Source organism: Pseudomonas graminis, assembly GCF_900111735.1.
GTDB classification, from domain to species: domain Bacteria; phylum Pseudomonadota; class Gammaproteobacteria; order Pseudomonadales; family Pseudomonadaceae; genus Aquipseudomonas; species Aquipseudomonas graminis.
This window is the reverse complement of sequence record NZ_FOHW01000006.1, coordinates 1-56,430: the sequence shown is the minus strand read 5'-3', so window position 1 is coordinate 56,430 and position 56,430 is coordinate 1. Positions and strand designations below refer to the sequence as shown.

The window sequence follows — 56,430 nt, the reverse complement described above, 5'->3', positions numbered from 1 at the left end:
ACTTATAGTCAATAAAACTTTACGTATCTACAATCGCCCCCAATTCACGCCCCCCCTCATTTGCGGGACGGTGTAAATCGAGGTTATTGAGCGTCTTTTCGCTCTAGTAGACGCGGTTCGAATGGCCTCCTGAGTCACGTTCTGAATGTCTGCGCCAAGGGATAGGGTCCGCATAAGCGGGTGCCACCATTCGAATAAGAAACCGAAGCTCAACCCGGATTTGTTGTGAGGCCCACATGCTTCCTGACAGGCCCCTTTTCAATCCAAGCATTTGCCAGCACCTGGCAGGGTGAAGTGTTGGCGGTCGAAACCCAACTGCGATGCGAAAGCTGCTTTTAGAGGTCGTGAGATGAGTAAAAAAAGGTACCCCAGGTTTTTTGGCTTCTTGGCCCTTTTCAGCATGCTCCTGCTCAGCGGGTGCGATTACACCCTGCTGGATCCCAAAGGGCATGTCGGCGTTCAAGAGCGTGACCTGATCATCACTGCTACCTTGCTGATGCTTCTGGTAGTGGTGCCGGTCATTTTCATGACCATCATCTTCGCCTGGAAGTATCGCGCTACTAACAAGAGCGCGACGTACACGCCTGACTGGGCGCATTCGACCCGGATTGAACTGGTGGTCTGGCTGGTTCCATTGGCCATCATCATTGTGCTCGGCTATGTGACCTACAAGTCCACCCACGCGCTGGACCCATACCGCCCGCTCGAGTCGGACGTCAAGCCGCTGACCATTGAAGTGGTCGCACTGGACTGGAAATGGTTGTTCATCTATCCGGAACAGGGCATCGCCACCGTCAACAAGATCGTGTTCCCGGCCAACACGCCGATCAATTTCCGTATCACGTCCGATTCGGTCATGAACTCGTTCTTCATCCCTGCACTGGGCGGCCAGATCTACGCAATGGCCGGCATGCAGACCAAGCTGCACCTGATCGCCAATGAAAACGGCGAGTTCGATGGTATCTCCGCCAACTACAGCGGCGCAGGTTTCACCGGCATGAAGTTCAAGGCGACTGCTACCTCACAGGCTGATTTCGACACCTGGGTTGCCGACGTCAAGAATTCACCTAAAACACTGGCAACGGCCGAATACGCCGCGCTGGCCAAGCCCAGCGAACGTAACCCCGTTGAACTCTACTCCTCGGTCACTCCGAACCTGTTCCAGATCATCATCGACAAGTATGAAGGTATGAAGCCGGGCAAGATTGTCCATGAGAAGAAAGAAGTAGCAGGTACGGAAGGGATGGACATGGGTAAGCAGTCAGCTGCGCAGGCAGAGGAGTAAACAATGTTTGGTAAATTAAGTCTGGACGCGATTCCGTTCCACGAGCCGATAGTCATGATCACGGTCGCCATGATCGCGATCGGTGGTGTGGCGCTGGTGGGCCTGATCACGTACTTCAAGAAGTGGACTTACCTCTACACCGAGTGGCTGACGTCCGTCGACCACAAGAAAATCGGTGTCATGTACATCATCATCGCTATGGTCATGCTGCTTCGTGGCTTTGCCGATGCCGTGCTGATGCGCTCGCAGTTGGCCATGGCCACCGAAGGCTCGCCCGGCTATTTGCCGCCTGAGCACTATGACCAGATCTTCACCGCTCACGGTGTGATCATGATCATCTTCATGGCGATGCCGTTCTTCACCGGCCTGATGAACATCGTCGTGCCTCTGCAGATTGGCGCTCGCGACGTTGCCTTCCCGTTCCTGAACTCCTTGAGCCTGTATCTGCTGATTTCCGGCGTGATTCTGGTCAACGTGTCTCTGGGCGTCGGCGAGTTCGCGCGTACAGGTTGGGTTGCCTATCCGCCGCTGTCGGAACTGGGCTATAGCCCGGGCGTGGGTGTGGACTACTACATCTGGGCACTGCAGCTGTCAGGACTGGGGACAACGTTAACCGGGGTGAACTTCCTGGTCACCGTTCTGAAGATGCGTACCCCTGGCATGAAACTGATGGACATGCCGATCTTCACCTGGACCTGCACCTGGGCCAACGTCCTGATCGTGGCTTCGTTCCCGATCCTGACCGGCACCCTGGCGTTCCTGACCCTCGACCGTTACCTGGACTTCCACATCTTCACGAACGAGTTGGGCGGTAACCCGATGATGTACGTGAACCTGTTCTGGGCATGGGGTCACCCTGAGGTTTACATCCTGATTCTGCCGGCGTTCGGGGTCTTCTCCGAAGTCATCTCGACGTTCACCGGCAAGCGCCTGTTTGGCCACCACTCGATGATCTACGCCTCCGGTGCGATCTCGATCCTGGGCTTCATGGTATGGCTGCACCACTTCTTCACCATGGGTTCGGGTGCAAGCGTCAACGCCTTCTTCGGTCTGGCGACGATGCTGATCTCCATCCCGACGGGTGTGAAGCTATTCAACTGGCTGTTTACGATTTACCAGGGCCGTCTGCGCTTCACCGCGCCTGTCATGTGGACCCTGGGCTTCATGGTGACCTTCTCCATCGGTGGTATGACCGGCGTACTGCTGGCTATCCCGGGTGCCGACTTCGTTCTGCACAACAGCCTGTTCGTGATCGCGCACTTCCATAACGTGATCATCGGTGGTGCTGTGTTCGGTTACATCGCCGGCTTCGCGTTCTGGTTCCCTAAAGCGTTCGGTTTCACGCTGAACGAGAAGTGGGGCAAGGCAGCGTTCTGGTTCTGGATCTCGGGTTTCTACGTCGCCTTCATGCCGCTGTACGCATTGGGCTTCATGGGCATGACCCGTCGTCTGAACACCACTGACAACCCGGACTGGACGCCGTACCTGCACGTCGCGTTCGTTGGTGCGTTGCTGATCGCTATCGGTATCGCCTGTCAGTTGATCCAGATCTTCGTGAGTATCCGTGACCGCGAGCAGAACCGCGACCTGACCGGTGACCCATGGAATGGCCACACTCTGGAATGGTCCACTTCTTCGCCACCGCCTTTCTACAACTTTGCAGAAATGCCGAAAGCCAACGAGATCGACCCGTTCTATGCCGCCAAGCGTGATGGCGAGGCGTACAAGGTTCCGGCCAAGTACTCCGACATCCACATGCCGAACAACACGGCGACGGGCATGGTGATGGGCCTCCTGCTGACCGTCTTCGGTTTCGCGATGATCTGGCACATCTTCTGGCTGGCTGCCGTCAGCTTGATCGGTACCATCGTGTACTTCGTGATTCACGCTGCACGTGACGATCAGGGCTACATGGTTCCTGCATCCGAAGTGGCACGCATCGAAGGCGAGCAACACGCGATCCTGGCTCAGGTTCGCAATGGCCAGACAAACTCTCCTGTCAACAAGCTGGAGCAGGCATAAACAATGTCGAACTTAGTATTTGATGGTGCGAAGGGTCACGACCACGGTCATGACCACGAGCACGACCATGGTCACCATGACGCCGGCGAGATGAAGATCTACGGTTTCTGGATCTACCTGATGACCGACTGCATTCTGTTTGCGTCGATCTTCGCCATTTACGCGGTACTGGTTAACAACGTAGCGGGTGGTCCTGCGGGCCACGACATCTTCGAACTGCCATACGTGCTTGGCGAAACCGCTTGCCTGTTGCTCAGCTCGATCACCTACGGCTTCGCCATGCTGGCGATGCACAAGGGCAACAAGTCGGGCGTTCTGGGCTGGTTGTTCGTGACCTTCCTGTTCGGTCTGGGCTTCATCGGCATGGAGATCAACGAGTTCCACCTGCTGATCTCCGAAGGCTACGGTCCTAACCGCAGCGGTTTCCTGTCGGCGTTCTTCACGCTGGTCGGCACCCACGGTCTGCACGTGACCAGCGGTCTGATCTGGATGGCGATCATGATGTATCAGGTCTCCAAGCACGGCCTGACAGGGACCAACCAGACTCGCCTGAGCATGCTCAGCCTGTTCTGGCACTTCCTGGACGTTGTCTGGATCTGCGTGTTCACCGTTGTCTATCTGATGGGGACCATTTAAATGGCGAATTCACATCACTCAAATGACGCTGCCAGCCATGAACCTGCCGCCCACGGCAGCTTCAAGTCGTACATGGTCGGTTTCGTATTGTCGATCATCCTGACCGCGATTCCTTTCGGTCTGGTGATGTTCCCGACGATCTCGAAAGTGGCCACGCTGTGGGTCGTTCTGGTCTTCGCAGTGGTGCAGGTTATCGTTCACCTGGTGTACTTCCTGCACCTTGACCGCTCGGCAGCGCAGCGCAACAACGTGATCGCGTTTGCTTTCGCTGGCCTTGTGATCGTGCTGCTGGTGGGCTTGAGCACCTGGATCATGTTCAGCATCCACACCGCCATGATGGCGAAGTGAGGAAAACCTGATGTCACTGAAGCACTTTATCCAAATCACCAAACCGGGGATCATTTTCGGTAACGTGCTTTCGGTGGCAGGTGGCTTTTTTCTGGCTTCCAAGGGACACGTCGACATCGGCTTGTTCCTGGCAGCGGTGATCGGGACTTCACTGGTGGTGGCTTCTGGCTGCGTGTTCAACAACTGTATCGATCGCGATATCGATGTGAAGATGGAGCGCACCAAGAATCGGGTGCTGGTGCAAGGGTTGGTGTCAGTGAAACTGGCACTGATTTACGCCACTGTGCTGGGCGTTGTCGGCGTCGGCCTGCTTTACACCAAGGCCAATGCACTGGCGGCGCTGTTTGCCGTGATCGGCTTCGTGATCTACGTCGGCTTCTACAGCCTGTACCTGAAGCGCAGGTCGGTTCATGGCACGTTGGTGGGCAGCCTGTCGGGCGCGATGCCTCCCGTGATTGGTTACGTCGCGGTCAGCAACACCTTCGACCTCGCGGCGTTGACCTTGCTGGTGATGTTCAGCCTGTGGCAGATGCCTCACTCGTATGCCATCGCGATTTTCCGCTTCAATGACTATCGGGCTGCCTCGATTCCGGTCCTGCCGGTCAAGCGTGGTATCCGGGTCGCCAAGCGGCACATCCTGATCTACATCCTGGCTTTCCTGCTGGCGACCTTGATGCTGACCTTCGGCGGCTACGCCGGGCTCAATTATCTGGCCGTTGCAGCGGCGATGGGCATGTACTGGTTGTACATGGCCTGGACCGGCTACAAAGCCAAAGACGACACCGTTTGGGCACGCAAGCTGTTCGTGTTCTCCATCTTCACGATCACTGCCTTGAGCGTGGCCATGTCGCTGGATTTTCAGGTAACTAAGGAGCTGTTGGTGACATACGCAGCGCCTTAGTCGCTTGAATGAAACGCAAAAAACCCGGTTGCTCGCGAGAGAAACCGGGTTTTTTTTCGAGCTGGAGAAAGTCTTCGTATTAGATAGCCGGACCTTTTGAAGAAGTCTCCTCAGCGTCTTTCGAAGGCCCAAGCACGATGGCCAGATGACGCAAGTCTTCGATCTCCACGCTGACGCTCTTCCCGGAAGGGCTGGCGACCAGTTTGCCCAAGGCAAAGACCGTGAAGAATCGCACCTCGTCAGCGTGACTCAGCAGCTCACTGAGATAGCGGCTGGAGCGGTAGGCCTGCATCTGCGAGGGTGACACGTACAAAGTCACCAGCTTGCCTTGCAGGCGATCGAAGAACTTGAACTTGAAGCCTGTCCCGTAGCGCTCGACGAGGCCGCCACCGTACAGCACACGACGCTCGTCATTGAGCTGCGCGAACTTGATGTGGCGGAAATAAGCGCGCAACGACACCTCGCCCTGACCCGGAATGCGCAGGGTCAGCAGTGCGAGTTCTTCCTTGGTCAACGAGGCTTGGGCCTGACGAAAGCTGTCGACCAGACGCTCCAGATTGCTGGTGCGGTTCTGCTTGTCCTGTTTGGCTTTCATTGTCTCGACAGGGAGCGCGATGTCTTCGGTCTTCTCCGGCGCCGCGTCGTCAGGCGTGCCTCTGGGTGGCCCGGATTTAACGCGGTCGTTTATCGTCGGCTCAAAGACGTCGATGTAATCATCGAGCTTGCGCTTGACCTTGCGCAGCTCGCTTTCTGCCTCGCTTTCGGCTTCCTGCCCAACCGCCGTTTCGACCGCTTCATCCACCCATTCGCAATCGGCGTGATGTTCGTAGTTCGGGTTGGCCCGGTAGTGCGCGGCGACGAAGGTCGGATGCTCCTGGGGCTTCACGTCATAGCGAACCCCGGTGATTTTCACACCGAGGGCGCGGCACGGCTCGGACGAGCACAGAAAGTTGAAACGCGCCCGAGGGAGCTCTTGAGAAAAGTACTCCCGTCGAGCCGCCACAATGGAAAGCTCTTGCTGCAGCTCGACGCAAAACGCGCGAGTGATGGTTCTGTTGGTTTTCATGGATACGGCGGGGTCCTGTGCCGAAGTCTTGCGGGCATGCTGCTCACGGTCACTCTGCAGGCATCGCCAGCCATTCGCCGACTACCTTCTTGTACACGCCGGTGGCCTTTGTGAGGTGCAGCCATTGATCAACATAGGCCTTCCAGGCCACGTCATCCCGCGGCAGCAGATAGGCCTTTTCGCCGTACTGCATGTAATTCGACGGATTGACCGTACACAGGCCAGGCATGCGTTTCTGTTGGTATAGAGCTTCGGAGGCGTCGGTGATCATCACGTCGGCTTGCTTGTCGAGCAGCTGCTGGAAAATGGTCTTGTTGTCGTGGAAGGCCAGGCTGGCGTTGGGCAAGTAGGCATGGGCAAAGGCTTCGTTGGTGCCGCCCTGAGGTTCGATCAAGCGAACGCCGGGCTGATTGATCTGCTCGAGGGTCTGGTACTTCGACTCGTCTTCGCAGCGCACCAGCGGGACCTTGCCGTCGATGTCCAACGTGCTGCTGAACGCCGCCTTCTTCTGCCGCTCAAGGGTGACCGAGATGCCGCCGACGGCGATGTCGCATTTGCCGGCCGTGAAATCGGTCATCAGGGTTTTCCAGGTGGTCGGGACCCACTCGATCTTCACGCCCAGGCTCTGCGACAGAGACTGGGCCAGCTCGATGTCGATGCCTTCGTACTGGCCGTCGGGCCTGAGAAACGTGTAGGGCTTGTAATCGCCGGTGGTGCAAACGGCCAGTTGGCCCTTCTGCATGACGGTGTCCAGGTGCGACGGCGTCTCAGCGGCCTGAGCCTGAACGATGCTGACCATGCTCAACAGCAAACCGGCGGTGATGCGTGTGTTCATCGAGTCGATCCCTCTGCGTCAAATGCCTGTCTGCCGTTATAGAGGCGGTCGCCGCAGATGGGAAGCGTTATCCCGCAGAGGAGGGCGGGACGTCTTTCGCTCGCTTGGCCGCTTGGCGGGCAGGGCGGGATTTCGCCCGACGGTGCCGATACAACGCGACGGCCGCGCCCAACACGACCACGCCCAGGAAGATCGGCATTTTATAAGGTTTCAGGTTGCCGAGCATGTTCTCCAGGAAACCGCCCGCCCAATAGCCGGCCGCGAGAAAGAGGCTTGCCCAGACAGCGGCGCCAAGCAAGTTGATGATCGCGAAACGGATGGGCGACAAGCGACTCGCGCCAATGACCAGAGGTCCGATCAAGCGCATGCCGTAGAGAAAACGCACCGAGAAAATGGACGCCGTGGGGTAGCGCTTGATCAGGTCGGACACGCGATCGATGGTCGCTTGCTGGCGGTGCAGACGAGGCAGCAGGCGTGGCCCGAAGTAGCGCCCGGTCCAGAACAGAATCTGATCGCCGAGCATCCCGCCCAACGTGGCGTAGATAAGCACTTGCTGCCATTGCAGTACGTGCTGGTGCGACGCCAGCCCACCGAGGATCAGGATGGTTTCCCCTTCCAGCAGACAGCCGATGAATACGGCCCAGTACCCGTAGTTTGCAAGCAGATAGTTGAAGTCGATGTGTTCGAACATGGAAGGCCGGTGGTTTTAGGTGAATGGCTGACCGCTGGAGCATCCAGCAGTGTGCGCGCCTCTGGGGCATCGCACGGCGTTCGACCGAAGCCGGTCGTCATCGGTTCGGTCGCTGTAAGTCGAATCCTCCGTCGCTGCGCCGTCAGGGGAAGGTCTGCGGGTCTCCCAGACACTGGATCAGATGATCGTAGACAATTCTCACCCTGCTCGGCACCGGTCCTGACTGCGTTCGGTACACGGAAAGGTCCATGGGCGGCGGCGCGGCATTAGGCAACACCTCGATCAGACGCCCGTCGCGCAGGTGCGCCTCGGCCAGGTAATGGGGCATCTGCGCAAACGTGACGCCCGCCAGCACAAATTCCAGCTCAGTCTCCGGGTCATCACAACTGAAGGCGGGGGAGCGCGGCAAATAGCTCTGGCCTTCCGACAGAAACCACGGCCAGGGTCGTCCGTTGTTGCGATCGATCAGCGCCGACAGCGGCAGCTCTTTAAGCTCGTCGAGCGAGGCCGGCATGCCAACTGCCGCTATCAATGCCGGCGAGGCGACGATCTTCAACGGCACATGCGCGACTGGCCGGGCGATGTAGCGCCTGTCCCGAACCGTGCCGATACGAATGCCGATATCGATCCTCGACCCGACAGCATCGGTGAGTTGGTCATCCAGGCTCAATTCGATACGCAGGCCGGGATGTAGCTGCATCGGAGGCTGGAGGAAACCGGCCAGATACGGCGAAGCCATCGGGCGGCATTTGGCAAAACTGGGCGCCAGGGTCGTCCTCGGCGCACGCCGACAAGATCGACATCAACATCAATGGCGTCCTCTACGGCATCGCCGCCGCACTGCCGAAGTTCGAAGCCCAGGGCTCCGGCCACTTCATCAACATCTCATCGGGGGCTGGCATCAAAGTCTTCAGCCCGGGCGGCTCCGTCTACAGCGGCACCAAATACGCCGTTCGCGCGATCTCCGACGGCCTGCGGCACGAAGTCGGCGGCAAGATCCGCACAACCACCATTGAACCCGGAGCGGTGGATTCCGAGTTGAAACTGGGCAGCGGCCATCAGCCGAGCGCGGATGTGGTCAAAGAGTTCTACAAACAAGCGATCCCGGCAGAGTCCGTCGCCCGCGCGATTGCCTACGCGATCGAACAGCCAAGTGATGTGGATATTAACGAGATTGTGCTGCGGCCGACTTCGCAGGACTTTTGATGGGGGCGGGTATCGCGGCTGAGGTAGCTAGGTCGCAATGCCGCTGTACCTCCTGTCGGGTGGGGGGGGGCACGTGATCTGTCCCACTAAAAGCGTGCGTTGTGTCAGTGGGACCGGCTTCAGCCGGGAAGAGACCGGTTTGCTCACGCGCAGGGAACAAGCACGCTGCTGAAGGTAAGAAAGGCGGCTACCAGCCTCGGGCATCGGTCTTCCAATGCTCGGGAAATCCCATTCGCTGGAAGTGAGCAGCGCCATACCGCTCCTCCATTGAACCCAGCCTGGCTTTGAAGTCGCCGTTGAAGGCAGTAGCGTTTAACAGTACATGGATGACTGTAAGCGAGGCATAAACTGTCTTGTTGTCAGCGAATTTAATCTGTTTGAGCTTCAGATTGGTTGGAGAAACTCAAATTCTGACTTCTATGAATCGATCGTGGTGAGCAGCCATGTTCCGAAGAACTGTCAGCGTGTGCAGCCAGCTCTCAAATACTTCTACCTGCGTTATACCGAACTTCGAAGAGATCACCTTTCGATCAGTCGGGTCTCTGAGCATCGCAAAAATCTTTGACCAAGTGCCCAGCGTTACGCATTCACTCATCGCCCAACTGGGAGGGAGATACGGATCGTCGTAGTTGTCGTAATAAGCCTTGATGTACAGCCTGGAAGACGCTCGTTCGACCTCCCCCTCAATCTTGGAAAGCATTTGTCCCAGGCCGACTTTGCCTTTGGGCGCGAAGATCTCCGTTTTCAGATACCAATGCGGGGAGTACTTCAGGCTTAGCAGATTGCAGATCACAGTGCGTACTGCAACCTCGAGCCTTTCCACCGACTCCATGATGATGGCTCGGATTTCGCGGTCGCATTCGTAACGCTTAACAACATGTTCAAATGTCGTGCTGGGCAGAAAGTTTTTGCTAGCTGCGTCCTGCAGTGGGTACCAGTACCCTTTGAGGCGAAAGTGACCAACATAAGAAATGTATTTGAGGGCGATTTTGTCATCGTTGATGACCAATCCCTGAGTTTTGAGCTTTGCGAGCAGCGCCTGCGGGGTAAACGCACTTTTCGTGAACGGTGGCTTGGTGACGGGGGTCTTCCTGACCATGCTCTAACTCCAGGCGAAAAAAACTCGCCTTTTGCACGCCTGCTGTCGGGCAGGACCCTACCCGTTGGGTAGGACGTGTGGCGAGTGTGTTGTGGGCAGGCTACCGGGGGCTATTCGCCGGGTCAACCCGCTTTGGGGGGAGGCTCATTTCCTGCCATTTCAGGAGGCATGCTTTAGCTGGGAAGAGGTGAGTGTGCGACGCTCAACTCTGCCGCGCGACACTCCACGCTTTCCCGGATAAAGTCCTGCTAGCACACGCGTTGTGTCAGTGGGACCGGCTTCAGCCGGGAAGGGCCGGTTTGAGCTCTATCAGATTTACAGCGAACGCATACCGCTTTCTGCGACGCCCGTGATGAGTCAAAGGCAGCGCCATTGCCCCGTCCCTCCCTGCATCCACCAAATCCCGCCCACAAAAAAACCGGCTCAAATCTGGCCGGTTTTTTTGTGCTTCAAGTCACGTAACCACTTGAAGGTGTTGCTGTTTGGTGCCCCGAGGGAGAATCGAACTCCCACTTCTTTCGAAAACGGATTTTGAATCCGCCGCGTCTACCAATTCCGCCATCAGGGCTCAATGGCGGCGAAGTATAGAGACGAGCCTACCGTTGGTCAATCATGTTTCATGGTCAATTTTCACTTATTCGGCTAAACTTCCCGGCCCTGCTAGACGAACCCCATCATGCGTGTCGCTGACTTTACCTTCGAGCTCCCGGATTCATTGATCGCTCGCCATCCTTTGGCGGAGCGACGCAGCAGCCGTTTGCTGACCCTCGACGGGCCAAGCGGCGCGCTGGCACACCGCCAATTCACTGATTTGCTGGAGCATTTGCGCCCTGGCGATCTGATGGTCTTTAACAATACCCGGGTAATTCCGGCGCGGCTGTTCGGGCAAAAAGCCTCGGGCGGCAAGCTGGAAATCCTCGTTGAGCGCGTTCTCGATCAGCACCGTGTGCTGGCCCATGTGCGCTCCAGCAAGTCGCCCAAGCCGGGTTCGACGATTCTCATCGATGGCGGTGGCGAGGCCGAAATGGTCGCGCGCCACGATGCGTTGTTCGAACTGCGTTTTGCCGAGCTGGTACTGCCGCTGCTCGAGCGCGTCGGGCACATGCCGTTGCCTCCTTATATAGACCGTCCGGACGACGATGCCGATCGCGAGCGCTATCAGACCGTGTACGCCCAGCGCGCGGGTGCGGTGGCGGCGCCGACGGCAGGTCTGCATTTCGACCAGACCATGATGGACGCGATTGCCGAAAAGGGCGTCGAGACCGCATTCGTGACGCTGCACGTCGGCGCCGGCACGTTCCAGCCGGTACGCGTCGAGCGCATTGAAGACCACCACATGCACAACGAGTGGCTTGAAGTCACTCAGGAAGTGGTCGACGCCGTGACCGCCTGCCGCGCACGCGGTGGTCGGGTGATCGCCGTCGGCACGACCAGCGTGCGTTCGCTGGAAAGTGCCGCACGCGATGGCGTGCTCAAGCCCTTCAGCGGTGACACCGACATCTTTATCTACCCGGGTCGACCTTTCCATGTGGTCGACGCGCTGGTCACCAACTTTCATTTGCCGGAATCGACGCTGTTGATGCTGGTCTCGGCATTCGCCGGTTACCCCGAAACCATGGCGGCCTACGCGGCTGCGGTGGAGCACGGTTACCGCTTCTTCAGTTACGGGGATGCCATGTTCATCACCCGCAATCCCGCGCCGACCGCGCCCGGGGAATACACCCCGACGGAATCGGCCCCAGAGGATCAAGCATGAGTCGCACCTGTCGTATGTCTTTCGAGCTGCTGGCCACCGATGGCAAAGCGCGTCGTGGTCGTCTGACCTTTCCTCGTGGCGTTGTCGAAACGCCTGCGTTCATGCCGGTCGGCACCTACGGCACGGTCAAGGGTATGCTGCCTCGGGACATCGAGGCCACCGGCGCTCAGATGATCCTCGGCAACACCTTCCACCTGTGGCTGCGGCCGGGCACTGAAGTCATCAAGGGTCACGGCGACCTTCACGACTTCATGCAGTGGAAAGGCCCGATTCTGACCGACTCCGGCGGTTTCCAGGTGTTCAGCCTGGGCGCGATGCGCAAGATCAAGGAGGAGGGCGTGACCTTCGCCTCTCCGGTTGACGGCGCAAAAGTGTTCATGGGGCCTGAAGAGTCGATGCAGGTTCAGCGCGACCTTGGCTCCGACGTCGTGATGATCTTTGACGAATGCACGCCGTATCCTGCGGATGAAGAGGTTGCGCGCACCTCCATGGAGTTGTCACTGCGCTGGGCCAAGCGCTCCAAGATCGCCCACGGCGAAAACACGGCGGCGCTGTTCGGCATCGTTCAGGGCGGCATGCATGAGAACCTGCGCATGCGCTCCCTCGAAGGCCTGAACGAGCTGGACTTTGACGGTCTGGCGATCGGCGGCCTGTCGGTCGGCGAGCCCAAGGACGAGATGATCAAGGTGCTGGACTACCTGCCGGGCCGCATGCCGGCTGACAAACCTCGTTACCTTATGGGTGTAGGCAAGCCCGAGGACCTGGTTGAAGGTGTGCGCCGCGGCGTCGACATGTTCGACTGCGTGATGCCTACGCGCAATGCGCGCAACGGTCATCTGTTCATCGACACCGGTGTTCTGAAAATCCGTAATGCGTTCCATCGTTACGATGAGTCGCCGCTGGATCCGACCTGCGATTGCTATACCTGCAAAAACTTCTCCCGCGCTTACCTGCATCACCTGGACAAGTGCGGCGAAATGCTGGGAAGCATGCTCAATACGATCCACAATTTGCGCCATTACCAGCTGCTTATGGCTGGTTTGCGCGAGGCTATTCAACAAGGTACATTGGCCGCCTTTGTCGACACGTTCTATGCCAAACGCGGGCTTGCGACGCCGTTATTGGCCTGAGCGATATCCGGTCTTTCGCTTCCTATTATTAAAATATGCAACTGGAGTGTTAAATGAGCTTTTTCATATCTTCCGCTTTCGCGGATGCGGCTGCCCCTGCCGCTGCAGGCCCTATGGGCGGTGGCTTCGAGTGGATTTTTCTGGTCGGCTTTCTGGTCATCTTCTACCTGATGATCTGGCGTCCACAGGCCAAGCGCGCCAAAGAGCAAAAGAACTTGCTGGGCAACTTGCAGAAGGGTGATGAAGTCGTCACTACCGGCGGTATCGCGGGCAAGATCAACAAAGTGACTGATGACTTCGTTGTTATCGAAGTGTCCGACACCGTAGAGCTGAAGATCCAGAAGGGCGCAATCGCTGCCACCCTGCCCAAGGGCACTCTGAAAGCCATCTGATTCCAGTCTTTTACCAATCGACGGGGCGCGCAAGGCGCCCCGCGTTATAAGCAGGCGGCGTGATGTTGAACAAATACCCTCTGTGGAAATACATCCTGATCCTGGCAGTGCTGGTGATCGGTTTTATTTATTCCGCACCCAATCTCTACCCTGATGACCCGGCGATTCAAGTCACTGGCGCAAGCACTGCGCTGCAGGTCAATCAGGCTGATCTGGATCGCGTAAGCAAGGCGCTTACCGATGCTGGCATCGCGGTCAAGGGCGCTTCTCTGGCCGAGAATGGCAAGGGCGGTTTGTTGCGTCTGACCAAACAGGAAGACCAGCTGCCAGCCAAAGATGTCGCACGCAAGGCGCTGGGCGACGATTACGTTGTCGCGCTCAACCTGGCTCAGACCACGCCAAAATGGCTGCGCAGCATTGGCGCTACGCCGATGAAGCTGGGTCTTGACCTGTCCGGCGGCGTGCACTTCCTGCTTGAAGTCGACATGGACAAAGCGCTCAGTGCGCGTCTGAATGTCTACGAAGGCGAAGTGAAGAGCCTGCTGCGCAAGGAAAAAGTCCGTTATCGCAGCCTGCCTCAAGACAACGGGGCTATCCAGCTGGGCTTCAGCGATGCTGATACCCGCGAACAGGCCCGTGCGCTGATCCGCAAGGACTATACCGATTTCGATATCACCACGAGTGATCGCGGCGAAATGCCGATCCTGCGTCTGGCCATGACGCCAGCCAAGATCGCTGAAATCCGCGAATACTCGATCAAGCAAAACCTGACCACCGTGCGTAACCGGGTCAACGAGCTGGGCGTCGCCGAGCCGCTGGTTCAGCGTCAGGGTGCCAACCGCATCGTGGTCGAGCTGCCAGGTGTTCAGGACACCGCCGAAGCCAAGCGTATCCTCGGCAAGACGGCCAACCTTGAGTTCCGTCTGGGCGCAGGTCCCGACGACAGCAAAGCCACCACCGAAATGTTCGAGTTCCGCGAAGGCGGTCGTCCTGCGGCGCCGGTCGAGCGTGGCCTGATCATCACCGGTGACCAGGTGACTGATGCCAAGGCCGGCTTTGACGAGCACGGCCGTCCTCAGGTGAACATCAAGCTGGACGGCCATGGTGGTGACCTGATGAGCCGCGCCACCCGCGCGAACGTCGGTCGCAGCATGGCGGTAATCTTCATCGAGCAGAAGCCGACTACCACTTACACCAAGCAAATGGTTAACGGCGTCGAGAAAGACGTGCCGGTCCAGACGTTCAAGGAAGAGAAGAAGATCATCAGCCTGGCGACCATTCAGTCGCCGCTCGGTGCTCAATTCCGCATCACCGGCCTGAACGGCGCAGGTGAGTCTTCCGAGCTGGCGCTGCTGCTGCGTGCCGGTGGTCTGGCTGCACCGATGTACTTCGCTGAAGAGCGCACCATTGGCCCGAGCCTGGGTGCCGACAACATCACTAAGGGTATCGATGCATCCCTGTGGGGCATGCTGTTCGTGTCCCTGTTCATCCTCGCCATCTACCGTTTCTTCGGTCTGATCGCGACGGTGGCGCTGGCCTTCAACATGGTCATGCTGCTGGCGCTGATGTCACTGCTGGGTGCAACGCTGACCCTGCCAGGCATCGCCGGTATCGTCTTGACGATGGGTATGGCGGTCGATGCCAACGTGCTGATCTTCTCGCGGATTCGTGAGGAGATCGCCAACGGCATGACGGTCCAGCGTGCGATCAACGAGGGCTTCGACCGCGCGTATACCGCGATCCTCGACGCCAACCTGACGACGCTGCTGGTTGGCGGCATTCTCTTCGCGATGGGCACAGGCCCGGTAAAGGGTTTTGCGGTCACCATGTCCCTCGGGATCTTTACCTCGATGTTCACAGCCATCATGGTGACCCGCGCAATGGTCAACCTGATCTTTGGCGGTCGTGACTTCAAGAAGTTGTGGATTTAAGGGGCTGCCATGAAACGTACGATCAACTTCATGGGCGTTCGCAACATTGCGTTCGCCATTACCATGCTCCTCACCGCTCTGGCGCTGTTCAGCTGGTTCTCTAAAGGACTGAACTTCGGTCTGGATTTCACCGGCGGTACGCTGATCGAGCTGACCTACGAGCGTCCTGCCGATCTGCACAAGGTGCGCGAAGAGCTCGTTGCGTCGGGTTATACCGAAGCGGTCGTGCAAAGCTTCGGTGCGACTACCGATCTGCTTGTTCGTATGCCGGGTGAAGATCCGCAGCTGGGCACTCAAGTCGCTGAAGCGCTGCGCAAGACCGGCGCCGATAACCCGGTGACCGTCAAGCGCGTCGAGTTCGTCGGTCCGCAAGTGGGTGAAGAACTGCGTGACCAGGGCGGCCTCGGCATGCTGCTGGCGCTGGGCGGCGTCCTCGTCTACCTGGCGTTCCGCTTCCAGTGGAAATTCGCGGTGGGGGCCATCGTCTCGCTGATCCACGACGTGGTGGTGACGATGGGCATCCTGTCGTTCTTCCAGGTGACCTTCGACCTGACTGTACTCGCTGCGGTGCTGGCGATCATTGGTTACTCGCTCAACGACACCATTGTGGTATTTGACCGGGTTCGCGAGAACTTCCGTCTGCTGCGCAAGGCTTCGTTGATCGAGAACATCAACATCTCCACCACGCAGACGTTGCTGCGGACCATGGCTACCTCTATCTCCACATTGTTGGCCATTGTCGCGCTGTGGATCTTTGGCGGCGACAGCCTGCACGGTTTCTCGGTGGCGCTGTTCATTGGTGTTCTGGCAGGTACCTACTCCTCGATCTACATCGCCAACGTGGTGCTGATCTGGCTGAACCTGCGCAGCGAAGACCTGCTGCCACCGGTCACCGTCGACAAAGTGGATGACCGTCCGTAACCGATACTGGTAACCGGCCATCACCTAAAAAGGCGCGAGTATGAACTCGCGCCTTTTTTTGTGCTCCAAGGCTGGGAGTAGCGCGAGCAATCGCGCTGAATATCGTCAGGAGGTTCACGTGAACAAGTCGTTGCTTATCGGTGCAGTATTGGGTGCTGTCGGTGTAACCGCCGGCGGTGCTTTGGCCACCTATAGCCTCGTAAAACAAAGCGGCCCAGAGTACGCAGACGTACTTGCCGTCGAGCCTGTTAAAGAACAAATCAAAACCCCGCGACAAGTCTGCAAAGACGTTGCCGTCACTCACCGAGCGCCGGTGAAGGACGAGCACCAGATCGTGGGGAGTGTCATCGGTGCCGTAGCGGGTGGCCTGCTCGGTAACCAGGTGGGTGGCGGTAATGGCAAGAAGATCGCCACGGTCGCCGGTGCGGTGGGTGGCGGTTATGCCGGTAACAAGGTTCAGGAAGGCATGCAGAACCGCGACACCTACACAACCACGGAGTCGCGCTGCAACACTGTCAACGACATCAGCGACAAAGTCGTCGGCTACAACGTGAAGTACAAGCTGAACGACAAGGTCGGGCAGGTACGTATGGATCGTGATCCGGGCAGCCAGATCCCTGTCAACAAGGAAGGTCAGCTGGAGTTGAGCCAGGCGGGTCAGTGATAGGCGGATCCACTCATAAAAAAAGCACCCTCGGGTGCTTTTTTATCGCCCGAATGATAAGAAGTCGGGCACAAAAAAAACCGGCACATGGCCGGTTTTTTGTACAGCGCGCTGGGCTTAACGCTTCAGCGAAGCTGGCACGAAGGGAGCGATCGAGGTCAGCACTGCTTTGAAGCATTTAGTGTTGCCGGCGACGATGTGGCCCTTTTCAAGGAAGTCGTGACCGCCGTTGAAATCGCTCACCAGACCGCCTGCTTCCTGAATGAGCAGGGCGCCTGCGGCCATGTCCCACTCCGACAGGCCCGACTCCCAGAACGCATCGAACCGGCCCGCAGCCACGTAAGCCAGGTCCAGGCTTGCAGCGCCGGCGCGACGGATGCCGGCAGTCTGGCCAACCAGCGAACGGAACATGTTCATATAGTTGTCGAGGTTATCGAGCTGGTTTTCGCGGAACGGGAAACCTGTGCCGAGCAGGGCGCCTTCAAGGCTCTTGCGCGGGCTGACGCGCAGACGACGGCCGTTCAGGGCAGCGCCACGACCGCGGCTGGCGGTGAATTCTTCCTGGCGGACCGGATCCAGAACAACGGCGTGTTCCAGGCGGCCGCGGTATTTGCACGCGATGCTGACGGCGAAGTGAGGAACGCCACGCACGAAGTTGGTGGTGCCGTCGAGCGGATCGATGATCCAGAGGTAGTCGGTGCCTTCGCCGCTGCCTTCGTGCAGGCCGCTTTCTTCGCCAAGGATGCCGTGGGTTGGATACGCCTTGCGCAGTGCAGTGATGATGCTCTGCTCGGCGGCGCGATCGATTTCAGTCACGTAATCTTTCGCGTCTTTTTCGTCGACCTTGATGGTATCCAGGCGCTCGATGGAGCGGAAAATCAATTCGCTGGCGCTGCGGGCGGCGCGCAGCGCGATATTCAGCATGGGCTGCATGGATGGATCACCTAGGTCGTTAAAGAGAGCCGGCCATTCTATTGGTTCTCTTGGATGATTTCCAGCGCGAGTGCAGACTTTGCCGCGCGTCCGGTCGGCTTGGCGTGGGCAAATCGACGGTGCCCCGTCTCCTTTTAGTGGCGTATCCGGTGCGTCGGGCGCAAGGTTCGTGGCGTTGCAGCAAGCGCTTCTGTAACATTCGTCCCCCTTTTCACCTGCTAGCGAGACTTCACCAGTGCTGCAAAATATTCGTGTCGTCCTGGTCGGTACCAGTCATCCCGGAAATATCGGCGGCGCCGCGCGTGCCATGAAAAACATGGGCCTTTCGCGTCTGGTGCTGGTTGATCCCGCCATGTTTCCTCATCACGAAGCCGATGCACGGGCGTCTGGCGCGGGCGACATTCTGGAAGGCGCGCAGGTCGTGGCGACGCTGGAAGATGCGTTGGCAGGTTGCAACCTGGTGTTGGGCACCAGCGCACGGGATCGCCGTATTCCCTGGCCGCTGCTCGACCCTCGCGAAGCGGGCGTCAAGACCGTCGAACATGCCGCGCTGGGCGAAGAGATCGCACTGGTGTTCGGTCGTGAGTACGCCGGCCTGACCAATGAAGAGCTGCAGCGCTGCCATTACCACGTGCACATTCCTTCGGATCCGGAATTCAGCTCGTTGAATCTGGCTGCCGCCGTGCAGGTGCTGAGTTACGAAACCCGCATGGCCTGGCTCGCGGCGGATGGCCAGGCGAGCAAGGTGGAGAAGTTCGAGGTCAATTCGGTGCGCAGTACCGAGCTGGCGACCATGGATGAGATGGAAAAATTCTATGAGCATCTGCAGTCCACCCTGGTCACCATTGGTTTCCTTGATCCCGAGAAGCCGCGTCATCTGATGGCGCGGCTGCGTCGTCTGTACGGGCGCTCAGCGGTGAATCGATCCGAGATGAGCATCTTGCGCGGCATTCTCACCGAGACCCAGAAAGCGGCCAACGGCGAACCCTATAAGCGGAAGGATCAGTGATGTTCGAGCGTTTGCGGGAAGACATTCAAAGCGTGTTCCATCGTGACCCGGCGGCTCGAAATGCGTTTGAAGTGCTGACCTGCTACCCCGGCATGCACGCGATCTGGTTGCATCGATTGTCCGGCTGGTTGTGGCGCAACGAACTCAAATGGCCCGCGCGCATGGTGTCCAACTTCGGTCGCTGGCTTACGGGGGTCGAGATCCACCCGGGCGCGAAGGTCGGTCGGCGCTTTTTCATCGATCACGGGATGGGCATCGTCATCGGCGAAACTGCCGAGATAGGCGATGACGTGACCCTTTACCAGGGCGTGACCCTGGGAGGCACCAGTTGGAACAAGGGTAAGCGTCATCCGACCCTGGAGTCCGGCGTGGTTGTCGGAGCGGGTGCAAAGGTGCTCGGCCCCTTCACGGTGGGCGCCGGGGCAAAGGTCGGTTCAAATGCGGTGGTCACCAAGTCTGTACCGGCGGGTGCAACCGTGGTGGGCATTCCAGGGCGGATCATCGTCAAGTCTGACGACGAGGCCGAAGCCAAGCGCAAGGCGATTGCCGAGAAGCTCGGCTTCGATGCGTATGGCGTCAGCGAGGACATGCCCGATCCCGTGGCGCGCGCGATCGGGCAGTTGCTCGATCATCTGCAAGCGATGGATATGCGCGTGGAAGACATGGGCAAGGCATTGAAGAGCCTGGGCGGCGAGTATCGCGAGAAAGAGCTGCCGGAGCTGCATCAGGAAGTCTTCGACTGCATGAAGGAGCGTTGCGAGTCTGATGCTCCCCGCCGCTGAAGCAGCGCGCGGCGGCAGACGGCACACGTGCCAATCCCTGGCGCGCTTTGCTATGATGCTGCCGCTCTTTTGCGGGTAATCCCGACTGTTCCGCTAGGTCTTATAGTTGACTTAAATACTCGGGAATAGCATACTCGCCCTCATTCCGAACCTCCGCGGTACACGTCATGCGACTGACTACAAAAGGCCGATACGCTGTCACTGCCATGCTCGACCTGGCATTGCATGCGCAGCATGGGCCAGTGTCTCTGGCCGATATCTCCGAGCGGCAAGGGATTTCCCTTTCCTACCTCGAGCAACTGTTCGCCAAGCTGCGCCGCGGCAATCTGGTTTCCAGTGTGCGTGGACCGGGCGGCGGTTATCAGCTGGCCCGTCACATGCAGGGGATTCAGGTCGCTCAGGTGATTGACGCAGTCAACGAATCGGTTGACGCGACGCGCTGCCAGGGGCTCGGTGATTGCCATGCTGGCGACACCTGTCTGACCCACCACTTGTGGTGTGACCTCAGTCAGCAGATTCACGAATTTCTAAGCGGTATCAGCCTGGCCGACCTCGTCACTCGCCGTGAAGTGCAAGAAGTCGCCCAACGTCAGGATCTGCGCCGATGCGGTAGCAAGACGCAGCCACTGGACAAGATTGAAACATCCGCCGTTGAGTGAACGCAGATGAACGCGCGGCGCGCCTGCCCGATAGGAGATATTCAATGAAATTGCCGATATACCTCGATTACTCCGCGACGACCCCGGTCGACCCGCGTGTTGCGCAGAAAATGAGCGACTGCCTTCTGGTAGATGGCAACTTTGGTAACCCGGCGTCGCGCTCCCACGTTTTCGGCTGGAAGGCTGAAGAAGCGGTAGAGAACGCCCGTCGTCAGGTTGCCGATCTGGTCAACGCCGATCCGCGCGAAATCGTCTGGACTTCCGGTGCTACCGAGTCCAACAACCTCGCGATCAAAGGCGCTGCGCATTTCTATGCCTCCAAAGGCAAGCACCTGATCACCAGCAAGATCGAACACAAAGCCGTTCTCGACACCATGCGTCAGCTTGAGCGTGAAGGCTTTGAAGTCACCTACCTCGAACCGACCGAAGATGGCCTGATCACTCCGGCCATGATCGAATCGGTCATGCGCGACGACACCGTTCTGGTCTCGATCATGCACGTCAACAACGAGATCGGTACGGTCAACGACATCGCTGCCATTGGCGAGATGACCCGTTCCCGCGGTGTGCTCTTCCACGTCGACGCAGCGCAGGCGACGGGCAAGGTTGAAATCGACTTGGCCAGCCTCAAAGTTGATCTGATGTCGTTCTCGGCCCACAAGACCTACGGTCCGAAGGGTATTGGCGCATTGTGGGTCAGCCGCAAGCCACGTGTCCGCATCGAAGCCGAAATGCACGGTGGTGGTCACGAGCGTGGTATGCGTTCCGGTACGCTGGCGACGCACCAGATCGTCGGCATGGGCGAAGCGTTCCGTGTGGCCAAAGAAGACATGGCTGCCGAGAACGTTCGGATTCAAGCCCTGAGCGATCGCTTCTATCAGCAGGTTGCGCATCTGGAAGAGTTGTACGTCAACGGCAGCATGACTGCCCGTGTGCCGCACAACCTCAACCTGAGCTTCAACTATGTAGAAGGCGAGTCGCTGATCATGGCGCTCAAGGACTTGGCGGTTTCGTCCGGCTCCGCGTGCACCTCGGCTTCGCTGGAACCTTCGTACGTACTGCGCGCCCTGGGCCGTAACGACGAGCTTGCACACAGCTCGATCCGTTTCACCTTCGGTCGCTTCACCACGGAAGAAGAGATCGACTACGCCGCGCAGAAAGTCTGCGAGGCAGTTACCAAGCTGCGCGCCTTGTCGCCGCTGTGGGACATGTTCAAAGACGGTGTCGACATCTCCAAAATCGAGTGGGCGGCGCATTAATTCAAAGTCGCCACACCCTGCGGCACTTTGAAAACAGGTTTTCCGAGTGCCGCGAGAGCGACGTGTTGTAACTGATGAGGAATTGCACCATGGCTTACAGCGAAAAGGTCATTGACCACTACGAGAATCCCCGCAACGTCGGCAAGATGAACGCGGAAGATCCTGATGTCGGCACCGGCATGGTCGGCGCGCCGGCATGCGGCGACGTCATGCGTTTGCAGATCAAGGTAAACGAGCAGGGCATCATCGAAGACGCCAAGTTCAAAACCTACGGCTGCGGCTCTGCCATCGCGTCGAGCTCCTTGGCCACCGAGTGGATGAAGGGCAAGACTCTGGATGAAGCAGAGACCATCAAGAACACTCAGCTGGCTGAAGAACTGGCCCTGCCGCCAGTGAAGATCCACTGCTCCGTGCTCGCCGAAGACGCCATCAAGGCGGCCGTTCGCGACTACAAGCAGAAGAAAGGCCTGCTCTAAGCAGGGTCTGTTCCGCTGCGTTAAGTAACTTGCGTGAGGTAAGGAGTTCCGATGGCTATCAGCATGACCGAAGCGGCCGCCAACCATGTACGCCGCTCCCTCGATGGGCGTGGCAAGGGTGACGGCATTCGTCTGGGCGTTCGCACGACCGGTTGTTCCGGCCTTGCCTATGTGCTCGAGTTCGTCGATGAGCCGGAAAGCGAAGACACGGTGTTCGAGTATCACGGCGTCAAGGTGATCATCGACCCCAAGAGCCTGGTTTATCTCGATGGCACCGAGCTCGACTTCGTCAAGGAAGGGTTGAACGAAGGCTTCAAGTTCAACAATCCCAACTCGCGCGGTGAATGTGGCTGCGGCGAAAGCTTCAACGTCTGAGGCTTATCGTGGGTACTCCTTGTCACTTTGCTTTATTCGACCTGCAGCCGGGCTTCAATCTGGATCTCGACCTGCTGGCGACGCGTTACCGTGAGCTTGCCCGGAGCGTGCACCCCGACCGTTTTGCCGACGCCCCCGAGGCCGAGCAACGGGTTGCGCTGGAGCGTTCCGCCAGTCTGAACGACGCCTACCAAACGCTGAAGAACGCGCCGAAACGGGCGCGTTACCTGTTGGCGCTGAAGGGTGAAGTTCCGCTGGAAGTCACTGTGCAGGATCCCGAGTTTCTGATGCAGCAGATGCAATGGCGCGAAGAGCTCGAAGATCTGCAGGACGAAGCGGACCTGGCAGGCGTTGCGGTATTCAAGCGCCGGTTGAAGGTTGCCCAGGAAGAACTGAACGAAAGCTTCGCTGCCTGTTGGGACGATGCTGCACAGCGTGATCAGGCTGAAAGGCTGATGCGCCGCATGCAGTTCCTCGACAAGCTCTCCTACGAAGTGCGCCAGCTCGAAGAGCGCCTCGACGATTAACCCCGCGCCGTCCTTCTGGGGCGGCTCGCCAGTGATATCAGAAAAGCAATGGCTCTACTGCAGATCGCCGAACCCGGCCAAGCTCCAAAACCTCATCAGCGTCGCCTGGCTGTCGGGATTGACCTCGGCACTACCAATTCGCTGGTGGCTGCCCTGCGCAGCGGCATCAGTGAGCCGCTCCCCGACGCCAACGGTCAGGTCATCCTGCCGTCCGCCGTTCGCTATCACGCCGATCGCGTTGAAGTCGGCGAGTCGGCCAAGGGCGCCGCAGCGACTGATCCGCTGAACACCATTATTTCCGTCAAGCGCCTTATGGGGCGCGGGATCTCCGATGTGAAGCATTTGGGTGGGCAGTTGCCTTACCGCTTCACTGGTGGTGAGTCCCACATGCCGTTCATTGAAACCGTGCAGGGCCCGAAGAGTCCGGTCGAAGTATCAGCCGACATTCTCAAGGTGCTGCGCCAGCGCGCTGAAGAAACCCTGGGTGGCGAGTTGGTCGGCGCGGTCATCACCGTTCCTGCCTATTTCGATGATGCCCAGCGTCAGGCCACCAAAGACGCCGCGAAGCTGGCGGGCCTCACCGTCCTTCGCCTGCTCAACGAGCCCACTGCGGCTGCCGTGGCCTACGGCCTGGACCAGAACGCAGAAGGCGTGGTCGCCATCTATGATTTGGGTGGCGGCACCTTCGACATCTCGATCCTGCGCCTCACCGGCGGTGTGTTCGAGGTCATGGCCACCGGCGGCGACAGCGCGCTGGGCGGCGATGATTTCGACCACGCCATCGCGACCTGGATCATTGCTGAAGCCGGCCTGTCTGATGATCTCGATCCGGCTGCCCAGCGCCGCCTGATGCAGACGGCGTGCTCGGCGAAAGAGTCCCTGACTGATGCCGATTCGGTTGAAGTTGTCCATGGCGATTGGCAGGGCGTACTGACCCGCACGGCGTTCGATGCCCTCATCGAGCCAATGATCGCCCGCAGTCTTAAAGCCTGCCGTCGCGCCGTTCGTGATTGCGGCATTGAGCTGGATGAAGTCGAAGCCGTGGTCATGGTGGGCGGTTCCACCCGTGTCCCGCGAGTTCGCGAAGCGGTGGCCGAGCTGTTTGGCCGTCAGCCGTTGACCGAAATCGACCCGGACCAGGTCGTCGCCATCGGCGCTGCGATCCAGGCCGATACGCTGGCAGGCAACAAGCGCGATGGTGGCGAGCTGTTGCTGCTCGACGTGATCCCGTTGTCCCTGGGGCTGGAGACCATGGGCGGCCTGATGGAGAAGGTCATTCCGCGCAACACCACGATCCCCGTGGCTCGTGCCCAGGAATTCACCACTTACAAAGACGGCCAGTCGGCCATGATGATCCACGTGCTGCAAGGCGAGCGTGAGCTGATCAGCGACTGCCGTTCACTGGCGCGCTTCGACTTGCGTGGCATTCCCGCGATGGTCGCCGGTGCTGCGAAAATTCGCGTGACCTTCCAGGTCGACGCCGATGGCCTGCTCAGCGTGTCTGCCCGCGAGCTGGCGTCGGGCGTGGAGTCGAGCATTCAGGTTAAGCCTTCGTATGGGCTGACTGACGGTGAAATCACCCGCATGCTCAAGGATTCATTCCAGTACGCCGGTGATGACATGGTGGCTCGCGCGTTGCGTGAACAGCAGGTCGACGCCCAGCGTCTGCTTGAAGCGGTCGAAGGTGCGTTGCAGGCCGATGGCGAGCGCTTGCTCGATGCCGAAGAGCGCATGGTGATCGACATGCAGATGGAAGAACTTCGTGAATTGATGAAGGGCGATGACGGCCCGGCCATCGAGCTGCAGACCAAGCGTCTGTCGCAGGTGACTGATGCGTTCGCCGCCCGCCGCCTGGACTCGACGGTGAAAGCCGCGCTGTCAGGGCGCAACCTGAATGAGATTGAGGAATAACTGATGCCGCAGGTTACATTTCTGCCACACGCCGAGCATTGCCCGGACGGGATGGTTGTCGAGGCCGAAGTCGGCAAGTCGATTCTGGAACTCGCCCACGATCACCACATCGAGATAGAAAGCGCATGCGGCGGCGTCTGCGCCTGCACAACCTGCCATTGCATCATTCGTGCGGGGTTCGACTCCCTCGAAGAAGCGGACGAGCTGGAAGAGGACTATCTTGATCGTGCGTGGGGTCTGGAAGCGCAGTCCCGTCTGGCGTGCCAGGCTAAGGTCGGCACTGAAGACCTGACCGTCGAGATCCCGAAATATTCGCTTAACCACGCTGCCGAAGCGCCGCACTGATCGAGAAGCTGTCATGAGTTACGGTTGGAATGACGTACAACGCATCGCTGAAGAACTCGCCGAGGCTCACCCCGGCGTTGACCCTTATTCGGTAGGGTTCACCAAGCTGCAACTGATGATCAAGCAGCTCCCGGATTTCGACGACACCTCTGGCCGCGTCGGCGAGAAAGTGCTCGAGGCGGTCCAGACGCTCTGGGCCGACGAAATCGACTGATCAGATTTGCACGTTAGGCAATAACATCAAACCCGCGTATAATTCGCGGGTTTAATTTTTCGCAATAATCACTGCTTCTGGAGTTACACCATGGCTGTTCAACGTACTTTCTCGATCATCAAGCCTGATGCTGTTGCCAAAAACGTCATCGGCGAGATCACCACCCGTTTCGAAAAAGCCGGTCTGCGCGTTGTCGCTTCGAAACTGAAGCAACTGTCCAAAGCCGAAGCAGAAGGTTTCTACGCTGAGCACAGCGCCCGTGGCTTCTTCGGTGATCTGGTTGCATTCATGATCTCCGGCCCGGTTGTCGTACAGGTTCTGGAAGGCGAAAACGCTATCGCTCTGAACCGCGAGCTGATGGGCGCTACCAACCCTAAAGAAGCTGCTGCCGGCACCATCCGTGCTGACTTCGCTGATTCCATCGACGCCAACGCTGTTCACGGCTCCGACTCCGAAGCCGCCGCTGCTCGTGAAATCTCGTACTTCTTCGCTTCTACCGAGGTAACCACTCGCTAAGCTATTGCTGCGAGTGAGGGTGAATCCATGACTGAATCAACTGGCAAAATCAACCTGTTGGGTCTGACCCGGCTGGAAATGGAAAAATTCTTCGAGTCTATCGGGGAGAAACGCTTCCGTGCCGGTCAGGTCATGAAGTGGATTCACCACTTTGGCGTCGATAACTTCGACGCCATGACGAATGTCGGCAAGGCCCTGCGCGAAAAGCTGCAGAGCCGCGCCGAAATTCGGGGTCCTGAAGTCGTCAGCGAGGACATCTCCACCGACGGCACCCGTAAATGGGTCGTCCGCGTAGAGTCCGGCAGCTGCGTCGAGACCGTTTATATTCCGCAGGGCAAGCGCGGCACGCTGTGTGTCTCGTCCCAGGCGGGTTGTGCGCTGGATTGCAGTTTCTGCTCCACCGGCAAACAAGGCTTCAACAGCAACCTCACCGCCGCCGAAGTCATCGGCCAGGTGTGGATTGCCAACAAATCTTTCGGCAGTGTCCCGGCTACCGTCGACCGTGCCATCACCAACGTGGTGATGATGGGCATGGGCGAGCCATTGCTGAACTTCGACAATGTCATTGCCGCCATGCATCTGATGATGGATGACCTGGGGTATGGCATTTCCAAGCGCCGGGTGACGCTGTCCACCTCCGGCGTGGTGCCGATGATCGATGAGCTGTCCAAGCACATCGACGTCTCGCTGGCCCTTTCGCTGCATGCGCCCAATGACGCGCTGCGAAATCAGCTGGTGCCTATCAATAAAAAGTACCCCCTGAAGATGCTCCTTGAGTCCTGCCGCAACTACATGGCTGCGCTGGGCGAAAAACGCGTGCTGACGATCGAGTACACGCTGCTCAAGGACATCAACGACAAGCCCGAGCACGCGATCGAGATGATCGAGCTGCTCAAGGACACCCCCTGCAAGGTCAATCTGATCCCGTTCAATCCGTTTCCGCATTCGGGCTATGAACGCCCCAGCAACAATGCGATCCGTCGTTTCCAGGATCTGCTGCATCAAGCCGGCTTCAACGTCACTGTGCGTACCACGCGTGGTGAGGACATCGATGCTGCCTGCGGCCAGTTGGTCGGGCAGGTAATGGACCGCACCCGTCGCAGCGAACGCTATATCGCTGTTCGGGAGCTGAGTGCCGATGCCGACGTGGTGCAGGTCGCTGCCGCTCGCAATTGAATGCGAATCTGACTGAGAGGATCTCTATGTCCCTGCGCGTTGCGCTGCTGCTCTGTTTTGCCACGCTGCTGGTCGGTTGTGTGTCCACCGGCAACGTCGATCCGCTGAGTACCAGCAAGGGGCGTGAGGAAGCTCGTCAGGCTTACGTGCAATTGGGGTTGGGTTACCTTCAGCAAGGTCAGATGGAGCGTGCGAAGGCACCTCTGAAAAAGGCACTTGAGTTGAACGGCTCCGATGCGGACGCCAATGCCGCGCTGGCCTTGGTGTTTCAGGCCGAAATGGAGCCGGAACTGGCGAACCAGTATTACGAGAAAGCGCTGTCGGCACGTTCCAAAGACGCGCGAATCCTCAACAATTACGGCAGTTTTCTCTACCAGCAGAAGCGCTACAAGGAAGCTTACGAGCGCTTCGAGCAGGCCGCCGAGGATAACCTATACGCCGAGCGCGCCCGAGTGTTCGAGAACCTCGGCATGACGGCTGTGATGCTCGGCAATCGCGACACCGCCCGTGAGCATTTCGACAAAGCCCTGCGCCTGGATCGTCAGCAGCCACGCGCGTTGCTGGAAATGGCTGAGTTGTCGTACGAAGACAGGCATTATGTGCCGGCGCGCGATTACTACGAGCGTTTCAGCCAGTTAAGCGAGCAGAATGCGCGGAGCCTGTTGCTCGGTACGCGGCTGGCGAAGGTGTTTGATGATCGCAACAAGGCAGCCAGTTACGGGCTGCTTCTAAAAAGACTCTATCCCGGTACGCCGGAATATCAGCAATACCTGTCGGAGCAATGATGAAAGCGGCGCATCCCGAAGTTGTAGCAGCCACTCGCACGAACCCAGGCGAAACATTGCGACAGGCCCGCGAAAGCAAGAACTGGTCGCTGCCAGATGTGGCGTTGAGGCTGAACCTCACTGTGACGTCCCTGACTCATCTGGAAGCGGGCGATTTTGACAAGCTTCCCGGCCACACCTTTGCCCGCGGTTATGTCCGTGCCTACGCCAAGCTGCTCGACCTGGATCAGGCTGCATTGGTCAGTGCGTTCGATCAGTACACAGGCACCGACGGCAAGGGCAGCAGCGTTCATGCTCTCGGCCGAATCGAAGAGCCGGTACGCCTGTCTCACAATATTCTGCGCATCGTCAGCCTCTTGCTGCTCATCGCATTGATCGGCGGCGGCTTCGTGTGGTGGCAGGATCAAGCTACGCTGCGCGGCAAGGAACCGACCAATCTGGGCATGGAGCATGTCGAAGTCGAAAGCGCCGACGGCACCACCCAGATCCATCCGCTCGACGAGCCGGAAGATCAAGCTGTCGCTCAAGGCCAGACCGCGTTGCCGTTGAACAACGCCGAGCCTGCGTCCGCGCCTGATGCACCTGCTTCCTCCAGCACCGCACCCGCCAGCACCGGCACCGCCGTTGCAGGCGCTGTAGTTCCTCACAGCACATCAACCACCGCCCCGGTAACACCTGCGCATGCAGCGTCGACGCCGACCGCGCCTGTCACCACTGTGGCGCCAACGCCTGCGACCACCGCGCCAGTCAACACCGCGCCGAGCGCAACGGCCGACGCCGCGCCTGTACCGGCAGGTGCCGGTCGCGTGCAGGTTCAGTTCGTAAACGATTGCTGGACCCAGGTCACCGATGGCAACGGTAAAGTGCTGATGAGCGGCCTCAAGAAAAAAGGCGACAGCCTCGACGTCAACGGCAAGCCGCCGCTGACCCTGCGCCTGGGCTTTGCTCGCGGCGCGCAGGTGAGCTACAACGGCCAGCCCGTTGATGTGGCACCTTTCACCAGTGGCGAAACTGCTCGCCTGAAGCTAGGGCAATAAGTCATGCACGGCGAATCTCCGATCAAACGTCGCGAATCTCGTAAAATCTGGGTCGGCTCGGTGCCGGTCGGGGGCGATGCCCCGATCGCAGTGCAGAGCATGACCAATAGCGACACCAATGACGTCGCGGCCACCGTGGCGCAGATCAATCGTCTGGAAGCCGCTGGCGTGGACATCGTCCGCGTATCGGTGCCGGACATGGACGCTGCCGAGGCCTTTGGCCGTATCAAACAGTTGGTCAAGGTCCCGTTGGTCGCTGACATTCACTTCGACTATAAAATCGCCCTGCGCGTGGCCGAGTTGGGCGTCGATTGCCTGCGGATCAACCCGGGCAACATCGGCCGTGAAGACCGCGTCCGCGCGGTGGTCGAGGCGGCCCGTGATCGCGGTATTCCGATCCGCATCGGCGTCAATGCCGGTTCGCTGGAAAAAGACCTGCAGAAGAAGTACGGCGAGCCAACGCCCGCTGCCCTGGTCGAGTCCGCGCTGCGGCACGTCGAGCATCTGGACCGTCTGGATTTCCAGGACTTCAAGGTCAGCGTCAAGGCCTCCGATGTGTTCATGGCGGTCGAGGCTTATCGCCTCCTTGCCAAACAAATCATCCAGCCGTTGCACCTTGGCATCACTGAAGCGGGCGGTTTGCGCTCAGGCACAGTGAAATCAGCCGTCGGCCTAGGTATGCTGCTCGCCGAAGGGATCGGCGATACCATTCGGATTTCCCTGGCTGCCGATCCGGTTGAAGAAGTGAAGGTCGGTTACGACATCCTCAAGTCGCTGCGCCTGCGTTCCCGTGGTATCAACTTCATCGCCTGCCCGAGTTGCTCGCGGCAGAATTTCGATGTGGTTAAAACCATGAACGACCTGGAAGGGCGCCTTGAAGATTTGCTGGTCCCGCTGGACGTTGCGGTAATCGGTTGCGTGGTAAACGGTCCCGGCGAGGCGAAAGAAGCCCACGTCGGTCTGACCGGTGGCACGCCGAACCTGATCTACATCGATGGCAAGCCGGCGCAAAAGCTGACAAATGACAATCTGGTGGATCAGCTTGAACGCTTGATCCGTCAGAGAGCGGCCGAAAAGGTCGAGGCCGACGCAGCGCTGATCGCGCGCGGCTAACCCAGTCTCCAAGGAATATTTGTGAGTAAGTCTCTGCAAGCCATTCGTGGCATGAACGACATCCTGCCGGACCAGACGCCGCTGTGGCGCTACTTCGAAGGCACGGTCTCGCGTTTGCTGGATAACTACGGTTATCGCCAGATCCGCATGCCGATCGTCGAGTTCACCGACCTGTTCAAACGCTCCATCGGCGAAGTCACCGACATCGTCGAGAAAGAGATGTACACCTTCGCCGACCGCAATGGCGATTCGCTGACCCTGCGCCCTGAAGGCACAGCGGCCTGCGTTCGTGCGGTCCTCGAACACGGCATCACCGGCGGCGGTCAGGTGCAGAAGCTTTGGTACATCGGCCCGATGTTTCGCCACGAGCGTCCGCAAAAAGGCCGTTATCGTCAGTTCCACCAGATCGGCGTCGAGGTGTTCAACCTCGATGGTCCGGACATCGATGCCGAGCTGATCGTACTGACCTGGCGTCTCTGGGGCCTGCTGGGCATCCGCAATGCCGTCAAACTGGAACTCAACAGCCTGGGCACCAGTGAGGCGCGCGGTCGTTATCGTGAAGCGCTGGTTGAGTATCTCTCGGCGCGTCACGAGCAACTGGACGAAGACAGCCAGCGCCGCCTGAAGACCAACCCGCTGCGTGTGCTCGATACCAAACACCCTGAAACCCAGGCTGTGCTGGTCGATGCACCCAAGCTGGCAGATTACCTGGACGACGAATCCCGGGTTCACTTCGAAGGCCTGAAGGCGCGTCTCGACGCGGCGGGTATTCCTTACGTGATCAATCCGAAGCTGGTTCGCGGCCTGGATTACTACAGCAAAACCGTATTCGAGTGGGTCACTGACCAGCTCGGCGCTCAGGGCACTGTCTGCGCGGGCGGCCGTTACGACGGTCTGGTCGAGCAGATGGGCGGCAAGCCGACATCGGGCGTGGGCTTTGCCATGGGCATCGAACGTCTGGTGCTACTGCTGGAAACCCTCGAGCAGATTCCCGAAGAAATCGCCCGTACTGTCGACGTTTACGTCTGCGCGTTCGGCGAGGCCGCCGAGCTGGCAGCGCTGACCTTGTCCGAGCGCTTGCGCGACCAGGCGCCGAACCTGCGTCTGCAAGTCAACGCCGGGGCTGGCAGCTTCAAGAGCCAGTTCAAGAAGGCCGACAAGAGCGGCGCGCTGTACGCGCTGATCCTTGGCGACGAAGAGCTGGCGCGCAAGGAAGTGGGCGTCAAGCCGTTGCGTGGTCAGGGCGAGCAACAAAATATTGCCTGGGATGCTCTGTCCGAGCACCTGGCCACCTGCATCTCGCAGGGTTGAAGCTGATAAAAGCCGATTTAGCGAATAGGAGTATTGGGGTGTCGAGTACCGATGATGATGAGCTGGTTGCCGTAAAGGACTGGTGGCAGCGTAACGGCAAGCCTTTGGTCACCGGCGGCCTGCTGGCAGTGATTGTGGTGTTGGGCTGGCAAGGCTGGCAGCGCTATCAGAACAACCAGGCGCAAGGTGGTTCGGCGCTGTATCAGCAATTGCTGGAAACCGCACTGACGCCCAGCGGCCAGGCCGATGCAGGCCGTGTGGCCGAGATCGCCGGCAAGCTGAAGAGCGAATTCGGTGGCACCGCGTACGCCCAGTACGGCAGCCTGTTCGTGGCCAAGGTGGCTGTGGACACGGGCAAGCTGGATGATGCCGCGAACGAACTGAAATCCGTGACCGACAAGCCAGCCAACGCGACCCTGGGTGAAATTGCCCGTCAGCGTCTGGCTCGCGTACTCGCTGCACAGAACAAGGCCGAAGACGCGCTGAAGCTGCTTGACGGTCAAGCCGACCCGTCTTTCGCGGCCAGCCGTGAAGAGCTGCGTGGTGACCTGCTGGTTCAGCTGGGTCGCACCGATGATGCCTACGCTGCATACAAAAAAGCCAAGGCGTCGCTTTCAGAAGAAGCGGCTGTTGGCGGTTTGCAAATGAAGCTCGACGATCTGGCGAAAGGGGATGCGTGACGTGATTCGTTGGAAACATGCAGCATTGCTGGCTCTGGCCATTCTGGCCGCGGGTTGCAGCAGCAACAGCAAAAAAGAGCTGCCTCCGGCAGAACTCGTCGACTTCAAACAGGAAGTAACGCTGCAGAAGTTGTGGAGCCGTTCCGTCGGTGACGGTCAGGGCGACATCTACAACATGCTGGTTCCGGCCATCGACGGCGAGAACATTTACGCAGCTGATGCGAATGGTCTGGTCATGGCGATCAACCGCAGCAACGGCGACGTGGTCTGGAAAAAAGAGCTTGAGCAACCGGTTTCCGGCGCCGTCGGCGTAGGTTTCGGTCTGGTCATGCTCGGCACGTTGCGCGGCGAAGTCATCGTCCTCGACGAAGCCACCGGCGAGCAAAAGTGGAAAGCCAAGGCGACCAGCGAAGTGCTGTCCGCTCCGGCCACCAACGGCAGTGTCGTGGTTGCCCAGACGCAGGATGACCGGGTCATCGGTTATGACGCCGTCACAGGTGATCAGCGCTGGATCTACGAGAGCAGTCCCGCGGTTCTGACGCTGCGTGGCACCGGTGCACCGATTGCCACCAACTCGCTGGCCATCGCAGGTCTGTCGACCGGCAAGGTCGTGGCGCTGGACATCAATAACGGCGTCCCGGCCTGGGAGCAGCGCGTTGCCGTTCCAACAGGTCGCTCCGAGCTGGATCGCGTGGTCGACATCGACGGCGGCTTGCTGCTCTCCGGCAACACGCTGTACGTCGCGACCTATCAGGGCCGCGTAGCCGGTCTGGAACTGCAGAGCGGTCGCGTGCTGTGGCAGCGTGATGCATCGAGCTATTCGGGTGTGGCGCAGGGCTTCGGCAGCGTTTACGTCTCGCTGGCCAACGGCACCGTGGAAGGCATTGATGAGCGCTCTTCCACCGGTCTGTGGAGCAACGACTCGCTGGCCCGTCGTCAACTCGGCGCGCCGGAGGTGTTCTCCAGCTACGTCGCGGTCGGTGACATGGAAGGCTATCTGCACCTGCTGAGCCAGGTCGATGGCCATTTTGTCGCCCGTGAAAAGATTGACAGCGATGGCTTGCGTGCTCGCCCGCTGGTCTCCGGCAGCACCATTTATGTCTTCGGCAACAGCGGCAAGCTGGAAGCGCTGACGATCAAGTAGTGGCTGTCTATGCTTGAGGAGGTCGTTTTTCGGCTTCCCCAGGCGGCCCCGCTTTCATGGGGCCTGCGACGCTTTGGCGTTGCTCCGAACTCCGGCCGCTGCCTTGCAGCGGCTTTTGTATTTTCTGAAATAACGAAGTGGAGAGCCGCATGGTTCCCGTAATCGCCCTGGTGGGTCGACCGAACGTCGGCAAGTCCACCTTGTTCAACCGCCTGACCAGGACTCGCGACGCCATCGTCGGCGACTTGTCCGGTCTGACCCGTGATCGCCAATACGGTGAGGCCAAGTGGCAAGGGCGCTCCTACATCCTGATCGACACCGGCGGTATCTCCGGTGACGAGCACGGCATGGACGAAAAAATGGCCGAGCAGTCGCTGCTGGCCATCGAAGAAGCCGATGTCGTGTTGTTCCTCGTTGACGCCAAAGCAGGCTTCACTGCCGCCGACCAGATGATTGGCGAGCACTTGCGCAAGCGCAACAAGACGTCTTACGTGGTCGCCAACAAGGTCGACAACATCGACCCTGACATGGCCCGCGCCGAGTTTGCACCGCTGGGCATGGGTGACGCGATTCCGGTTGCCGGCGCTCACGGTCGAGGCATCACGCAGATGCTCGAAATCGCCTTGCGTGATTTCCCGAAAGACGCTGACGAAGTCGAAGAAGGCGAAGAAGAGGAAGTCGTCGCCGAAGGTCAGGAAGCCAAGCGCATTCCGGGTCCGAGCGAGAAGGACGGCATCAAGATCGCAATCATCGGTCGCCCTAACGTCGGCAAGTCGACGCTGGTCAACCGCATGCTCGGTGAAGACCGCGTTATCGTCTACGACGAGCCCGGCACCACCCGTGACAGCATTTACATCCCGTTCGAACGCAACGAGGAAAAGTACACGCTGATCGACACCGCCGGTGTGCGCAAGCGCGGCAAGATCCACGAAGAAGTCGAAAAGTTCTCCGTGGTCAAAACCCTGCAGGCGATCAAAGACGCCAACGTGGTGATCTTCGTGATGGACGCCCGCGAAGGCGTCGTCGACCACGACCTCAACCTGCTGGGCTTTGCCCTTGAATCCGGTCGGGCACTGGTCATCGCGCTGAACAAGTGGGATGGCATGGTGCCAAGCGAGCGCGACTACGTGAAGGTCGAGCTGGAGCGTCGGTTGTTCTTCGTCGACTTCGCCGATATCCACTTCATCTCGGCGCTGCACGGCACCGGCGTGGGCAACCTGTATCAGTCGGTGCAGAACTCGTTCAAGTCCGCAGTGACCCGTTGGCCGACCAGCCGCCTGACCCAGATTCTGGAAGACGCGGTCAGCGAGCACGCACCGCCCATGGTGGGCAGCCGCCGCATCAAGCTGCGTTACGCTCACTTGGGCGGCGCGAACCCGCCGTTGATCGTTATCCACGGTAACCAGGTGGAGAAAGTACCGAAGTCGTACGTCCGCTATCTCGAGAACACCTATCGCCGTGTGCTCAAGCTGGTCGGTACGCCGATCCGCATCGAGTTCAAGGGCGGCGAGAACCCGTACGAAGGCAACAAGAACACGCTGACCGACCGCCAGGTCAACAAGAAGCGTCGCATGATGTCGCACCACAAGAAGGCCGACAAGAAGCGCCGCGACAAGCGCTGATCGTGTAAAGGTCTTTCTCGGAAAAGGCGCCAGTGGCGCCTTTTTTTGTGCGCGACATCTGGGCTATTCTGCGAATCCCCGTGCCGTCCAGGAGCCGGGAGTGGAGCAGGAAAACCCATGATCACCAGCAAATTGCCGAACGTTGGCACCACCATTTTTACTGTGATGTCCCAACTGGCTGCCGAAACCGGGGCGATCAATCTGTCTCAGGGTTTTCCCGATTTCGATGGGCCCGACGCACTGCGTGAAGCTCTTTGCCGCCGCGTCATGGACGGCAACAATCAATACGCGCCGATGGCCGGCCTGCTGGCATTGCGCGAGCAAGTCGCCGCCAAGATCGCTCGCTGCTACGGCCGTCAGATCGGCGTCGACAGCGAAATCACCATCACCCCAGGCGCGACCCACGCCATCTTCTGCGCCATTCAGACTGTTGTGAGCGCCGGCGATGAGGTGATCGTCTTCGACCCGTGCTACGACAGCTACGCGCCTTCGGTGGAACTGGCTGGCGGGCGTTGCATCCATGTGCAGCTCAAAGACGGCGATTTCGCCATCGACTGGGAAAATCTCACTGCCGCGTTGAGCCCTCGCACCCGCATGATCGTCATCAACACGCCCCATAACCCCAGCGGGGCACTGATCACGCGCGACGAGCTGGACCGCTTGGCGGCGTTGATTCGTGACCGGGACATTTATGTGCTCAGCGACGAGGTCTATGAGCATCTGGTATTCGACGGGCTGCAACACGCCAGCGTGCTGGCCCATGACGAACTCTATCAGCGCGCCTTTGTGGTCAGTTCGTTTGGCAAGACCTACCACGTCACCGGCTGGAAAACCGGCTACCTCGTTGCGCCGCCGGCGCTGACCGCCGAAGCACGGAAGATCCACCAGTTCGTCGCGTTCTGCGGCGTTACACCGCTGCAATGGGCCCTGGCAGATTTCATGGCGGCGCACCCTGAACACGTCGACGAACTGCCGGCTTTCTATCAGGCCAAACGCGACTATTTTTGCGATCGCCTGGAAGCTTCGCGTTTCACCTTCACCCGGGCCAGTGGCACCTACTTTCAGCTCGTCGATTATTCGCAGATCCGCCCGGACCTCAACGACGTCGACATGTCCCTGTGGATGACCCGCGAGCACGGTGTGGCGAGCATTCCTATTTCGGTGTTCTACCAGAGTCCGCCCGAAGGCCAGCGCCTGATCCGGCTGTGCTTTCCCAAGCGTGAGGAGACGCTGCGTCAGGCAGCGGAGAAACTATGCGCGATCTGACCACGCTGCCCAATCTGAACATCGCGCTGGTCCAGACCACGCTGGTCTGGCACGACGCCCCGGCGAACCACGCCCACTTCGAAGAGCTGCTTGCCCAGGCCAAGGGCGCGGATCTGGTGATCCTGCCGGAGATGTTCACCACTGGCTTTACCATGGAGTCCGAAACCCTGGCCGAGCCCGAAGACGGCCCGACTGCCCAGTGGATACTGGCCCAGGCCAGGCAGCTGGATGCGGTAGTGACTGGGAGCGTGATCATTCGCGCCGCTGACGGCAGCCATCGCAATCGCTTGCTGTGGGCGCGGCCGGACGGCGAGCTGCTGCATTACGACAAGCGCCATCTGTTCAGAATGGCCGGCGAGCATGAGCATTTCAGCCCGGGCGAGCGCCAGGTGCAGTTCGAACTCAAAGGCTGGCGAATTCGTCCGCTGATCTGCTACGACCTGCGTTTTCCGGTGTGGAGCCGTGACGCCCAGAATACCGATCTGCTGCTGTACACCGCCAACTGGCCGGGCGCTCGCCGTCTGCACTGGAACCGCTTGCTGCCGGCGCGCGCCATCGAGAACCTGTGTTACGTCGCCGCGGTGAATCGTGTGGGCATCGATGGCAAGGGTTTCGCGTACACGGGCGACAGCCAGGTGCTGGACTTCCAGGGCGAGAGCCTGCTGAACATCGGCGAGGCCGACGGCGTGTTTCAGGTCAGCTTGTCAGCGCTGAGCCTGGCGGCGTATCGCGAGAAATTCCCGGCCTGTCTCGACGCCGATACATTCGAGATACAGTAACGTCATAGAGTTGAGGGGCGGGTGGTCGATAGCGGTTGTACCCAGACAGGAGATCGGTATGACCACCATCAGCACATCCTCATTGAGTTCCTACTCCACCAGCTTCACCGTCGCGGTCAAGAAAGACGCCACAACAGCAGCGGCCGACAGCGACACCTCCACCACAGATGCCACGTCGGCATCTGCGTCGACCACAGCCACTGCGGCAGGTGGCGCTGGCGGTGCTGGCGGTGCTGGCGGTGCTGGCGGAGCGGGTGGGGCCTCTGATTCTTCCAGCACCAGCGAGCAGGCCATCGAGAAGCTGGAGGAGCAGATCAAGGAAACCCAGAAGCGCTTGCAGGAGCAGCAACAGCAGCTCGCTGCCGCCCAGGCAAGTTCCGGCTCGGACGAGGAAAAGTCCGCACGCGTGATGGCCATTCAGGGACAGATCTCGTCGTCCACCGCCAGCCTGGCTACGGAGCAGGCGGCCCTCCTGCAACTGCAGAAGTCCGGCAGCATCAACACCACCGCCTGATTCACTGATTCAGACCCAAACCGCTCCATGACGTCGGTCGTGGGGCGTTCTTGCGTCTGCAATAAATTCGACTTCAGATGTTTGTACGCTGGCCGATACAAAGTGCACCTCATAAGGAGTTCATCATGACCACCATCAACACCAGTTCGTTGGGTGCTTACTCCAGCGTGTTTACGGCTGCTGTCAAAACCGACGACTCCACCAAGAGCGATGCCAAGACCGCCAGCGTCGAGCTGCGCGGTAACGTCTATGGCGACACCAAGGCGGCCGGAGCCACTGAGTCGGGCGACGCGCCGAGCATGAAGGAGGAGATGATCAAGCAGTTGCAGGAGCAGATTGAGCGAACGCAGAAAATGCTCCAGCAGCAGCAGGCTCAGTTGGCTGCTGTCCAGGGCAGCAAGACGCCGGATGAGCTGAAGGCCACGCAGGTCATGGCAATCCAGCAGCAGATTTCCGGCACCATGGCTCAGTTGGGGGCGCTGCAGGCTTCCCTGTTGAACCTGATGAAAGTCAAGGTCGACACCACGGCCTGATCATCCGGCGCTAAAACAAAAGGCCCTGAAGCTTTCACTTCAGGGCCTTTTTGCATCGCCGTGAATCAAGCCGCTTTTGTCGCCTCTTCAGCTTGCAACACGCCACGGTTGAGCGCGCTGAACAGGGCCTTGAAGCTGGCCGTGGTGATGTTCTCGTCGATACCGACGCCGTGTACCGCGCGGTCGCCATTCACGCGCAGTTCGATGTAGGCAGCGGCTTTGGCCGTGGTGCCTGCGCCAATGGCGTGCTCGTTGTAGTCCATGATCTCGACCGGTACTGGCAGACCGGCGACCAATGCTTCCAGCGCGCCATTGCCTGTGCCTTTCCAGCGCAGGTTGCTCTCGCTGTCACCCTTGCCGGTCACTTCCACTTCCACGGCGCTGTTGCCGTTTTCTTCTTGCAGACGATGGCTGACCAACGCATACGGCTTATTGGCCTGCAAGTATTCACGCTTGAACAGCGAGTAAATCTGTTGAGCGCTCATCTCCAGGCCCAGACGATCGGTCTCGCCCTGAACCACCTGGCTGAACTCGATCTGCATGCGACGCGGCAGGGAAATCCCGTATTCCTGTTCGAGCAGGTAGGTGATACCACCCTTGCCGGACTGGCTGTTGACGCGGATCACCGCTTCGTAGCTGCGGCCAATGTCAGCCGGGTCGATTGGCAAGTAAGGCACTTCCCACGGCGTGCCGTCTTTCTGTTGGGTGAAGCCCTTGCGGATCGCGTCCTGGTGAGAGCCGGAGAACGCGGTGTGCACCAGATCGCCAACGTACGGATGACGTGGGTGCACCGGGATCTGGTTGCATTCCTCGACCACCTTGCGCACGCCGTCGATGTCGGAGAAGTCCAGCTGCGGATTCAGGCCTTGGGTGTACATGTTCAGCGCGACGGTCACGAGGTCGACGTTGCCGGTGCGCTCACCGTTGCCGAACAGGCAGCCTTCAACGCGATCCGCGCCGGCCATCAGGCCCAGCTCGGTTGCCGCGACACCGGTGCCACGGTCGTTGTGGGTGTGCAGGCTGATGATCACGCTGTCACGACGGGAAATGTTGCGGCAGAACCATTCGATCTGGTCGGCGTAAATGTTCGGGGTGGCGACTTCGACAGTTGCCGGCAAATTCAGGATCACCTTGTTCTGCGGCGTTGCGTTCCACACTTCGATGACGGCGTCGCAGACTTCCTTGGCGAACTCCAGCTCGGTGGCGCTGAACGTTTCAGGCGAGTACTCGAACTGCCATTGGGTTTCTGGCTGCTGGGCGGCGTATTTGACGAACAACTGAGCGGCATTCACTGCGATGGCCTTGACGCCGGCTTTGTCCTGGTTGAAGACGATGCGGCGGAAGGACGGGCAGGTGGCGTTGTACAGGTGGACGATGGCTTTTTTCGCGCCGCGCAGGGATTCGAATGTCCGTGCGATGAGGTCTTCGCGGGCCTGAGTCAGCACCTGAATGGTGGTGTCGTCCGGGATGTGGCCGTCTTCGATGAGCGTGCGCACGAAGTCGAAATCCGTTTGCGACGCAGAAGGGAAGGAGGCTTCGATTTCCTTCACACCGACTTGCACGAGGGTCTTCCAGAAACGCAGCTTTTTGACCGCATCCATGGGCTCGATCAGCGACTGGTTACCGTCTCGCAAGTCGGAGCTGCACCAGATCGGCGCCGCAGTGATGGTCTTGGAAGGCCATGTGCGGTCAGGCAGGTCGATGACAGGAAAGGCGCGGTACTTCGTCGAGGGATCTTTGAGCATGGTCATGTGAATAATCCTTGTTGTACTCAGGGCCGAAAGAAGGCGGCCAGCCGGTTGATGCGAGAGTAGCACTGCGGGGTGAGCGTCGAGGCACCGCGTTCAGCTTTGCAGTCGTGCACTGACGAGGCAGAGGCAGCGATGTTGACGCATCAGAATGAGGGTGTGAGAGGTTTTCATGTCGCCAAACGTAACCAATGAGGTGAAAGCTGGCAAGCGGTTGGGAAAAATTGAGAGAGTTTGTCGGTATGTAGTTAATGTCGAGATTTTATTGCCGTTTTCCGGGCTTCCGCGCGATTAAATTGCCTGCACGGTTCGGTCCGAACGTATCGGCTGTGATGACAGGACCGGCTTCAGCCGGGAAAGCGCCAGAACTCACACCATCATATTTGCAGTGCAGCGCCTGACGCCTTCCCGGCTAAAGCCTGTCCTACAGGGCCATTAACCCAGACTCAAGCGTTACGGCTGAAACGCATTAATGAAAATCGCCGGATCCACCCGCGCGTCATTCAGGCTGATGTTCCAGTGCATATGCGGCCCCGTCGCGCGGCCAGTCGAACCCACGCGCCCGACCACGCCACCGCGCGGAACGGCATCGCCGACTTTCACGTCGATCTTAGACATGTGGCAGAACATGCTAATGAAGCCCTGCCCGTGATCGACGAACACCGTGTTGCCGTTGAAGAAGTAGTTACCGATCAGAATCACCTTGCCCGCCGCTGGCGACTTGATAGGCGTCCCGGCAGGGACCGCGAAGTCCAGTCCGGCGTGAGGATTACGCTCCTCGCCGTTGAAGAAACGTCGCACGCCGAATTTGCTGGAGAGCGGCCCGTCCACCGGTTTGTCCAGCAGAAGGTTGCTCGGCGTCACGGGACTGAACGTACGGTAGGCGCGGACTTGCACATCGAGCTCCTGCTCGATGCGCTTCAAGTCGTCCGGGTTCGGATTGACCTGACGCTGGTTCTTCAGGGTAATGCGCTGCTCCGGGTACTTCTTGTTGCCCACCACGAAAGGCAGGTTGCGGCCGCCGCTGCTGACCTGTTGCGGGCTGCCTGGCTTGATGGTCAGCGGGATGCCGACGATGGCCAGCCAGCGCGCGTCCTGATCCTTGACGACCAGCACCGGTTTGCCCTGCCACGTGGCCTTGGGCGCTTGCGCGGAAGGGCCGAGGTCGACCACCGCTACGCCGCCCGGTACCGGCTTGTTGAGCAGGCGGGAAATGTAGCTGTCGGCGTAGGCGGGCAGGGCAACGCACATGGCTGCACACAGTGAAAGGGCAGCAGTTGCCAGCGAACGGGAGAGAGAAGGCAGCATTGATCAATCCAGAAGTGAAAGGGTGACAGGCGTCAGATGGTTGTCTTCGACGCGCACTTGCAGCTCGCCGTCCGCCAGCTTTGCTGTCAGGCGCTGACCCTGATGGGTCTGCTCGGCAGCGCGAATGGCTCTGCCGCGTTCATCCAGCAAAATACTGTAACCACGGCCGAGGGTCGCCAGCGGGCTGACCACGTTGAGCGTCTGCACCTGACTTTGCAGCTGCAGGCGACGGGTTTTGAGGTTTTCCTTGATCGCACGGGGCAACCTCTCGGCCAGTACCGCCAGGCGCTGACGCAGAAACATCAGCGTGCGTCCCGGGTGTTGCGCGGCGAGGCGGCTTTCCAGGTGGCTCATGCGCACCTGGCGCTTGTGCATCTGCTGTTCAAAGGCCCGGCGCATGCGCATGTCAAGGTCGTCGAGCCGCTGGGCGCGCTGGCGCAGACGCTCGCCTGGGTGACGCAAGCGGCGGGAAATACCGTCCAGGCGCAATTGCTCGCGCATCAGCCGGTCCTGCATGCGGCTGATCAGTCGGCGCTCCAGGCTGTCAACCCTGCGGTGCAGATCGCTTGAGTCCGGCGCCAGCAGCTCAGCGGCGGCGGAGGGCGTCGGCGCACGCACGTCGGCGACGAAGTCACTGATCGAGACATCGGTTTCGTGACCGACCGCGCTGACGATCGGCGTCACGCACGCATCGATGGCGCGGGCGACGGCCTCTTCGTTGAAGCACCAGAGGTCTTCCAGCGAGCCGCCGCCCCGCGCGAGGATCAACGCATCGAAGCCCCTTCCATCTGCGAGCTTCAGGGCGCGCACGATCTGGCCGATGGCTTCGCGGCCCTGCACGGCGGTGGGGATCAGGGTGAGTTCGACCTGGGGCGCACGACGACGAAACACGCTGATGATGTCGCGAATCACCGCGCCGGTCGGGGAGCTGATGATGCCGATGCGCTTGGGGTGCAGGGGCAGGGCGACCTTGCGCTCGGCGCTGAACATCCCTTCGGCGCTGAGCTTCTCCTTCAGCGCGTCGAAGGCCAGACGCAGCGCGCCATCGCCGGCAGGCTCGACGATGTCGAGAATCAGCTGGTAGTCCCCGCGACCCTCAAACAGAGAGACCTTGCCGCGTACCTTGACCGCCAGGCCATCTTTCAGCGCCTGACGCACCCGTGCCGCGTTGCTGCGAAACAACGCGCAACGGACCTGGGCGCCGGAGTCCTTCAGCGTGAAGTAAACGTGCCCGGAGGCCGGACGCGAGAGGTTGGAAATCTCGCCCTCCACCCAGATGCTGGAAAACACATCTTCCAGCAGCACGCGTGCGCGGCCGTTGAGCTGGCTGACAGTGAGGACGTCCCGGTCAAGGCCGAGTCTTGCGAAGGGGTCTTTGATCATGGCGGCATCATAAAGGCTTTGGGGCACGGGTCACCAGATGAGATCGCTGGCGGCGCGCGCCCCGACGGCCATACTTGACGTCACCGACAGCGCGATTAAGCTGCCGCCCCCCGATTACTTGTCAGACAGGCCCGTCATGGACACCCAAAGCATCATCGTCCCGCAAATCTCCAGCTTTCCTGCGCACGAAGCGAAGGCGCGGGCGATCCTGCGCTGGCTGGTGAAGCTGAACGTCGTCGAAGAATCGCTGACCACCTGTGGGCGCAGCTTCAACCGCATGGCCTACGCGGTTGCCCCGGGCGCGCGACGCTTCGTCGAAAACCCTGACGCCTTGCCATTCGGTCAACCGGTCAACGGTCTGGAAATCGTCCTCAAGCGTTGCATCTATACACCGCAGCAGGGTTTCAAGGAGGAGGCCGGTTGCCCGGAATGCCGGCGCGAGATCGGCGAAGCCCTGTTCGACAGCCTGGAAGACTGGATGCCGGGCCACACCGACAACTTCATGTGCCCCGAATGCCGCCATGAAGACGACATCAACGGCTTCCTGTTTCTTGAACCGTGCGGGTTCTCGAATCTGGGGTTCATCTTCAACAACTGGCTGGATGCCGGCTTCAAGAGCAGCTTTGTCGAGGCGTTTGCCGAACGGATGGACCGTCCGGTGTCCCACGTCAAAGTCAGGATGTAGATCTGCGCGGCTGTCATTGGGCGCCGTAATCCGGCTCATGCGTAAATAGCCTGATCTTTACATTGAGATAGTGCAGGTGTCTGGGTACAATGGCGCGCTTCCATTTTCCCGCTCGGGAGCCCAGCGATGCTGCGTATCAGCCAAGAAGCCCTTACATTCGACGACATTCTCCTTGTGCCCGGTTATTCCGAGGTGCTTCCCAACGAAGTCAGTCTGAAAACACGATTGACCCGTGGCATCGAACTCAACATCCCCCTCGTTTCCGCCGCTATGGACACCGTTACTGAAGCCCGTCTGGCAATCGCCATGGCTCAGGAAGGCGGCATCGGCATCATCCACAAGAACATGACCGTCGAGCAGCAAGCTGCCGAAGTGCGCAAGGTCAAGAAGTTCGAAGCGGGTGTGGTCAAGGATCCGATCACCATCGAGGCTGACGCCACTGTTCGCGATCTGTTCGAACTGACCCGTCAACACAACATCTCCGGCGTTCCGGTCCTGCATGACGGCGAGCTCGTCGGCATCGTGACCTCCCGCGACGTCCGCTTTGAAACCCGTCTTGATGTGCCTGTTCGCGAAGTGATGACGCCGAAAGAGCGTCTGGTCACCGTCCGCGAAGGCGCCGACAAGTACGAAGTGCGCGATCTGCTGCACAAGCACCGCCTGGAAAAAGTCCTGATCGTCGACGACAAGTTCGCGCTCAAGGGCATGATGACCGTCAAGGACATCGAGAAATCCAAAGCCTGGCCACTGGCGAGCAAAGACGACCAGGGTCGTCTGCGTGTCGGCGCTGCGGTCGGCACCGGCAAAGACACCGGCGAACGCGTTAGCGCGCTGGTGGCTGCGGGCGTTGACGTTATCGTTGTCGACACCGCACACGGCCACTCCAAAGGCGTGATCGACCGCGTTCGCTGGGTCAAACAGAACTTCCCGGACGTGCAAGTCATCGGCGGCAACATCGCCACCGGCGCCGCTGCGCTCGCACTGGTTGAAGCTGGCGCTGACGGCGTCAAGGTCGGCATCGGTCCTGGCTCCATCTGCACCACCCGTATCGTGGCAGGCGTGGGCGTCCCGCAAATCAGCGCCATTGCCAATGTGGCTTCGGCACTGGAAGGCACTGACGTTCCGCTGATCGCCGACGGCGGCATCCGTTTCTCGGGTGACCTGTCCAAGGCCATCGTTGCCGGTGCCTACTGCGTGATGATGGGCTCGATGTTTGCCGGTACCGAAGAAGCCCCGGGCGAGATCGAGCTGTTCCAGGGCCGTTCGTACAAGGCCTATCGCGGCATGGGTTCTCTGGGCGCCATGTCCCAGGCCCAGGGATCGTCGGACCGTTACTTCCAGGACTCGTCCGACGGCGCGGAAAAACTCGTGCCGGAAGGTATCGAAGGCCGCGTTGCGTACAAGGGTTCGCTGACTGCCATCGTTCACCAGTTGATGGGCGGCCTGCGCTCTTCGATGGGTTACACCGGCAGCGCCGACATCCACGAAATGCGCACCAAGCCTGAATTCGTACGCATCACCGGTGCCGGCATGGCGGAGTCCCACGTTCACGACGTGCAGATCACCAAGGAAGCGCCGAACTACCGGGTCGGCTGACGCCTCCAGCCACAAGTTGATAGTTACTAGCTACAAGCGATCTGTAGCGGCACCGCCTTTAGGCCTGTCGCTACGGATCTGCGGCCCCTGACACCTTGCAGCTTGAAGCTTGAGGCTTGAAGCTGCTCTATCTAGAGTCCTCTCATGGCCCTCGACATTCACGCCCACCGCATCCTGATCCTGGACTTCGGTTCCCAGTACACCCAGCTGATCGCCCGTCGCGTTCGCGAAATCGGCGTTTACTGCGAACTGCACCCGTTCGACATGTCGGACGAAGCGATCCGCGAATTCGCCCCGAAAGGCATCATCCTCGCCGGCGGCCCCGAGTCCGTCCACGTTGCCGACAGCCCGCGCGCGCCGCAGGCCGTGTTCGACCTGAACGTGCCGATCTTCGGTATCTGCTACGGCATGCAAACCATGGCCGAGCAGCTCGGTGGCCGCGTGGCCGGCTCCGAAATGCGTGAGTTCGGTTACGCCCGCGTCGATATCGTCGGCAAGAGCCGCGTGCTGGATGGCATCGAAGACCACGTCGACGCCGATGGCGTTTTCGGTCTCGACGTGTGGATGAGCCACGGCGACAAAGTCACCGAAATCCCGGAAGGCTTCCACGTACTGGCCAGCACCCCTAGCTGCCCGATCGCTGGCATGGCCGACGACACCCGCGGCTACTACGGCGTGCAGTTCCACCCGGAAGTGACCCACACCAAGCAGGGCGGTCGCATCCTGTCGCGCTTCATTCTCGACATCTGCGGCTGCGAAGCGCTGTGGACCCCGTCGAAAATCGCTGAAGACGCCATCGCCCAGGTTCGCGCCCAGGTCGGCACCGACAACGTACTGCTGGGCTTGTCCGGCGGTGTCGACTCCTCGGTGGTCGCAGCGCTGCTGCACAAAGCCATCGGCGACCAACTGACCTGCGTCTTCGTCGACAACGGCCTGCTGCGTCTGCACGAAGGTGAGCAAGTCATGGCCATGTTCGCCGAGAACATGGGCGTCAAGGTGATCCGCGCCAACGCTGAAGACCAGTTCCTCAACAACCTGGCCGGCGAAAGCGATCCAGAGAAGAAGCGCAAGATCATCGGGCGCACCTTCATCGACGTTTTCGACGCCGAGTCGACCAAACTCGACAACATCAAGTACCTGGCCCAAGGCACCATCTACCCTGACGTGATTGAGTCCGCCGGCGCCAAAAGCGGCAAGGCCCACGTCATCAAGTCGCACCACAACGTGGGCGGCCTGCCGGAAGAGATGAACCTGAAACTGGTCGAGCCGCTGCGCGAACTGTTCAAGGACGAAGTCCGCCGTCTGGGCCTGGAACTGGGCCTGCCGTACGACATGGTCTACCGCCACCCATTCCCGGGCCCAGGCCTGGGCGTGCGCATCCTCGGTGAAGTGAAGAAGGAATACGCCGACCTGCTGCGTCGCGCCGACCACATCTTCATCGAAGAACTGCGCAAAGCCGACTGGTACCACAAAGTCAGCCAGGCCTTCGTCGTGTTCCAGCCGGTGAAATCGGTTGGCGTGGTCGGCGACGGTCGTCGTTACGCCTGGGTCGTGGCCCTGCGTGCCGTAGAAACCATCGACTTCATGACCGCACGTTGGGCGCACCTGCCTTACGAACTGCTGGAAACGGTGAGCGGCCGGATCATCAATGAGATCGAAGGTATCTCGCGCGTGACTTATGACGTGTCGAGCAAGCCGCCTGCGACGATTGAGTGGGAGTAGGTCTAATTTTTAAGTGTTTGATTTTTATATTAATATTATCAACGTTACGAGAGTTTCCACGTCATTAATGGCGTTGGCCGTGGTGTGCAGCGTAGGCATCCTCAGTCAGCTATATCGATACCATGTTCGGTTGGGTGATGCCGACATGGTATCAACGGTGCTTAGCCGCTCTGAGGATGTTATTGCTTTCGGCAGTTCTGATTCGGCGACAATTGCGGTGCTGGCTCACAGCTCACGCTGTGCAAGCTATCTGCCCCCTGAAGGGCTACCGACCGCGCAATATGTAGCAGACACATGCCCGATGTCTTGCCGCGTTCAATGATTGGCTTATGATACGGCACCGCCGCCGTTGGGGGATTTCTGCGTCGATGAGTACCGAGGGTTTCGCCTAGGCCCAAAGCTGGTCACGACGGATAAGGGACAGGCTTTTGAGTTGGCATTCAAGCACCGCCAGTTGAGTAGTGAGCCAGTGCCCTACCGGCCCTGTGATGCTTTGCAATAGACGTTCAGCAGGCTTTACCGCCAGGCCCGTATTAAGCAGGGATCGTCCCATAGCGGGAGGCGGTCAATGGCGGCAAAGGTGCTGGCTGCAACAGGTGATGTGGAGATCGTACAGACGATCTTGGGACATTTGTTTCTTGACCACAGCAAGCCCTATTTGACCGTAGATCAACCGACGATTCGTCGGGCATTTGAGGTTGCTCTGGCACAGGCGTCCTCTAGAAGTATCATTCGGCACTGCGCTTCAATTCTGGAGCGCAGCGTCGGTGGTCGTATTGTCCTCAAACTTAATAAGCATGCGATCGGCTTCATAACGCTTCCGAGAACTGACGATTTCGGCGTGGGTATCCGGCGCACAGAATTCATTGCTTTGGCTGCTGAGGATACTCAGCGGTTCGGTGGTGGTGTACTTTCGTCCCGACGCTACGTAGTCGGCGAAGTCGGCATATATCAGCATTTGCCGAGCGAGCACCCAGCGGTAATGGGAATAAATGGAGCTGGATTTCAGCAACTGGAAACTCATATCGGTGTGTTCAGGCAGTGCACCGATACGGCTGCGGTCGAGTTCGTTCAGCACTTCATATTTGGTAGACACTAGATAAATTCTTGGGTCGGTGCCTGCCTCTAGTTCTCTAGGACTGGGATTGAACGCCCAAGCCTGGCTGATCAATGCGCTGGTCTGCGTATCCTTGGTGACGTAGGCCGCTAGGCCACCACCGAGCGAATAGCCGGTGACTACGATGCGCTTGCCTTTGACACGAGGATCTGCTGCGGTGTCCTTTACGTATTTGATGGCGTCCGTTAGCTGTATTGGCCAGATCCAGAAATTGTGCAGCAGGTAATCCCTTATTTGGTCAGAACCGCGAAAAGCGATGACCACTTCCGGTGCTCGTGCGGGATCTTTCGGGGTATATAAATAGGTCACGGCCTGGAAGCCGCTACTCAGATCTCTCTCCAGGCCAAGTTGTGTCAGCTCTACTGGCCTATCGAAGTCAAAGACCTCCTTAGGCTCTTCACCTTGCAATGAGAGTGCGGAAGCCACTGCATAGATGTACCCGGCCTTGGCCAATTGCAAGCGGTCGACCAAGCTCTTGGCCAGGGGCTCTTGATATTCCTTGACCATGTCGAGGTAGCGCTCGTTGCACCAATAACGGCCTTCGGGCCGCGTCCAGTTGGTAGGCAACATTCGATACACCGCGCACCCCTGTAACATGGCGAGCGCAATGACTACGCAGATACGCAAGACATTTGGCATCGCATGCTCCACTTGGGCATGGGTATTGGTGTCCCTTGCGTATCCTAAGCTTCACTAATCGGTGGCGCATCAACACAATTAGCTACGTGAACACATTTTTGCCATTTCACTCTGACCAATGTTATGGCGGTGAGCTGCACCTCTGGCGCTCAGATGGTGTAAACCCTATTGCGTCAAGGCAGAGGAGACTCCCGCGCCAAGTCACACAGCTGGACCTTCGAGCCCCGCCGTCAAACTGGGGCTCCGATCATTCGCGATCAAGGCACTTGCCCGGTCACTGATAGATCCCACCAGGCCTCAAAGATTTTCAGGGCTGCCAGATTGCTGCTCGCCTCATTGATCGCCATGTAATAACCCCGCGCGGTGCGATGCTCCAGATCCAATGGCTGAACCAGCTGCCCGCTGTCGATATAGCTTTTAAGCATCCCGACGCAAGCGAGCCCGATACCCCGTCCCGCCAAAGTGGCATGGATCTGTTGTGCGTAATTGTTGTACGCAAAGCGCGACGGGGGTAGCGGCCCCTCATAGCCCATCTGACTCAGCCAGGTCGACCAGTCCACCACTGGCCAGTTGAAACCGCGCCAGTGCTCGTGATCCAGATGCAAAAGCCTTTCACCCACAAGGTGCTCCAAGCTCTCGATACGTTTGCCTTGCAGGTAAGCGGGGCTGCACAGAGGCACCATGTTTTCGTCAAATAGCCGAGTCATGCGGATGTGTTGAGACTGGCCTTCGTCACCGCAAGTGAACGCCACATCGATTTGTTCTTCGCGCAAATCCACCTCGCGGTCCAGTGCCAGGAGGCGGATCGGCACTTCGGGGTGCGCTTCCTGAAACGCCTCCAGGCGCGGCATCAGCCAGTACGTCGAAAAACCGATGGTGGCGGTGATGGTCAGCGCTTCCTGAGTACCGCTGCGGATGTCGTTCGCGGTCTGGGCGATACGCTCCAGGCTCTGATCAACGGCGGCATACAGCCTTCGACCGGAGGCCGTGAGACTGACGCGACGATGCTCCCGGACGAACAGATCGTGGCCGAGAAAATCTTCGACTTGTCGTATCTGGCGGCTGACCGCGGCTTGCGTGATGCAGATCTCATTGGCCGCTGCGGTAAAGCTCAAAAGACGCGCGGCGGCTTCGAAAATCACGAGGCCATTGAGTGGAGGAAGGCGACGCCGAAGCTTTTCCATTACCAGAAGTCATCCAAAGTCGATCAATAAATTGTTTGTTACGCCGTCTCGATCATGGCCATATAGCCATCAGGACGGCAGGCACGACCGACTACCCTTACGTTGCCCCAACATTCGATTCTGCGTCCGTGCCATTACCAAGCTGCATCGAATTTCTGGAGATAAGCTAATGCGCGTTAAGAAAGCATTCAAGGTTTTAGTAGCGGTCATGGCGTGTTCAGTGTTGCATGTGATGCCAGCCAGCGCCGACCAGCCGCCTATCCGAATCGGCTGGATCAACTGGGCGGACGCGGAGATCACCGCCAAGCTGGCGGCGAAAGCGATCGAGGATCAGACCGGGCGTCCGGTCAAGCTGGTTATGGCTGATCTGGGTATTCAGTTTCAGGCGCTGGCCACCAAGAACGTCGATGTCGTTCCCATGGTGTGGTTGCCCGGCGCTCATAAATCCTACTGGGAGAAATACAGCAGTCAGGTGGAAGACCTCGGCGTGATATACGACGGAAAGATCGGCTGGGCCATACCAGATAGCATTCCAGCCAGTGAAGTGTCGAGCATTGAGGACCTGAATAAACCCGGCATTGCCGAGAAATTCGGTAATCGCATCCTCTCGGCCGAAGCCGGCAATGGTCAGTACAAGTTGTCCGAAAAGGCCATCACTGAATACGGCCTGAAAGGCTACAAACTCTTGGCGTCGTCAGAGGCGGGCATGCTGTCTGAGCTTGCGCGAGATCAGAGTCGCGAAAAATGGTCGATCATCAACGCGTGGAACCCCCATTGGATGTTCGCCAAATGGAAGCTTCGCTACCTCACCGACCCGAAACAGATTTTTGGTGGCACCGAGCACATTCACGTGGTTTCTCGTTTGGGCTTCACCAAGGACGAACCGAAGGTCGCCACATTTCTGAGGCACTACACGCTACCGCTGAGCGATCTGGAAGCGATGCAGATGGAGGCCAAGGACAGTTCCGCCGATAAGGTTGTGGACGCTTACTACATGAAAAACAAAGCGCGCTTCGCTGCGATGTTCAATTGACCGGGGCTCCAAGCTCGGCCTGATGCTTCAACCCTTTTGAATCGACACCTGGCACACGGTCGCGCCGTTGTGACGCTCTCTTGTGCCCGCGATTCACTGTTTCAAAGGCAAACCCCACTATTGTGACCAGGAGATACACGATGAAACTGACTGATTTTAAAGTGCTTACGTTCGATGTCGTGGGCACCTTGATTAACTTCGAAGCTGGCATCCTTGCCGCAGTGCGCAGCATCGGCGGGGGCCAGGCCCAAGGTATTTCGGATGACGCGATCTTCGATGCCTACAAGCGGGCCGATGATGTGTATCGGGGTGAGATGCGCGCGCCCAATCGGTTTATGTACACCATGAGTGACATCTACCAGACATTCGCTGCCGAACTGGGCTTGATCAGCGACAAGGTGGCAGGTGATCGTTTCCAGGCGTCCGTGGTGTCTTGGCCTGCCTTCGCTGACTCGGTGGATGCGTTGGCACGCCTGCGCAAGCATTTTCGTCTGGTGGCCATGACCAACGTCGACCGCACGTCGTTCTCGGCGTACCAGTACACACTGGGTCACCCGTTTCACGACAGTCTGACCTCGGAAGAGACCGGTGTTCACAAACCCGATCCTTTGTACTTCGCGTTCAACGAAGGGCGTCAATCGGCAGCAGGCTTCCAGAAGCGCGACATCCTGCATGTCGCTCAGAGCCAGTATCACGATATAGGCGTGGCGAGCGAAGCGGGTTATACCACCTGCTGGATTGAGCGTCGCCATGACATCGAAGGCTATGGCGCAACGCCGGTCCCTCCGAAGGTCACCAAGCCAGACTTCCATTTCCACTCGATGCAGCAGTTTGCAGATGCTGTCGAAGCAGAACTGGCTAACCCCGCCGCCCGCTTTTCTTAAGGACGCCCCGTCATGACTGCGCGCGCCCTTTTCCCGGATGTAGCGTCACTGTGGCAGGAAACGGCCATCGATCCACCGGTCCTCAATCCTTTGGAGGGAGATCATCAATACGATGTGGTGATCGTCGGTGGTGGCTACACCGGACTGTCTACAGCGAGGTATCTGGCCGCCAAAGGACTGTCGCCGGTTGTGTTGGAGGCCAGCCGGATCGGATGGGGAGCGAGTGGTCGTAACGGCGGTGTGGTGTCGGCTAAATACCGCCTGCCTCTGAGCCGAGTCGCCGCGCGCCATGGCCTTGAGATGGCGCAGATCATGCGGCGGCTGTCCCTTGAGTCAGTGGAACACATCGAAGAGCTGGTGACGGCTTACTCGCTGGAGGCTGCGCAGTATCGTAAGAATGGCAGCCTGCATTGCGCGCACAACGCGACTTCCCTGGCGTACTGCGCACAGGAGGCGCATTGGTTGGCTGCCGAGCTGGGCGAGCGCTCTTTGCACGTTATGTCTGCCAGGCAGATGCAGGAAGAGACCGGCTCCCCGGACTTTGTCGGCGGGGTGCTGGACACTGGCGGAGGTCTGCTTCACCCGCTGAATTTTGCAAGAGGCTTCGCCCGTGGCCTAAAGGCAGAAGGCATAACGCTGAGTGAGTCATCACCGGTCACGGGCATACGCCGGGTTACGAACGGCGTCGTAGTGCACACCTCGCACGGGACGGTCACCGCGAAGCAAGTGGTGTTGGCTACCAATGGATATTCCACTTTGACCTCTGCAACAGACGCAGTTCGCCAGTGCGTGGTGCCTTTTCGCTCAGCAATGCTGGCGACGGAGCCTCTGACAGGGCAAGAGCTGCAGTTGCTGAGGCATGCTCGCAGCTACACCGAAACCCGCCGAATGATGCGCTGGTTTCGCATGGCTGGCGACCGTCTGCTGTATGGCGGTCGCGGAGCTTTCGGTACCGATGATTCGAGTACTGCATACGAGGCGCTTCATAGGGCGATGATTAAGCAGTTCCCGACGTTGGCCGAGACTGCGATCAGCCATCGATGGTCGGGGCTGGTGGCTTTGACGGTCGACAGCGTGCCGCAGGTGGGGCGTCTGGATGATCGGGTCGTGTATGCGATGGGCTACAACGGCACTGGTGTGGCGATGTCTTCGTACATTGGTAAACACGTGGCCGAAGTCGTGACAGGAAGCGCACCTGAGCTGGGATTGATATGGGCGGACCGAGTTCGCCGCATCCCTTTTTATCCATTACGGGTGCCCGTGGTTCGGCTCGTTGCAGGCTGGTATCAGTTTTTGGATGCCATCGGTCGTTGATCCGGGCTGGTACATACCGTAACAGGCAATTGGTTCGACCAGAGGGTAAAGGCATGGGCGTGCTGTTGGAAAGTGAAATCCATTGTCTGAAGCTCGGCGCCTATCTGGCGGCCGAGTTACTTGAACGGAACGATGATCCACTCGCCAGGTGGCTGGCCAGTCACATCACTAGGTTGATGCGCGAGTTGGAGCCAGCGCAGGATGCCGGCCAGGTCGCGCAAGCCAGCAACGCTTGTATGGACGCCATTCTGAAATTCTGGAAGCACCGGGCACCGTTTCCCTACCTGGGGCAAAACCGTTTTAGAAACGGCTCAGCCATTCACTCACTATCCAAATCGGTCGGTTGGCCATGAATATAAAAATTATTGCTCAATCGTCTGTCGCAAATGGCTTGGAGTCTCTTGGCGCGCCCTCAAGACCGCTGGGCACACCCGCCCAAAACATGAGTGGCATGGAGGTTCACCTTGACGGTGCGGCAGAGAACAAAACTGGAATATGGGAATGCACCCCGGGACGATTTGAGCGTCAATTAACCGAAGCTGAGTTCATGCATATCCTGACGGGAGTTTGTACGTTCACACCCAGTGATGGAGAACCTCTAGCTATAAAAGGTGGAGATACGCTGTTTTTTCCTCGAAATACCTCAGGTGTCTGGGATATTCAAGAAACGCTGAGAAAGGTCTATGTGGTGTTTAAGCCTGCGGGCCCTACCTGACCTGATAACTGCGATCAGTCATCAATGTTCAGGGGTTGTGGCTTTGACGGCCGACAGCGTGCCCTAGGTGGGGCGTCCGGATGATCGGGTCGTGTAAGCGACGGGCTACAACGGCACAGGGGGTGATGTCTTCGTGCATCGGCAAACACGTGGCCGAAGTCTTCGCAGGAACATACCGGAGCTGGGGTTGATATGGGCGGACTGAGCTAGCCGAATTCCTTTTTCATTCATTACGGGTGCCCGTGGTTTGGCTCGTTGGGGGCTGGTATCAGTTCCTGGATGCCAACGGACGTTGAGCCGGGCCTTCTTGTAAAAACCATCTGACGCAGGCAACTCGATTGCCTGAGTACAAGGAGGTCAAGACATGGTCATGCTGTTGGAAAATGAAACCCATTGCTTAAAGCTAGGCGCTGATCTCACCGCCGAGTTGATGGAGCGAAACGACGATCCACTCGCCAGGTGGCTGGCCAGTTACATCGCCAGGTTGATGCGCGAGCTAGAGGAGGCTGAGGATCCATGCCAGGTCGCGCGCGCCAGCAGCGCTTGCATGGATGCAATTCTGAAACTCTGGGAGCATAGAGCATCGCTTCCTTCCGGTCGGCAAGACCACTCCAGAAATGGTCCTGATACCAACTCAGTTGAATAGTTTGTTCGGCGATAAGCGACAAATAATCTCTCAATCTGATGTCGCACAAAGCTTGTGATCTTTTGGTAGCCCTTCCAGGTCGCCGAGTACGCCAGTGCAGAACCAGAGAGAAATTCAGGTCATCGAGCTTGCTCATGGATTTCCTAAAAACCAGGAATGGCTTTCAAGTAAGAGTAATCATCAATCCATAGGCACTGCAAACATCGAAATCCATAACCCAATCAACCCAGGAGTCGAATCCATGAGCAAAGCCCGGTACAAAATTGCAGTGATCCCCGGCGACGGTATTGGTAAGGAAGTGATGCCCGAAGGCGTACGTGTGCTCGACGCTGTGGCTGCCCAATTCAATCTGGAACTGCAATGGGACTGGTTCGACTTTGCCAGCGCCGATTACTACCTGGCTCACGGCAAGATGATGCCAGATGACTGGTTCAACACCCTCAAGGGTTACGACGCGATTTACTTCGGCGCCGTGGGCTGGCCGGACGTAGTGCCAGACCACATTTCGTTGTGGGATTCGCTGCTGCAGTTCCGGCGTGAATTCGACCAGTACGTCAACCTGCGCCCCTGCCGTCTGATGCCCGGCGTGAAGGCCCCACTGGCGAACCGCAAACCCGGCGACATCGATTTCTGGGTGGTGCGCGAGAATACCGAAGGCGAGTACTCCAGTGTCGGCGGCAAGATGTTCCCCGGAACTGATCGCGAGATCGTGCTGCAGGAAACCGTGATGACCCGCATCGGCGTCGACCGTATCCTCAAGTTCGCCTACGACCTGGCGCAAAGCCGTCCGAAGAAGCACCTCACCTCGGCCACCAAATCCAATGGCATCGCGATCACCATGCCCTATTGGGATGAGCGCGTCGTGGAAATGGGCAAGAAATATCCTGACGTCAACGTCGACAAGTACCACATCGATATTCTCACTGCGAACTTCGTCCTGCACCCGGACTGGTTCGACGTGGTGGTCGCAAGCAATCTGTTCGGCGATATCCTTTCCGACCTGGGCCCGGCGTGCACCGGCACGATCGGCATCGCGCCCTCGGCCAATATCAACCCGGAGCGCAATTTCCCGAGCCTGTTCGAACCGGTGCATGGTTCAGCGCCCGACATCGCCGGAAAAGGCATCGCCAACCCGATCGGGCAGATCTGGTGCGGCGCGATGATGCTTGAGCACCTGGGCCAACCCGAAGCCGGCGCCGCCGTGCTGACCGCGATCGAAACCGTGCTTGCGATGGGCCCGGAGAATGCGCCCCTGACCGCCGACATCGGTGGCACCGGCAACACTGAATCGCTGGGCAAGGCGGTTGCTGCGGCGATCTGAAGCCCGGCATAGCGACATTAATTGCGGCCTCATTCTGGACGGTGAGCTGTCAGTTGAGCAGATGGGTGAACGCATCTTTGAGCACATTCTGCAGGCTGCTTCAGGTGCGTCGACCAAGAGCGAATTGTTGGGGCTTGGGGATCACGAATTCGTGCCCTGGCACTTGGGTATCGTCAGCTGATCCAGCCCGTCCACACACATTTAAGGAACCTCGACATGAGCTTGAAACTGACCCGCACCGACCTGATCAGAACGCAGAATTTCATTGGCGGCCGCTGGACCACCCGAGATCCGGAGGCACTGCTGACTGTCACCAACCCGGCCGACGACAGCTATATCGCCCAAGTGCCCGACAGCAACGCCATTGATGCCCGTGAAGCTGTCGATGCCGCGCATTCGGCCTTTGCAGCCTGGCGCGCCACTCCTGCCAAACAGCGTGCGCAACTGATCAAACGCTGGAACGATCTGATTCTTGAACATCAGGAGGATCTGGGCAGGCTGATATCGCTGGAGCAGGGAAAACCGCTGGCTGAGGGACGAGGCGAAGTGGTCTACGCCGCCAGCTATGTGGAGTGGTTTGCCGAGGAAGCGACGCGCTCTTATGGCGATGTGATCCCGGCGCCGGTCTCGGGTCGCCGCATGACGGCAATCAAGGAACCCGTGGGTGTGGTCGCGGCGATCACACCCTGGAATTTTCCGGCGGCGATGATTGCCCGCAAGATCGCGCCAGCACTGGCAGCCGGTTGTACGGTTGTCTGCAAGCCCGCCGAAGACACGCCACTGACCTCCCTGGCGGTTGTGCGTCTGGCTGAGGAAGCAGGCTTTCCGGCAGGCATACTGAACATTGTTACCGCTTCGCGCGAGCGTACACCCGAAGTGGTAAACGCTTGGCTGGCTGATTCACGGGTGCGCAAAATCACCTTTACAGGTTCGACCCCAGTGGGTAAACACTTGGCCCGAATGTCAGCCGACACCTTGAAAAAGTGCTCGCTTGAACTGGGCGGTAATGCCCCTTTCATTGTTTTTGACGATGCGGACCTCGACGCTGCAGTGGACGGCCTCATGGTCTCCAAATTTCGTAACGGCGGTCAGACCTGCGTGTGCCCCAATCGGATCTATGTGCAGAGCGCTGTTCACGATAAATTCGTTGAAAAGCTGGTGGCAAGAGTCAGCGCGCTCAAGGTTGGGCCAGCCTCCCACAGCGATTCTCAGATTGGTCCGATGATCAACGCCCGCGCCATCGACAAGATCGCCCGCCACGTGGATGACGCTGTTTCAAAAGGCGC

At 59.0% G+C, this 56,430-nt stretch carries 57 protein-coding genes, 1 tRNA gene and 1 pseudogene; 47 read left to right on the top strand and 12 right to left on the bottom strand.

Annotated elements, in window-relative coordinates; all coding sequences use genetic code 11:
• Window positions 1-349: 349 nt before the first annotated feature.
• Genes cyoA through cyoE form a run of 5 tightly spaced genes read left to right on the top strand, consistent with a single transcriptional unit; the run spans window position 350 to window position 5,192 of the window.
• A complete protein-coding gene (cyoA, locus tag BMY98_RS06635; RefSeq protein WP_074886395.1) occupies window positions 350-1,285 on the top strand; it encodes a ubiquinol oxidase subunit II in 936 nt (311 codons plus the stop codon).
• Between the two features lie 3 nt (window positions 1,286-1,288).
• A complete protein-coding gene (gene cyoB, locus BMY98_RS06630; protein ID WP_074886391.1) occupies window positions 1,289-3,307 on the top strand; it encodes a cytochrome o ubiquinol oxidase subunit I in 2,019 nt (672 codons plus the stop codon).
• 3 nt (window positions 3,308-3,310) lie between these two features.
• Entirely contained in the window at window positions 3,311-3,943 is a 633-nt protein-coding gene (locus BMY98_RS06625; RefSeq protein ID WP_074886388.1) for a cytochrome o ubiquinol oxidase subunit III, read from the top strand.
• Window positions 3,944-4,291: a cytochrome o ubiquinol oxidase subunit IV gene (gene cyoD / locus BMY98_RS06620; protein WP_074886385.1), complete on the top strand. Its 348-nt coding sequence runs from the start codon at window positions 3,944-3,946 to the stop codon at window positions 4,289-4,291.
• A gap of 10 nt (window positions 4,292-4,301) precedes the next feature.
• Window positions 4,302-5,192 carry a heme o synthase gene (cyoE, locus tag BMY98_RS06615; RefSeq protein WP_074886382.1) on the top strand — a complete coding sequence of 297 codons (891 nt, stop codon included), beginning with the start codon at window positions 4,302-4,304 and terminating at the stop codon, window positions 5,190-5,192.
• Window positions 5,193-5,271: 79 nt separating this feature from the next.
• On the opposite strand, the gene BMY98_RS06610 is transcribed toward cyoE, so the two are convergent.
• The 4 genes from BMY98_RS06610 to BMY98_RS06595 all read right to left on the bottom strand — a co-directional run bounded on the left by BMY98_RS06610 (window position 5,272) and on the right by BMY98_RS06595 (window position 8,523).
• Window positions 5,272-6,258, bottom strand: coding sequence for an ATPase (locus BMY98_RS06610; RefSeq protein WP_074886379.1), 987 nt, complete (start codon window positions 6,256-6,258; stop codon window positions 5,272-5,274).
• A 49-nt stretch (window positions 6,259-6,307) separates the two neighbouring features.
• Entirely contained in the window at window positions 6,308-7,102 is a 795-nt protein-coding gene (locus tag BMY98_RS06605; protein WP_425438848.1) for a transporter substrate-binding domain-containing protein, read from the bottom strand.
• Window positions 7,103-7,160: 58 nt separating this feature from the next.
• Complete coding sequence (locus tag BMY98_RS06600; protein WP_074886373.1) at window positions 7,161-7,784, bottom strand: DedA family protein; 624 nt, start codon at window positions 7,782-7,784, stop codon at window positions 7,161-7,163.
• A gap of 142 nt (window positions 7,785-7,926) precedes the next feature.
• Window positions 7,927-8,523, bottom strand: coding sequence for a substrate binding domain-containing protein (locus BMY98_RS06595; protein ID WP_074886372.1), 597 nt, complete (start codon window positions 8,521-8,523; stop codon window positions 7,927-7,929).
• Between the two features lie 56 nt (window positions 8,524-8,579).
• Here BMY98_RS06595 and BMY98_RS06590 point away from each other — a divergent pair.
• A pseudogene (locus BMY98_RS06590) lies at window positions 8,580-8,990 on the top strand (SDR family oxidoreductase); the annotation flags it as partial.
• A gap of 403 nt (window positions 8,991-9,393) precedes the next feature.
• Here the strand turns inward: BMY98_RS06590 and BMY98_RS06585 are convergent.
• Together BMY98_RS06585 and BMY98_RS06580 are read right to left on the bottom strand one after the other, a co-directional pair.
• Window positions 9,394-10,089, bottom strand: coding sequence for an Abi family protein (locus BMY98_RS06585; protein ID WP_074886369.1), 696 nt, complete (start codon window positions 10,087-10,089; stop codon window positions 9,394-9,396).
• Window positions 10,090-10,572: 483 nt separating this feature from the next.
• Window positions 10,573-10,657: transfer RNA gene (locus BMY98_RS06580), tRNA-Leu, on the bottom strand.
• A gap of 108 nt (window positions 10,658-10,765) precedes the next feature.
• Here BMY98_RS06580 and queA point away from each other — a divergent pair.
• The 6 genes from queA (at window position 10,766) to BMY98_RS06550 (ending at window position 16,883) form a co-directional block, all read left to right on the top strand.
• Window positions 10,766-11,845, top strand: a complete 1,080-nt coding sequence (gene queA / locus BMY98_RS06575) for a tRNA preQ1(34) S-adenosylmethionine ribosyltransferase-isomerase QueA (RefSeq protein ID WP_074886366.1) — start codon at window positions 10,766-10,768, stop codon at window positions 11,843-11,845.
• Between the two features lie 14 nt (window positions 11,846-11,859).
• Window positions 11,860-12,975 (top strand): tRNA guanosine(34) transglycosylase Tgt, encoded by a 1,116-nt coding sequence (tgt, locus tag BMY98_RS06570; protein ID WP_108120867.1) that lies wholly within the window; start codon window positions 11,860-11,862, stop codon window positions 12,973-12,975.
• 53 nt (window positions 12,976-13,028) lie between these two features.
• Window positions 13,029-13,367, top strand: coding sequence for a preprotein translocase subunit YajC (yajC, locus tag BMY98_RS06565; RefSeq protein WP_037012510.1), 339 nt, complete (start codon window positions 13,029-13,031; stop codon window positions 13,365-13,367).
• Between the two features lie 62 nt (window positions 13,368-13,429).
• Window positions 13,430-15,298, top strand: a complete 1,869-nt coding sequence (secD, locus tag BMY98_RS06560) for a protein translocase subunit SecD (protein ID WP_065990037.1) — start codon at window positions 13,430-13,432, stop codon at window positions 15,296-15,298.
• A gap of 9 nt (window positions 15,299-15,307) precedes the next feature.
• Complete coding sequence (secF, locus tag BMY98_RS06555; RefSeq protein WP_074886360.1) at window positions 15,308-16,219, top strand: protein translocase subunit SecF; 912 nt, start codon at window positions 15,308-15,310, stop codon at window positions 16,217-16,219.
• A gap of 118 nt (window positions 16,220-16,337) precedes the next feature.
• Window positions 16,338-16,883: a glycine zipper 2TM domain-containing protein gene (locus BMY98_RS06550; RefSeq protein WP_065990034.1), complete on the top strand. Its 546-nt coding sequence runs from the start codon at window positions 16,338-16,340 to the stop codon at window positions 16,881-16,883.
• A 117-nt stretch (window positions 16,884-17,000) separates the two neighbouring features.
• Here BMY98_RS06550 and suhB read toward each other — a convergent pair whose 3' ends face one another.
• Window positions 17,001-17,816 carry a type III secretion system regulator SuhB gene (gene suhB, locus BMY98_RS06545; protein WP_074886357.1) on the bottom strand — a complete coding sequence of 272 codons (816 nt, stop codon included), beginning with the start codon at window positions 17,814-17,816 and terminating at the stop codon, window positions 17,001-17,003.
• A 235-nt stretch (window positions 17,817-18,051) separates the two neighbouring features.
• Here suhB and trmJ point away from each other — a divergent pair, with 235 nt between their 5' ends.
• From trmJ to BMY98_RS06430, 23 genes are all read left to right on the top strand, one after another.
• Window positions 18,052-18,825: a tRNA (cytosine(32)/uridine(32)-2'-O)-methyltransferase TrmJ gene (gene trmJ, locus BMY98_RS06540; RefSeq protein ID WP_074886355.1), complete on the top strand. Its 774-nt coding sequence runs from the start codon at window positions 18,052-18,054 to the stop codon at window positions 18,823-18,825.
• Window positions 18,825-19,607 carry a serine O-acetyltransferase gene (gene cysE, locus BMY98_RS06535; RefSeq protein ID WP_074886353.1) on the top strand — a complete coding sequence of 261 codons (783 nt, stop codon included), beginning with the start codon at window positions 18,825-18,827 and terminating at the stop codon, window positions 19,605-19,607. The genes trmJ and cysE overlap by 1 nt, the downstream gene beginning before the upstream one ends.
• 167 nt (window positions 19,608-19,774) lie before the next feature.
• Window positions 19,775-20,266 (top strand): Fe-S cluster assembly transcriptional regulator IscR, encoded by a 492-nt coding sequence (gene iscR / locus BMY98_RS06530; protein ID WP_074886350.1) that lies wholly within the window; start codon window positions 19,775-19,777, stop codon window positions 20,264-20,266.
• A gap of 44 nt (window positions 20,267-20,310) precedes the next feature.
• Window positions 20,311-21,525, top strand: a complete 1,215-nt coding sequence (locus tag BMY98_RS06525) for an IscS subfamily cysteine desulfurase (RefSeq protein WP_074886347.1) — start codon at window positions 20,311-20,313, stop codon at window positions 21,523-21,525.
• Between the two features lie 89 nt (window positions 21,526-21,614).
• Window positions 21,615-22,001, top strand: a complete 387-nt coding sequence (gene iscU / locus BMY98_RS06520; RefSeq protein ID WP_062383507.1) for a Fe-S cluster assembly scaffold IscU — start codon at window positions 21,615-21,617, stop codon at window positions 21,999-22,001.
• A gap of 51 nt (window positions 22,002-22,052) precedes the next feature.
• The gene (gene iscA / locus BMY98_RS06515; RefSeq protein ID WP_065990022.1) at window positions 22,053-22,376 is read left to right on the top strand and encodes an iron-sulfur cluster assembly protein IscA; all 324 of its coding nucleotides are present in this window, start codon (window positions 22,053-22,055) and stop codon (window positions 22,374-22,376) included.
• Between the two features lie 8 nt (window positions 22,377-22,384).
• Window positions 22,385-22,903: a co-chaperone HscB gene (hscB, locus tag BMY98_RS06510; RefSeq protein ID WP_074886345.1), complete on the top strand. Its 519-nt coding sequence runs from the start codon at window positions 22,385-22,387 to the stop codon at window positions 22,901-22,903.
• A gap of 48 nt (window positions 22,904-22,951) precedes the next feature.
• Window positions 22,952-24,814, top strand: a complete 1,863-nt coding sequence (hscA, locus tag BMY98_RS06505) for a Fe-S protein assembly chaperone HscA (protein WP_074886342.1) — start codon at window positions 22,952-22,954, stop codon at window positions 24,812-24,814.
• Window positions 24,815-24,817: 3 nt separating this feature from the next.
• Entirely contained in the window at window positions 24,818-25,159 is a 342-nt protein-coding gene (fdx, locus tag BMY98_RS06500; RefSeq protein ID WP_074886339.1) for an ISC system 2Fe-2S type ferredoxin, read from the top strand.
• Between the two features lie 13 nt (window positions 25,160-25,172).
• Window positions 25,173-25,373, top strand: coding sequence for a Fe-S cluster assembly protein IscX (gene iscX / locus BMY98_RS06495; protein WP_074886338.1), 201 nt, complete (start codon window positions 25,173-25,175; stop codon window positions 25,371-25,373).
• A gap of 90 nt (window positions 25,374-25,463) precedes the next feature.
• Window positions 25,464-25,889, top strand: a complete 426-nt coding sequence (ndk, locus tag BMY98_RS06490; RefSeq protein WP_074886335.1) for a nucleoside-diphosphate kinase — start codon at window positions 25,464-25,466, stop codon at window positions 25,887-25,889.
• A 27-nt stretch (window positions 25,890-25,916) separates the two neighbouring features.
• Window positions 25,917-27,065, top strand: coding sequence for a dual-specificity RNA methyltransferase RlmN (gene rlmN, locus BMY98_RS06485; RefSeq protein ID WP_074886333.1), 1,149 nt, complete (start codon window positions 25,917-25,919; stop codon window positions 27,063-27,065).
• A gap of 26 nt (window positions 27,066-27,091) precedes the next feature.
• Window positions 27,092-27,850 (top strand): type IV pilus biogenesis/stability protein PilW, encoded by a 759-nt coding sequence (gene pilW / locus BMY98_RS06480; RefSeq protein WP_074886331.1) that lies wholly within the window; start codon window positions 27,092-27,094, stop codon window positions 27,848-27,850.
• Window positions 27,850-28,887 carry a RodZ domain-containing protein gene (locus BMY98_RS06475; RefSeq protein WP_074886328.1) on the top strand — a complete coding sequence of 346 codons (1,038 nt, stop codon included), beginning with the start codon at window positions 27,850-27,852 and terminating at the stop codon, window positions 28,885-28,887. The genes pilW and BMY98_RS06475 overlap by 1 nt, the downstream gene beginning before the upstream one ends.
• 3 nt (window positions 28,888-28,890) lie before the next feature.
• Entirely contained in the window at window positions 28,891-30,000 is a 1,110-nt protein-coding gene (gene ispG, locus BMY98_RS06470) for a flavodoxin-dependent (E)-4-hydroxy-3-methylbut-2-enyl-diphosphate synthase (protein ID WP_074886326.1), read from the top strand.
• A 21-nt stretch (window positions 30,001-30,021) separates the two neighbouring features.
• On the top strand, window positions 30,022-31,311 hold the full coding sequence (hisS, locus tag BMY98_RS06465; RefSeq protein WP_074886323.1) for a histidine--tRNA ligase: 1,290 nt from the start codon (window positions 30,022-30,024) through the stop codon (window positions 31,309-31,311).
• Between the two features lie 38 nt (window positions 31,312-31,349).
• Window positions 31,350-31,991 (top strand): tetratricopeptide repeat protein, encoded by a 642-nt coding sequence (locus BMY98_RS06460; protein ID WP_074886320.1) that lies wholly within the window; start codon window positions 31,350-31,352, stop codon window positions 31,989-31,991.
• Window positions 31,984-33,135 carry an outer membrane protein assembly factor BamB gene (gene bamB, locus BMY98_RS06455; RefSeq protein ID WP_074886317.1) on the top strand — a complete coding sequence of 384 codons (1,152 nt, stop codon included), beginning with the start codon at window positions 31,984-31,986 and terminating at the stop codon, window positions 33,133-33,135. The genes BMY98_RS06460 and bamB overlap by 8 nt, the downstream gene beginning before the upstream one ends.
• 149 nt (window positions 33,136-33,284) lie before the next feature.
• The gene (der, locus tag BMY98_RS06450; RefSeq protein ID WP_065990003.1) at window positions 33,285-34,757 is read left to right on the top strand and encodes a ribosome biogenesis GTPase Der; all 1,473 of its coding nucleotides are present in this window, start codon (window positions 33,285-33,287) and stop codon (window positions 34,755-34,757) included.
• Between the two features lie 117 nt (window positions 34,758-34,874).
• Window positions 34,875-36,023, top strand: a complete 1,149-nt coding sequence (locus BMY98_RS06445; RefSeq protein WP_074886314.1) for a pyridoxal phosphate-dependent aminotransferase — start codon at window positions 34,875-34,877, stop codon at window positions 36,021-36,023.
• The gene (locus tag BMY98_RS06440; protein WP_074886311.1) at window positions 36,011-36,802 is read left to right on the top strand and encodes an amidohydrolase; all 792 of its coding nucleotides are present in this window, start codon (window positions 36,011-36,013) and stop codon (window positions 36,800-36,802) included. Before BMY98_RS06445 ends, BMY98_RS06440 begins: the two co-directional genes overlap by 13 nt.
• Window positions 36,803-36,860: 58 nt before the next feature.
• Complete coding sequence (locus BMY98_RS27260; protein WP_074886309.1) at window positions 36,861-37,316, top strand: hypothetical protein; 456 nt, start codon at window positions 36,861-36,863, stop codon at window positions 37,314-37,316.
• Window positions 37,317-37,441: 125 nt separating this feature from the next.
• Window positions 37,442-37,849 carry a hypothetical protein gene (locus tag BMY98_RS06430; RefSeq protein WP_074886306.1) on the top strand — a complete coding sequence of 136 codons (408 nt, stop codon included), beginning with the start codon at window positions 37,442-37,444 and terminating at the stop codon, window positions 37,847-37,849.
• A gap of 65 nt (window positions 37,850-37,914) precedes the next feature.
• Here BMY98_RS06430 and leuA read toward each other — a convergent pair whose 3' ends face one another.
• The 3 genes from leuA to xseA form a co-directional block, all read right to left on the bottom strand.
• A complete protein-coding gene (gene leuA, locus BMY98_RS06425; protein ID WP_074886303.1) occupies window positions 37,915-39,600 on the bottom strand; it encodes a 2-isopropylmalate synthase in 1,686 nt (561 codons plus the stop codon).
• 450 nt (window positions 39,601-40,050) lie between these two features.
• Window positions 40,051-40,848, bottom strand: a complete 798-nt coding sequence (locus tag BMY98_RS06415) for a peptidoglycan DD-metalloendopeptidase family protein (protein WP_074886650.1) — start codon at window positions 40,846-40,848, stop codon at window positions 40,051-40,053.
• A gap of 60 nt (window positions 40,849-40,908) precedes the next feature.
• Entirely contained in the window at window positions 40,909-42,288 is a 1,380-nt protein-coding gene (xseA, locus tag BMY98_RS06410) for an exodeoxyribonuclease VII large subunit (protein ID WP_074886298.1), read from the bottom strand.
• A 136-nt stretch (window positions 42,289-42,424) separates the two neighbouring features.
• Between xseA and BMY98_RS06405 the strand changes: the two genes are divergently transcribed.
• The 3 genes from BMY98_RS06405 to guaA all read left to right on the top strand — a co-directional run bounded on the left by BMY98_RS06405 (window position 42,425) and on the right by guaA (window position 46,291).
• Window positions 42,425-42,973, top strand: a complete 549-nt coding sequence (locus BMY98_RS06405) for a sugar ABC transporter ATPase (protein WP_074886647.1) — start codon at window positions 42,425-42,427, stop codon at window positions 42,971-42,973.
• 126 nt (window positions 42,974-43,099) lie between these two features.
• A complete protein-coding gene (gene guaB / locus BMY98_RS06400; RefSeq protein WP_065989989.1) occupies window positions 43,100-44,569 on the top strand; it encodes an IMP dehydrogenase in 1,470 nt (489 codons plus the stop codon).
• Between the two features lie 144 nt (window positions 44,570-44,713).
• Window positions 44,714-46,291: a glutamine-hydrolyzing GMP synthase gene (gene guaA, locus BMY98_RS06395; protein ID WP_074886295.1), complete on the top strand. Its 1,578-nt coding sequence runs from the start codon at window positions 44,714-44,716 to the stop codon at window positions 46,289-46,291.
• Window positions 46,292-47,036: 745 nt separating this feature from the next.
• Here the strand turns inward: guaA and BMY98_RS26695 are convergent.
• Both BMY98_RS26695 and BMY98_RS06385 read right to left on the bottom strand, forming a co-directional pair.
• Window positions 47,037-47,978, bottom strand: a complete 942-nt coding sequence (locus BMY98_RS26695) for a Tle-like phospholipase domain-containing protein (RefSeq protein ID WP_175514148.1) — start codon at window positions 47,976-47,978, stop codon at window positions 47,037-47,039.
• A gap of 326 nt (window positions 47,979-48,304) precedes the next feature.
• Entirely contained in the window at window positions 48,305-49,231 is a 927-nt protein-coding gene (locus tag BMY98_RS06385) for a LysR substrate-binding domain-containing protein (RefSeq protein WP_074886292.1), read from the bottom strand.
• A gap of 169 nt (window positions 49,232-49,400) precedes the next feature.
• Here BMY98_RS06385 and BMY98_RS06380 point away from each other — a divergent pair, with 169 nt between their 5' ends.
• The 9 genes from BMY98_RS06380 to BMY98_RS06340 all read left to right on the top strand — a co-directional run.
• On the top strand, window positions 49,401-50,264 hold the full coding sequence (locus BMY98_RS06380) for a glycine betaine ABC transporter substrate-binding protein (protein ID WP_074886289.1): 864 nt from the start codon (window positions 49,401-49,403) through the stop codon (window positions 50,262-50,264).
• Between the two features lie 140 nt (window positions 50,265-50,404).
• Window positions 50,405-51,148, top strand: coding sequence for an HAD-IA family hydrolase (locus tag BMY98_RS06375; protein WP_074886286.1), 744 nt, complete (start codon window positions 50,405-50,407; stop codon window positions 51,146-51,148).
• 12 nt (window positions 51,149-51,160) lie between these two features.
• Window positions 51,161-52,462, top strand: a complete 1,302-nt coding sequence (locus BMY98_RS06370; RefSeq protein WP_074886283.1) for an NAD(P)/FAD-dependent oxidoreductase — start codon at window positions 51,161-51,163, stop codon at window positions 52,460-52,462.
• A gap of 53 nt (window positions 52,463-52,515) precedes the next feature.
• Complete coding sequence (locus BMY98_RS06365) at window positions 52,516-52,815, top strand: hypothetical protein (protein ID WP_074886281.1); 300 nt, start codon at window positions 52,516-52,518, stop codon at window positions 52,813-52,815.
• The gene (locus tag BMY98_RS06360; protein WP_074886278.1) at window positions 52,812-53,177 is read left to right on the top strand and encodes a cupin domain-containing protein; all 366 of its coding nucleotides are present in this window, start codon (window positions 52,812-52,814) and stop codon (window positions 53,175-53,177) included. The genes BMY98_RS06365 and BMY98_RS06360 overlap by 4 nt, the downstream gene beginning before the upstream one ends.
• A 364-nt stretch (window positions 53,178-53,541) precedes the next feature.
• Window positions 53,542-53,823, top strand: a complete 282-nt coding sequence (locus BMY98_RS06355; RefSeq protein ID WP_074886275.1) for a hypothetical protein — start codon at window positions 53,542-53,544, stop codon at window positions 53,821-53,823.
• 241 nt (window positions 53,824-54,064) lie between these two features.
• Window positions 54,065-55,144, top strand: coding sequence for a tartrate dehydrogenase (locus BMY98_RS06350; RefSeq protein WP_074886272.1), 1,080 nt, complete (start codon window positions 54,065-54,067; stop codon window positions 55,142-55,144).
• Window positions 55,092-55,325, top strand: a complete 234-nt coding sequence (locus tag BMY98_RS06345; RefSeq protein ID WP_245760027.1) for a UxaA family hydrolase — start codon at window positions 55,092-55,094, stop codon at window positions 55,323-55,325. The genes BMY98_RS06350 and BMY98_RS06345 overlap by 53 nt, the downstream gene beginning before the upstream one ends.
• A 35-nt stretch (window positions 55,326-55,360) precedes the next feature.
• On the top strand, window positions 55,361-56,430 hold a 1,070-nt coding region (locus BMY98_RS06340; protein ID WP_074886271.1), incomplete at its 3' end, for an NAD-dependent succinate-semialdehyde dehydrogenase.

Bases quoted from the DNA above. Each gene is read 5' to 3' on its own strand.
- queA (WP_074886366.1), top strand. From the start codon at position 10,766: ATGCGTGTCGCTGACTTTACCTTCGAGCTCCCGGATTCATTGATCGCT.
- xseA (WP_074886298.1), bottom strand. From the start codon at position 42,288: ATGATCAAAGACCCCTTCGCAAGACTCGGCCTTGACCGGGACGTCCTC.
- cyoB (WP_074886391.1), top strand. From the start codon at position 1,289: ATGTTTGGTAAATTAAGTCTGGACGCGATTCCGTTCCACGAGCCGATA.
- BMY98_RS06440 (WP_074886311.1), top strand. From the start codon at position 36,011: ATGCGCGATCTGACCACGCTGCCCAATCTGAACATCGCGCTGGTCCAG.
- guaB (WP_065989989.1), top strand. From the start codon at position 43,100: ATGCTGCGTATCAGCCAAGAAGCCCTTACATTCGACGACATTCTCCTT.
- cyoA (WP_074886395.1), top strand. From the start codon at position 350: ATGAGTAAAAAAAGGTACCCCAGGTTTTTTGGCTTCTTGGCCCTTTTC.
- BMY98_RS06360 (WP_074886278.1), top strand. From the start codon at position 52,812: ATGAATATAAAAATTATTGCTCAATCGTCTGTCGCAAATGGCTTGGAG.
- BMY98_RS06370 (WP_074886283.1), top strand. From the start codon at position 51,161: ATGACTGCGCGCGCCCTTTTCCCGGATGTAGCGTCACTGTGGCAGGAA.
- iscX (WP_074886338.1), top strand. From the start codon at position 25,173: ATGAGTTACGGTTGGAATGACGTACAACGCATCGCTGAAGAACTCGCC.
- iscU (WP_062383507.1), top strand. From the start codon at position 21,615: ATGGCTTACAGCGAAAAGGTCATTGACCACTACGAGAATCCCCGCAAC.
- suhB (WP_074886357.1), bottom strand. From the start codon at position 17,816: ATGCAGCCCATGCTGAATATCGCGCTGCGCGCCGCCCGCAGCGCCAGC.
- ispG (WP_074886326.1), top strand. From the start codon at position 28,891: ATGCACGGCGAATCTCCGATCAAACGTCGCGAATCTCGTAAAATCTGG.
- guaA (WP_074886295.1), top strand. From the start codon at position 44,714: ATGGCCCTCGACATTCACGCCCACCGCATCCTGATCCTGGACTTCGGT.
- BMY98_RS06610 (WP_074886379.1), bottom strand. From the start codon at position 6,258: ATGAAAACCAACAGAACCATCACTCGCGCGTTTTGCGTCGAGCTGCAG.
- cysE (WP_074886353.1), top strand. From the start codon at position 18,825: ATGTTCGAGCGTTTGCGGGAAGACATTCAAAGCGTGTTCCATCGTGAC.
- BMY98_RS06585 (WP_074886369.1), bottom strand. From the start codon at position 10,089: ATGGTCAGGAAGACCCCCGTCACCAAGCCACCGTTCACGAAAAGTGCG.
- hscA (WP_074886342.1), top strand. From the start codon at position 22,952: ATGGCTCTACTGCAGATCGCCGAACCCGGCCAAGCTCCAAAACCTCAT.
- BMY98_RS06475 (WP_074886328.1), top strand. From the start codon at position 27,850: ATGAAAGCGGCGCATCCCGAAGTTGTAGCAGCCACTCGCACGAACCCA.
- yajC (WP_037012510.1), top strand. From the start codon at position 13,029: ATGAGCTTTTTCATATCTTCCGCTTTCGCGGATGCGGCTGCCCCTGCC.
- BMY98_RS06525 (WP_074886347.1), top strand. From the start codon at position 20,311: ATGAAATTGCCGATATACCTCGATTACTCCGCGACGACCCCGGTCGAC.
- cyoE (WP_074886382.1), top strand. From the start codon at position 4,302: ATGTCACTGAAGCACTTTATCCAAATCACCAAACCGGGGATCATTTTC.
- secF (WP_074886360.1), top strand. From the start codon at position 15,308: ATGAAACGTACGATCAACTTCATGGGCGTTCGCAACATTGCGTTCGCC.
- BMY98_RS06625 (WP_074886388.1), top strand. From the start codon at position 3,311: ATGTCGAACTTAGTATTTGATGGTGCGAAGGGTCACGACCACGGTCAT.
- BMY98_RS06600 (WP_074886373.1), bottom strand. From the start codon at position 7,784: ATGTTCGAACACATCGACTTCAACTATCTGCTTGCAAACTACGGGTAC.
- BMY98_RS06350 (WP_074886272.1), top strand. From the start codon at position 54,065: ATGAGCAAAGCCCGGTACAAAATTGCAGTGATCCCCGGCGACGGTATT.
- BMY98_RS06385 (WP_074886292.1), bottom strand. From the start codon at position 49,231: ATGGAAAAGCTTCGGCGTCGCCTTCCTCCACTCAATGGCCTCGTGATT.
- BMY98_RS26695 (WP_175514148.1), bottom strand. From the start codon at position 47,978: ATGTTGCCTACCAACTGGACGCGGCCCGAAGGCCGTTATTGGTGCAAC.
- bamB (WP_074886317.1), top strand. From the start codon at position 31,984: ATGCGTGACGTGATTCGTTGGAAACATGCAGCATTGCTGGCTCTGGCC.
- BMY98_RS06355 (WP_074886275.1), top strand. From the start codon at position 53,542: ATGGTCATGCTGTTGGAAAATGAAACCCATTGCTTAAAGCTAGGCGCT.
- leuA (WP_074886303.1), bottom strand. From the start codon at position 39,600: ATGACCATGCTCAAAGATCCCTCGACGAAGTACCGCGCCTTTCCTGTC.
- iscA (WP_065990022.1), top strand. From the start codon at position 22,053: ATGGCTATCAGCATGACCGAAGCGGCCGCCAACCATGTACGCCGCTCC.
- ndk (WP_074886335.1), top strand. From the start codon at position 25,464: ATGGCTGTTCAACGTACTTTCTCGATCATCAAGCCTGATGCTGTTGCC.
- BMY98_RS06430 (WP_074886306.1), top strand. From the start codon at position 37,442: ATGACCACCATCAACACCAGTTCGTTGGGTGCTTACTCCAGCGTGTTT.
- BMY98_RS06445 (WP_074886314.1), top strand. From the start codon at position 34,875: ATGATCACCAGCAAATTGCCGAACGTTGGCACCACCATTTTTACTGTG.
- fdx (WP_074886339.1), top strand. From the start codon at position 24,818: ATGCCGCAGGTTACATTTCTGCCACACGCCGAGCATTGCCCGGACGGG.
- BMY98_RS06365 (WP_074886281.1), top strand. From the start codon at position 52,516: ATGGGCGTGCTGTTGGAAAGTGAAATCCATTGTCTGAAGCTCGGCGCC.
- cyoD (WP_074886385.1), top strand. From the start codon at position 3,944: ATGGCGAATTCACATCACTCAAATGACGCTGCCAGCCATGAACCTGCC.
- BMY98_RS06595 (WP_074886372.1), bottom strand. From the start codon at position 8,523: ATGGCTTCGCCGTATCTGGCCGGTTTCCTCCAGCCTCCGATGCAGCTA.
- BMY98_RS06380 (WP_074886289.1), top strand. From the start codon at position 49,401: ATGCGCGTTAAGAAAGCATTCAAGGTTTTAGTAGCGGTCATGGCGTGT.
- iscR (WP_074886350.1), top strand. From the start codon at position 19,775: ATGCGACTGACTACAAAAGGCCGATACGCTGTCACTGCCATGCTCGAC.
- pilW (WP_074886331.1), top strand. From the start codon at position 27,092: ATGTCCCTGCGCGTTGCGCTGCTGCTCTGTTTTGCCACGCTGCTGGTC.
- rlmN (WP_074886333.1), top strand. From the start codon at position 25,917: ATGACTGAATCAACTGGCAAAATCAACCTGTTGGGTCTGACCCGGCTG.
- BMY98_RS06415 (WP_074886650.1), bottom strand. From the start codon at position 40,848: ATGTGCGTTGCCCTGCCCGCCTACGCCGACAGCTACATTTCCCGCCTG.
- BMY98_RS06405 (WP_074886647.1), top strand. From the start codon at position 42,425: ATGGACACCCAAAGCATCATCGTCCCGCAAATCTCCAGCTTTCCTGCG.
- secD (WP_065990037.1), top strand. From the start codon at position 13,430: ATGTTGAACAAATACCCTCTGTGGAAATACATCCTGATCCTGGCAGTG.
- BMY98_RS27260 (WP_074886309.1), top strand. From the start codon at position 36,861: ATGACCACCATCAGCACATCCTCATTGAGTTCCTACTCCACCAGCTTC.
- der (WP_065990003.1), top strand. From the start codon at position 33,285: ATGGTTCCCGTAATCGCCCTGGTGGGTCGACCGAACGTCGGCAAGTCC.
- tgt (WP_108120867.1), top strand. From the start codon at position 11,860: ATGTCTTTCGAGCTGCTGGCCACCGATGGCAAAGCGCGTCGTGGTCGT.
- BMY98_RS06375 (WP_074886286.1), top strand. From the start codon at position 50,405: ATGAAACTGACTGATTTTAAAGTGCTTACGTTCGATGTCGTGGGCACC.